At 68.6% G+C, this 56,813-nt stretch carries 49 protein-coding genes (1 of these 49 running past the window's edge); 27 read left to right on the top strand and 22 right to left on the bottom strand.

Annotated elements, in window-relative coordinates; genetic code table 11:
- On the bottom strand, positions 1-1,431 hold the 5' portion of the coding sequence (locus tag F787_RS0106815; RefSeq protein ID WP_028491723.1) for an ATP-binding protein. The gene continues 348 nt to the left of window position 1, outside the view; 1,431 of the gene's 1,779 nt are visible here — the first part of the coding sequence; it begins with the start codon at positions 1,429-1,431; the stop codon falls past the left edge of the window.
- Between the two features lie 131 nt (positions 1,432-1,562).
- Here F787_RS0106815 and hisI point away from each other — a divergent pair, with 131 nt between their 5' ends.
- The 5 genes from hisI to F787_RS0106790 all read left to right on the top strand — a co-directional run bounded on the left by hisI (position 1,563) and on the right by F787_RS0106790 (position 7,201).
- Positions 1,563-1,994 (top strand): phosphoribosyl-AMP cyclohydrolase, encoded by a 432-nt coding sequence (gene hisI / locus F787_RS0106810; RefSeq protein WP_028491722.1) that lies wholly within the window; start codon positions 1,563-1,565, stop codon positions 1,992-1,994.
- A 23-nt stretch (positions 1,995-2,017) separates the two neighbouring features.
- The gene (cysS, locus tag F787_RS0106805) at positions 2,018-3,433 is read left to right on the top strand and encodes a cysteine--tRNA ligase (protein ID WP_028491721.1); all 1,416 of its coding nucleotides are present in this window, start codon (positions 2,018-2,020) and stop codon (positions 3,431-3,433) included.
- Positions 3,408-4,103, top strand: coding sequence for a DUF1007 family protein (locus tag F787_RS0106800; RefSeq protein WP_018870554.1), 696 nt, complete (start codon positions 3,408-3,410; stop codon positions 4,101-4,103). Before cysS ends, F787_RS0106800 begins: the two co-directional genes overlap by 26 nt.
- Positions 4,104-4,145: 42 nt before the next feature.
- Positions 4,146-5,303 (top strand): nickel/cobalt transporter, encoded by a 1,158-nt coding sequence (locus F787_RS0106795; RefSeq protein WP_028491719.1) that lies wholly within the window; start codon positions 4,146-4,148, stop codon positions 5,301-5,303.
- 77 nt (positions 5,304-5,380) lie between these two features.
- Entirely contained in the window at positions 5,381-7,201 is a 1,821-nt protein-coding gene (locus F787_RS0106790; protein WP_028491718.1) for a long-chain fatty acid--CoA ligase, read from the top strand.
- 12 nt (positions 7,202-7,213) lie between these two features.
- Here the strand turns inward: F787_RS0106790 and scpB are convergent, their stop codons facing one another.
- The 3 genes from scpB to F787_RS0106775 all read right to left on the bottom strand — a co-directional run bounded on the left by scpB (position 7,214) and on the right by F787_RS0106775 (position 9,044).
- Complete coding sequence (gene scpB, locus F787_RS0106785; RefSeq protein ID WP_051246076.1) at positions 7,214-7,906, bottom strand: SMC-Scp complex subunit ScpB; 693 nt, start codon at positions 7,904-7,906, stop codon at positions 7,214-7,216.
- Positions 7,907-8,335: 429 nt separating this feature from the next.
- Positions 8,336-8,722, bottom strand: a complete 387-nt coding sequence (locus F787_RS0106780; RefSeq protein ID WP_028491716.1) for a thiol-disulfide oxidoreductase DCC family protein — start codon at positions 8,720-8,722, stop codon at positions 8,336-8,338.
- Positions 8,715-9,044 (bottom strand): hypothetical protein, encoded by a 330-nt coding sequence (locus tag F787_RS0106775; protein WP_018870549.1) that lies wholly within the window; start codon positions 9,042-9,044, stop codon positions 8,715-8,717. Before F787_RS0106775 ends, F787_RS0106780 begins: the two co-directional genes overlap by 8 nt.
- A 215-nt stretch (positions 9,045-9,259) precedes the next feature.
- Between F787_RS0106775 and mtgA the strand changes: the two genes are divergently transcribed.
- From mtgA to F787_RS0106755, 4 genes are all read left to right on the top strand, one after another.
- Positions 9,260-10,000: a monofunctional biosynthetic peptidoglycan transglycosylase gene (gene mtgA / locus F787_RS0106770; protein ID WP_028491715.1), complete on the top strand. Its 741-nt coding sequence runs from the start codon at positions 9,260-9,262 to the stop codon at positions 9,998-10,000.
- Positions 10,001-10,069: 69 nt separating this feature from the next.
- Positions 10,070-12,379, top strand: a complete 2,310-nt coding sequence (locus tag F787_RS0106765; RefSeq protein ID WP_028491714.1) for a mechanosensitive ion channel domain-containing protein — start codon at positions 10,070-10,072, stop codon at positions 12,377-12,379.
- An 86-nt stretch (positions 12,380-12,465) separates the two neighbouring features.
- Positions 12,466-13,152 carry a zinc metallopeptidase gene (locus F787_RS0106760; protein ID WP_028491713.1) on the top strand — a complete coding sequence of 229 codons (687 nt, stop codon included), beginning with the start codon at positions 12,466-12,468 and terminating at the stop codon, positions 13,150-13,152.
- A gap of 176 nt (positions 13,153-13,328) precedes the next feature.
- Positions 13,329-13,928, top strand: coding sequence for a hypothetical protein (locus F787_RS0106755; RefSeq protein WP_019022340.1), 600 nt, complete (start codon positions 13,329-13,331; stop codon positions 13,926-13,928).
- A gap of 100 nt (positions 13,929-14,028) precedes the next feature.
- On the opposite strand, the gene malQ is transcribed toward F787_RS0106755, so the two are convergent.
- The 3 genes from malQ to glgC are packed head-to-tail and all read right to left on the bottom strand — an operon-like array spanning position 14,029 to position 18,565.
- Positions 14,029-15,519, bottom strand: a complete 1,491-nt coding sequence (gene malQ, locus F787_RS0106750) for a 4-alpha-glucanotransferase (protein WP_019022339.1) — start codon at positions 15,517-15,519, stop codon at positions 14,029-14,031.
- Positions 15,520-15,522: 3 nt separating this feature from the next.
- Positions 15,523-17,310, bottom strand: a complete 1,788-nt coding sequence (locus F787_RS0106745) for a glycoside hydrolase (protein WP_019022338.1) — start codon at positions 17,308-17,310, stop codon at positions 15,523-15,525.
- Complete coding sequence (gene glgC / locus F787_RS0106740; RefSeq protein WP_028491712.1) at positions 17,300-18,565, bottom strand: glucose-1-phosphate adenylyltransferase; 1,266 nt, start codon at positions 18,563-18,565, stop codon at positions 17,300-17,302. Before glgC ends, F787_RS0106745 begins: the two co-directional genes overlap by 11 nt.
- Positions 18,566-18,655: 90 nt before the next feature.
- Here glgC and glgB point away from each other — a divergent pair, with 90 nt between their 5' ends.
- The gene (glgB, locus tag F787_RS0106735; protein WP_028491711.1) at positions 18,656-20,869 is read left to right on the top strand and encodes a 1,4-alpha-glucan branching protein GlgB; all 2,214 of its coding nucleotides are present in this window, start codon (positions 18,656-18,658) and stop codon (positions 20,867-20,869) included.
- A gap of 41 nt (positions 20,870-20,910) precedes the next feature.
- On the opposite strand, the gene F787_RS0106730 is transcribed toward glgB, so the two are convergent.
- The 4 genes from F787_RS0106730 to F787_RS0106715 are packed head-to-tail and all read right to left on the bottom strand — an operon-like array spanning position 20,911 to position 24,469.
- Positions 20,911-22,362: an FAD-dependent oxidoreductase gene (locus F787_RS0106730; protein ID WP_028491710.1), complete on the bottom strand. Its 1,452-nt coding sequence runs from the start codon at positions 22,360-22,362 to the stop codon at positions 20,911-20,913.
- Positions 22,362-22,745, bottom strand: coding sequence for a DUF302 domain-containing protein (locus F787_RS0106725; protein ID WP_019022334.1), 384 nt, complete (start codon positions 22,743-22,745; stop codon positions 22,362-22,364). The genes F787_RS0106730 and F787_RS0106725 overlap by 1 nt, the downstream gene beginning before the upstream one ends.
- A gap of 21 nt (positions 22,746-22,766) precedes the next feature.
- Positions 22,767-23,903: an acyl-CoA dehydrogenase family protein gene (locus F787_RS0106720; RefSeq protein WP_019022333.1), complete on the bottom strand. Its 1,137-nt coding sequence runs from the start codon at positions 23,901-23,903 to the stop codon at positions 22,767-22,769.
- A 17-nt stretch (positions 23,904-23,920) separates the two neighbouring features.
- Positions 23,921-24,469 carry an OsmC family protein gene (locus F787_RS0106715; RefSeq protein ID WP_019589575.1) on the bottom strand — a complete coding sequence of 183 codons (549 nt, stop codon included), beginning with the start codon at positions 24,467-24,469 and terminating at the stop codon, positions 23,921-23,923.
- Positions 24,470-24,921: 452 nt separating this feature from the next.
- On the opposite strand from F787_RS0106715, the gene F787_RS0106710 reads away from it, so the two are divergent.
- The 6 genes from F787_RS0106710 to F787_RS0106685 all read left to right on the top strand — a co-directional run bounded on the left by F787_RS0106710 (position 24,922) and on the right by F787_RS0106685 (position 33,049).
- Positions 24,922-25,773, top strand: coding sequence for an ABC transporter ATP-binding protein (locus F787_RS0106710; protein ID WP_019589576.1), 852 nt, complete (start codon positions 24,922-24,924; stop codon positions 25,771-25,773).
- 36 nt (positions 25,774-25,809) lie between these two features.
- Positions 25,810-27,093, top strand: a complete 1,284-nt coding sequence (locus F787_RS0106705; RefSeq protein WP_019589577.1) for an ABC transporter substrate-binding protein — start codon at positions 25,810-25,812, stop codon at positions 27,091-27,093.
- A gap of 20 nt (positions 27,094-27,113) precedes the next feature.
- Entirely contained in the window at positions 27,114-27,929 is an 816-nt protein-coding gene (locus F787_RS0106700) for an ABC transporter permease (RefSeq protein WP_231372034.1), read from the top strand.
- Between the two features lie 214 nt (positions 27,930-28,143).
- Positions 28,144-29,802, top strand: a complete 1,659-nt coding sequence (locus tag F787_RS0106695) for a sigma-54-dependent Fis family transcriptional regulator (RefSeq protein WP_019591642.1) — start codon at positions 28,144-28,146, stop codon at positions 29,800-29,802.
- A 183-nt stretch (positions 29,803-29,985) separates the two neighbouring features.
- Positions 29,986-30,432 (top strand): cyanase, encoded by a 447-nt coding sequence (gene cynS, locus F787_RS0106690; RefSeq protein ID WP_018870532.1) that lies wholly within the window; start codon positions 29,986-29,988, stop codon positions 30,430-30,432.
- A gap of 187 nt (positions 30,433-30,619) precedes the next feature.
- A complete protein-coding gene (locus F787_RS0106685) occupies positions 30,620-33,049 on the top strand; it encodes an EAL domain-containing protein (RefSeq protein WP_028491709.1) in 2,430 nt (809 codons plus the stop codon).
- A 42-nt stretch (positions 33,050-33,091) separates the two neighbouring features.
- Here F787_RS0106685 and amrS read toward each other — a convergent pair whose 3' ends face one another.
- Positions 33,092-34,204 (bottom strand): AmmeMemoRadiSam system radical SAM enzyme, encoded by a 1,113-nt coding sequence (gene amrS, locus F787_RS0106680; RefSeq protein WP_028491708.1) that lies wholly within the window; start codon positions 34,202-34,204, stop codon positions 33,092-33,094.
- Positions 34,205-34,270: 66 nt separating this feature from the next.
- Between amrS and amrB the strand changes: the two genes are divergently transcribed.
- Both amrB and amrA read left to right on the top strand, forming a co-directional pair.
- The gene (gene amrB / locus F787_RS0106675) at positions 34,271-35,074 is read left to right on the top strand and encodes an AmmeMemoRadiSam system protein B (RefSeq protein WP_028491707.1); all 804 of its coding nucleotides are present in this window, start codon (positions 34,271-34,273) and stop codon (positions 35,072-35,074) included.
- Positions 35,071-35,667: an AmmeMemoRadiSam system protein A gene (amrA, locus tag F787_RS0106670; RefSeq protein ID WP_028491706.1), complete on the top strand. Its 597-nt coding sequence runs from the start codon at positions 35,071-35,073 to the stop codon at positions 35,665-35,667. The genes amrB and amrA overlap by 4 nt, the downstream gene beginning before the upstream one ends.
- Here the strand turns inward: amrA and F787_RS0106665 are convergent.
- On the bottom strand, positions 35,616-38,774 hold the full coding sequence (locus F787_RS0106665; RefSeq protein ID WP_028491705.1) for an efflux RND transporter permease subunit: 3,159 nt from the start codon (positions 38,772-38,774) through the stop codon (positions 35,616-35,618). The two genes, amrA and F787_RS0106665, sit on opposite strands and share 52 nt — an antisense overlap.
- Positions 38,771-39,838, bottom strand: a complete 1,068-nt coding sequence (locus tag F787_RS0106660; RefSeq protein ID WP_028491704.1) for an efflux RND transporter periplasmic adaptor subunit — start codon at positions 39,836-39,838, stop codon at positions 38,771-38,773. Before F787_RS0106660 ends, F787_RS0106665 begins: the two co-directional genes overlap by 4 nt.
- Positions 39,839-39,971: 133 nt before the next feature.
- Between F787_RS0106660 and F787_RS0106655 the strand changes: the two genes are divergently transcribed.
- On the top strand, positions 39,972-41,117 hold the full coding sequence (locus F787_RS0106655; protein ID WP_028491703.1) for a diguanylate cyclase: 1,146 nt from the start codon (positions 39,972-39,974) through the stop codon (positions 41,115-41,117).
- A 117-nt stretch (positions 41,118-41,234) separates the two neighbouring features.
- On the opposite strand, the gene F787_RS0106650 is transcribed toward F787_RS0106655, so the two are convergent.
- Genes F787_RS0106650 through F787_RS0106630 form a run of 5 tightly spaced genes read right to left on the bottom strand, consistent with a single transcriptional unit; the run spans position 41,235 to position 46,423 of the window.
- On the bottom strand, positions 41,235-42,200 hold the full coding sequence (locus F787_RS0106650) for a deoxyhypusine synthase family protein (protein ID WP_028491702.1): 966 nt from the start codon (positions 42,198-42,200) through the stop codon (positions 41,235-41,237).
- 4 nt (positions 42,201-42,204) lie between these two features.
- Positions 42,205-43,182 carry a hypothetical protein gene (locus F787_RS0106645; RefSeq protein ID WP_028491701.1) on the bottom strand — a complete coding sequence of 326 codons (978 nt, stop codon included), beginning with the start codon at positions 43,180-43,182 and terminating at the stop codon, positions 42,205-42,207.
- Positions 43,169-44,371: a glutathionylspermidine synthase family protein gene (locus F787_RS0106640; protein ID WP_028491700.1), complete on the bottom strand. Its 1,203-nt coding sequence runs from the start codon at positions 44,369-44,371 to the stop codon at positions 43,169-43,171. The genes F787_RS0106645 and F787_RS0106640 overlap by 14 nt, the downstream gene beginning before the upstream one ends.
- Complete coding sequence (locus tag F787_RS0106635; RefSeq protein ID WP_028491699.1) at positions 44,368-45,363, bottom strand: hypothetical protein; 996 nt, start codon at positions 45,361-45,363, stop codon at positions 44,368-44,370. The genes F787_RS0106640 and F787_RS0106635 overlap by 4 nt, the downstream gene beginning before the upstream one ends.
- On the bottom strand, positions 45,347-46,423 hold the full coding sequence (locus tag F787_RS0106630) for an agmatine deiminase family protein (protein ID WP_028491698.1): 1,077 nt from the start codon (positions 46,421-46,423) through the stop codon (positions 45,347-45,349). The genes F787_RS0106635 and F787_RS0106630 overlap by 17 nt, the downstream gene beginning before the upstream one ends.
- A 171-nt stretch (positions 46,424-46,594) precedes the next feature.
- On the opposite strand from F787_RS0106630, the gene F787_RS0106625 reads away from it, so the two are divergent.
- A complete protein-coding gene (locus F787_RS0106625) occupies positions 46,595-47,389 on the top strand; it encodes a transglutaminase family protein (protein WP_019569816.1) in 795 nt (264 codons plus the stop codon).
- Between the two features lie 39 nt (positions 47,390-47,428).
- Here the strand turns inward: F787_RS0106625 and F787_RS0106620 are convergent, their stop codons facing one another.
- Complete coding sequence (locus F787_RS0106620; protein ID WP_019569815.1) at positions 47,429-48,958, bottom strand: AAA family ATPase; 1,530 nt, start codon at positions 48,956-48,958, stop codon at positions 47,429-47,431.
- 139 nt (positions 48,959-49,097) lie between these two features.
- Between F787_RS0106620 and F787_RS0106615 the strand changes: the two genes are divergently transcribed.
- From F787_RS0106615 to F787_RS0106600, 4 genes are all read left to right on the top strand, one after another.
- On the top strand, positions 49,098-49,619 hold the full coding sequence (locus F787_RS0106615) for a PAS domain-containing protein (protein ID WP_019589593.1): 522 nt from the start codon (positions 49,098-49,100) through the stop codon (positions 49,617-49,619).
- Positions 49,620-49,698: 79 nt separating this feature from the next.
- Positions 49,699-50,067, top strand: a complete 369-nt coding sequence (locus F787_RS0106610) for a hypothetical protein (protein WP_019022308.1) — start codon at positions 49,699-49,701, stop codon at positions 50,065-50,067.
- A gap of 21 nt (positions 50,068-50,088) precedes the next feature.
- The gene (locus tag F787_RS0106605) at positions 50,089-51,393 is read left to right on the top strand and encodes a peroxiredoxin (protein ID WP_019022307.1); all 1,305 of its coding nucleotides are present in this window, start codon (positions 50,089-50,091) and stop codon (positions 51,391-51,393) included.
- A gap of 81 nt (positions 51,394-51,474) precedes the next feature.
- Positions 51,475-52,437, top strand: a complete 963-nt coding sequence (locus F787_RS0106600) for an SLAC1 anion channel family protein (protein ID WP_028491697.1) — start codon at positions 51,475-51,477, stop codon at positions 52,435-52,437.
- Positions 52,438-52,448: 11 nt separating this feature from the next.
- Here the strand turns inward: F787_RS0106600 and trxC are convergent, their stop codons facing one another.
- Positions 52,449-52,883, bottom strand: coding sequence for a thioredoxin TrxC (gene trxC, locus F787_RS0106595; protein ID WP_019022305.1), 435 nt, complete (start codon positions 52,881-52,883; stop codon positions 52,449-52,451).
- A 214-nt stretch (positions 52,884-53,097) separates the two neighbouring features.
- Here trxC and proV point away from each other — a divergent pair, with 214 nt between their 5' ends.
- The 3 genes from proV to F787_RS0106580 all read left to right on the top strand — a co-directional run bounded on the left by proV (position 53,098) and on the right by F787_RS0106580 (position 56,338).
- Complete coding sequence (gene proV, locus F787_RS0106590; protein ID WP_028491696.1) at positions 53,098-54,267, top strand: glycine betaine/L-proline ABC transporter ATP-binding protein ProV; 1,170 nt, start codon at positions 53,098-53,100, stop codon at positions 54,265-54,267.
- A gap of 10 nt (positions 54,268-54,277) precedes the next feature.
- Positions 54,278-55,393: a proline/glycine betaine ABC transporter permease gene (locus F787_RS0106585; protein ID WP_028491695.1), complete on the top strand. Its 1,116-nt coding sequence runs from the start codon at positions 54,278-54,280 to the stop codon at positions 55,391-55,393.
- Between the two features lie 75 nt (positions 55,394-55,468).
- Positions 55,469-56,338: a glycine betaine ABC transporter substrate-binding protein gene (locus F787_RS0106580; RefSeq protein ID WP_018870509.1), complete on the top strand. Its 870-nt coding sequence runs from the start codon at positions 55,469-55,471 to the stop codon at positions 56,336-56,338.
- 151 nt (positions 56,339-56,489) lie between these two features.
- Here the strand turns inward: F787_RS0106580 and F787_RS0106575 are convergent.
- Positions 56,490-56,813 (bottom strand): IS110 family transposase (locus F787_RS0106575; RefSeq protein WP_028491694.1); only part of this gene is annotated, 324 nt, incomplete at its 5' end.

The raw sequence follows: 56,813 nt of genomic DNA, 5'->3' as shown, positions 1-56,813 counted from the left end.
TTCTTCCGGCACGTCGATCGCGGCCGTCGCCGCCGCCGGGTATTCCGGCTCCAGGGCGCGCAGGGTCTCCGCCACCAGGTCACGCAGCCGGATCCGGCGCTGTTCCAGCGGTCGCCGCTCCATGCGCGAGTACGTCAGCAGGTCGCCGATCAGTTCGTTCATCTGCGCCACACCCTGGCGGATATTGCGCAGGAATTCGCGACCCTCGTCATCCAGGCGCTCGGCATGCTCCGCCTCCAGCAGCTGGCTGTAGCCCTCGATCCCGCGCAGCGGCGCCTTGAGGTCATGGGAAACCGCGTAGGAGAAGGATTCGAGCTCCTGGTTGGCGATCTGAAGTTCCGCGGTGCGCCGCTCGACCCGGCGCTCCAGATCGGCGTTGAGCGCCCGCAGCTCCAGCTCGGCCTGGTGCAGTTCGGTGATGTCCAGTGCCGTACCCTGCACCCGCCACGCGCCACCGGGGCTTTCACCCGTAAACGACGACGCACGCTGAATGCCGAAACGCAGCCAGGTCTCCGGCCCGCGCCCCGGGTGTCGACGTACGTGCAGGTACTGGCTTTGCGGCGGGGTCCCGGCGGCCATGCCCCGCAAGGTGGCAGCCAGGCGTGGTCCGTCGGCGGACTCGGTGTCGAGGTCACGCTCCAGCAGCGTGGCCACGTCCGGTTCGGGGCCGTCGGGCGGGCGCCCCAGCAACCGGAAAAGCTGGTCCGACCACCAGAACCCGTTCACCGGATCGTATTCCCAGCTGCCCAGGCCCGCGTCGCGTTCGGCCCGTTCCAGCCGTTCCATCTGCCGCTGACGCTCCAGCTCCAGCCGCCGGCGTTCCGTGATGTCCAGCAGCACCCCGTGGATGCGCGTCACACGGCCGGCCGTATCCCGGCTGAGCCAGGTCCGGTCTTCCACCCAGACCGTACCCAGCACGGGCAGTACCAGGCGGTAGAGCTGGGTGTAACGATCCGGCCCATGTTCGAGGTGCATTTGCACCTCCTCGACGATGGACGGCAGATCGTCAGGGTGAATCAGGCTGGCGTAATCCGGATCGCCCGCCAGCAGGGCCTCGCGATCCAGCCCCCAGTCCGCGGCATTGGACGAGACATAGGTGACCGGCCAGCCGTCACGCGCCTCCCATTCGATCGCCAGCACCGGCGAGTGTTCGATGATGCGCGCGGCCCGCCCCGCCTCCGCGGCCGCCCGGTCGCGGGCGGCCAGCGCGCGATGGATCAACACGAACAGCAGCCCGGCGGTCACCACCACGTAGGCCCAGCCCTTACCGGTCTGCAGCCGGGACAGCAGTTCCACGTCATCCACCAGCGCCAGCAGCGCCCGGTCGGAAAACCCGATCCACATCAGGCCGAGCACCAGATAGATCAGGGTGATACCCAGAGCCGTGATTGCGGCACCGCGGCGGATCCCGGGACTCGCGTCGCGTGTCATGCCCCCCTCCTCTTTGCGCGGTGCTTCCTTCCCCCAAGAATCCGCCGGACGGGCACACGACGCAAGACCCGGCCGCCCCGTGGCGCGGAATGTTATTCTTTGACGTTTGCGACCAAGTTGAACGACCCGCCATGTTCAAGAACCTGGAAAAAGCCCCGGCCGGCCGCCGCGAACCGCTCGCCGATGTCCTCGACCGCGTCCGCTTCAACGCCGACGGGCTGGTGCCCGCCATCGCCCAGCAGGGTGACAGCGGGGAGGTCCTGATGATGGCCTGGATGAACCGCGAGGCCCTGGAGGAGACCCTGCGTACCGGGCGGGTCTGCTACTGGTCGCGTTCGCGCGGGGCGCTGTGGCGCAAGGGCGAGTCATCCGGCCAGGTCCAGCAGCTGCATTCCCTGCATCTGGACTGCGACGGCGACACCGTGCTGGCGAAGGTCGATCAGACCGGCCCCGCCTGCCACACCGGGCGGCGCAGCTGTTTCTATCTGCAGGTCGACGGCGATCAGGTTGCCGTGACCAGCGACCCGCAGATCGACCCCGAAACCCTCTACGGCGCCTCCTGAAACCGCGACAAGGAACACCGACCATGGCCGACGCCAGCGCACCGCAGCTCGTCATCCACAACACCCTCGGGGGGCAGCGCGAGCCCTTCGTTCCCGCCGACCCGCAGCGGGTGACGATGTATGTCTGCGGGCCGACCGTGTACAACCGCGTGCACGTGGGCAACGGCCGCCCGGTGGTGGTGTTCGACGTGCTGTTCCGCGTGCTGCGCGCACTCTACGGCCCGGAGCACGTGGTCTACGCCCGCAACATCACCGACGTGGACGACAAGATCAACCAGGCCGCGCGCGAGAACGACGAACCCATCGCCGCGCTGACCGAACGCTTCACCCGGGCCTTCCACGAGGACATCGCCCGGCTCGGCACCCTGGAGCCGACCCTCGAGCCCCGGGCCACCGATCACGTCAACGAGATGATCGCCCTGATCGAGGATCTGCTCGCGCGCGGCCACGCCTACGCGGCGGACGGCCATGTACTGTTCGACGTGACCTCTTACCCTGCCTACGGCGCCCTGTCCGGGCGTACCCTCGAGGCGATGCAGGCCGGGGCCCGGGTGGAAGTCGCCGACTACAAGCGCCATCCCGGCGACTTCGTGCTGTGGAAGCCGGCCGGCGAGGACGAACCCGGCTGGGACAGCCCCTGGGGCAACGGGCGCCCGGGCTGGCACCTGGAGTGCACCGCGATGATCCGCACCCATCTGGGCCGCAGCATCGACCTCCACGGCGGCGGCCACGATCTGGTGTTCCCGCACCACGAGAACGAGATCGCCCAGGGCTGCGCGGCCGAAGGCTGCGACGAACACGGTGGCCATTACGCGCGCTACTGGATGCACAACGGACACGTGACCATCGAAGGCGAGAAGATGTCCAAGTCGCTGGGCAACTTCCGCCTGCTGCACGACCTGCTGCAGGTCTGGCCCGGCGAGGTCCTGCGCCTGGCGCTGCTGTCGCGCCATTATCGCGCGCCGCTGAACTTTTCCGAGGACACCCTGGAACAGAGCCGCAACGCGCTGGACGGCTTCTACCGTCTGCTGCGCGAGCACGCCGGGGTCGTGCCCACCCCCGCCGATGCGGCGGACACCCCGGTCTTCACCGCACTGCTGGACGATCTCGACACCGCCGGGGCGCTCGCCGCCCTGCACCGCATGGCGGATGCCCTGCAGTCCGCCGACAGCGAGGACGAACGCGCCCGCCGCAAGGGCGAGCTGCTGGCCGCCGGCGAACTCCTGGGCCTGCTGCAGCAGGACCCGGAGGCCTGGTTCCGCGGCGACGTCGCCGATGATGCCGATCTCGCCGCATGGGTGGAGGAACGCATCGCCGCGCGTGCCGAGGCGCGGCGCGCGCGGGATTTTGCCACCGCCGATGCGATCCGCGACGAGCTGACCGCCAGCGGCATCGAACTGGAGGACACGCCGGATGGCACCCGCTGGCAACGCGCCTGAGCGGGCTGTCCGCAGCGCCACCCGGGCACGCGCCCGGCTGGCGCTGGCGCTCCTGATCGCGGTGGCCGCCGGTCTGCCCGCGATGGCCACCGCCCACCCGCATGCCTGGATCGATCTGCGTGTCACCCTCGACTTCGACGCCGACGGCCGACTGGCCTCGATGCACCAGTTGTGGGTCATCGACCCGACCTACAGCCACATGCTGCTGGAGGAGATGACCCGCGACATGGACGGCGATGCCGGCATCGACTCGGTGCTGGATAAGGTCGGCCCGCGCATGCTCGACAACCTCGCGGAATACGACCACTTCACCGAACTCGAGGCGGACGGCGAAACGCTGGACACCCCGCCCGCCGAATCCCCCGAGCTGCGCCTGGAGGACCGGCGCCTGCACCTGGGCTTCGAGATCCCGCTGGACCGGCACGACATCGGCGCCGCAGAGGATTTCACCTACCGCGTCTATGACCCCACCTACTGGATCGAGATCCGCCATGACCCCGGTGACGTGATCCAGGTGAACCGCGGCGACGGCTGCCGGGTCGAACTCGAGGAACCACGCCCGGATCCACAACTGGTGCGTTATGCCGCCACCCTGGAACGCGAATCCCGCAGCCCGATCGAAGATCTCGGACGCCATTTTGCCGAGATTGCGCGCCTGGAATGTGAATGACGTCGGGTTCCTCGCGCCATTGGAACGTTATACAATAACGCAATGATCCGACACGCCCTCTCTCGCAACCGCCGCCCGGGACGGGCCGCAGCGGTCCTGCTGCTCCTGCTCGGCATCCTGCTGCCCGCGCTCGCGCTGGCCGGCCACCCCCTTGGCGGCGGCCCGGAGTCCGACGCGGATGCCGATGCCACGGAACAGCCACCGCCCGCCGAAACGACGGGACCCGCCGATGCCCCGGACGCTCGCGCCGACGCCGGGCTCCCGGGAGGGGATGACGCCGGACCGCTGGAACGGCTGGTCGGCTGGGTCCTGCATACCCAGCGCCAGCTGCACCGCGAACTGACCCGGGGACTGCACGGACTGCGCGACGCGCCCTCGGCACAGGCGGGCGCCCTGCTGATCCTCGTGAGCTTTCTCTACGGGGTCTTCCACGCCGCAGGACCGGGGCACGGCAAGGCGGTGATCACCACCTACCTGCTGACCCAGCCTCAGAACCTGCGCCGCGGCATCGCCCTGTCGGCGGCGTCATCGCTTGCCCAGGGCGTCACGGCCATCCTGCTGGTCGGGCTGCTGGTCGGGCTGCTCGGCTGGCTGACACGCGAGACCCTGGGACAGGTCCGCCACCTGGAGATCGCCAGCTTCGCTCTGGTGGGACTGCTGGGCGTCTGGCTGATGGGGCGCGCCCTGCGGCAGGCCTGGCGGCGCCGTGCGTCCGCCGCGCACGGGCATGACCACGGGCACGGGCATGACCAGGGGCACGGGCATGACCACGGGCACGGGCACGACCACGGGCACGGGCACGACCACGAACATGACTGCGGCTGCGGCACACCCCACCACGTCGACCCCGATCACAAGGGCACCTGGTGGGGCACCGTGCTGGCCGTGGGCATCCGCCCCTGCTCCGGCGCCGTGCTGATCATGGCGGTATCCGCGGCCGTCGGTCTGGTCTGGGCCGGCGTGGCGGCCGTGCTCGCGATGTCCGCGGGCACCGCCATCACGGTCTCCGTGCTGGCCATGCTCGCGGTCTACGCGCGCGACTGGACCCGGCGGCGTTTCACCGGCACCCGCGCCGCGCGCCTGACCTGGATCGGGCCGGCCTTCGGCCTGACCGGCGGCGCGATCATCGCGGTACTCGGCTTCAGCCTGGTGCTGGGGGCCGTGGCCGCGGGCCCGGCGATGCATCCGCTCGGCATGTAGGGCACCCGTCCCGCGCTTGCCCCCGCCCCGCGCCGTCCTCTACTTTGCAGGGCAAGACCAGTCCAGCGAGACCGCGCATGTCCAACGCCCGGGTCCACCCCGCGACCATCCGTCCGGAAGACGCCCCCACCCTGCCGGCGCTGTTCCGCGCCCGCGTGGCCGCGACCCCCGATGCCCCGGCCTACCGCCAGTTCGACCCCGAGCGCGAGGAATGGACCTCCAGCAGCTGGGGCGAGATGGGCCGCACGGTCGACCGCTGGCAGGCTGCGCTGGCCACCGAGGGCCTGCGGCCGGGCGACCGCGTCGCCATCATGGTCGGCAACTCGCGCGAGTGGATCGCCGCCGACCTCTCCGCCATGGAAATGGGCCTGGTCACGGTACCGCTGTACACCGATGACCGTCCCGAAAATGTCGGTTACATCATCGGGCAGACCCAGGCGCGCGCCCTGCTGATCGGCGACACCGTGCATGGCCGCCGCCTGCTGGAGCATCTGGAGAAGATGCCGTCGCTCAAGCGCGTGGTACGCCTGAGCGACAACGCGGGCACCTCGGGCGATCCGCGGGCCCTGCCACTGGAAGACTGGCTGCGGGGCGGCGACCCGTCCGCGATCCGCTATCCGGAACTCGACCCCGACGCCCTCGCGACCATCGTCTATACCTCCGGCACCACCGGCCGGCCCAAGGGCGTGATGCTTTCGCACCGCAACATCGTGGAAAACGCCTGGGCCTCGTCCCTCACGGGCCCGCTCGGACCGTCCGACCGTTTCCTGTCGTTCCTGCCGCTGTCGCACATGCTGGAACGCACCGCCGGCTGCTACATGCCCATGATGGTCGGGGCCGAGGTCGCCTTCGCCCGCTCGATCCAGCGCCTGGGCGAAGACCTGCAGACCATCCGGCCGACGGTGCTGATCTCGGTGCCACGGATCTACGAACGCGTGCACGGGCGAATCCGCGCCGGGCTGCGGCAGAAGTCGGCGCTCGGCCGCTGGCTGTTCGAGAAGACCGCCGCCGTCGGCTGGCGCCGGTTCGAACACCAGCAGGGCCGGGGTCGCTGGTCCCCCGCCTTCCTGCTGTGGCCACTGCTCGACCGCCTGGTCGCGCGCAAGGTACTCGACCGCCTGGGCGGCCAGGTGCGTTTCGCGGTCTGCGGCGGGGCCCCGCTTCCTCCGCCGGTGGCGCAGCTGTTCATTGGCCTGGGGCTGCCGGTGCTGCATGGCTACGGCATGACCGAGGCCGGCCCGGTGGTCACCGTGAACACCCCGGACGACAACCTGCCCGCCTCCATCGGCAAACCGTTGAAGGACGTCGAAGTACGCATCGGTGAAAACCACGAGCTGCAGACGCGCTCGAACTGCGTGATGCTGGGCTACTGGAAAAATGAAGAGGCCACGCGCGAGACCATCGACGCCGACGGCTGGCTGCGCAGCGGCGACCAGGCGCGCATCGACGACACGGGCCACGTGTTCATCACCGGCCGGATCAAGGACATCCTGGTGCTGACCAACGGCGAGAAGGTACCGCCGGCGGACATGGAGATGGCCATCGGCCTCGACGGCCTGTTCGACCAGATCATGGTGGTGGGCGACGGGCAGCCGTTCCTCACCGCCCTGATGGTTCCCGAACCGGACGCCTGGCAGACCTTCGCCTCCGACCAGGGGATCGACCCGGCGACCGCGGGAGAACCACCGCGCAAGGTGGAACGCGCGATCCTCGACCGCATTCACCACCAGCTGGAGGACTTCCCCGGCTACGCGCGCATCCGCCACGTGTACGTAATCCACGAACCGTGGAGCGTGGAGAACGGCATGATGACCCCGACCATGAAACTCAAACGGCCGGTGATCCGGGAACACTACCGCGAGGCGATCGAGACCATGTACAACGGCCGCGACCGCTGAAGGAAACGCTGATCAGGACGGTTCCCGGGATTCGCCGGCTGCCGCTGCGTCGCCCTCCCCGTCGCCGTCATCGTCGGCCTCACTGGCCTCGTCGGTCGCCAGTGACAGCCCGGCGTCCGTGGCCACGTCGGCCAGATCGCGGATCTCGTCCAGCGGCGGCAGCTGGTCCAGGGCCTGCAGTCCGAGATCGTCGAGGAAGGTGCGGGTGGTGCCGTACAGCGCCGGTCGCCCCGGCAGCTCCTTGTGCCCCACCACGTAGATCCATTCCCGTTCCTGCAGCCCGCGCATGATCCCCGAACTGACCGCCACCCCGCGCACCGATTCGATCTCGGCGCGGGTGACCGGCTGGCGATAGGCGATGATCGCAAGCGTCTCCAGCAACGCGCGCGACAGCCGCTGCGGGCGTTCCGGCCGCGCCGCGCGCACGCTGCCCGAGTACTGCGACCGGACGCGGAAACGGTACCCGCCGGCCGAACGCACCAGTTCGATCGCGCGGTCGGCATAGCGCGTCTCCAGACGCGCCAGCGCCGCTTCCACCGACGCGCGCTCGACCTCGCCCGATTCCGCGCAGGCGGCGCGCAGATCGCGCAGGGGTACGGGTTCGGTGGCGGCAAAAAGAACCGCCTCCAGGGTCAGCTCCAGCGCGTCGGGTGCCGGCGGCTCCGCCGCAGGCCCGGCGTGGTCGGGGACATCGTTGCTGGACATCGGCCCTCCCGGGCATGCCTGGACGAACCGCCGATTATAACGGTCGCGGCGCGCCCCGCATGCGCCGGAAGCGCAAATCGCGAAGCATTCTCCCCGTCATCGCGAGGGCCAAAGCCCTTATCCCGTCATTGCGAGGGGCCGAAGCTCTTACCCCGTCATTGCGAGGAACCGAAGCTCTTACCCCGTCATTGCGAGGAGCCGAAGGCGACGCGGCAATCGGTCGAAATGGCCTGCACGCAGGAACAGGTGGCTGCGGATGGAGATCGCCACGTCGCTGCGCGACTCGCGATGACGTTGGGGGGAGAGCTGCGCGACTCGCGATGACGTAGGGGGGAGAGCTGCGCGACTCGCGATGACGTAGGGGGAGAGCTGCGCGACTCGCGATGACGTGGGGGGGGAGAGCTTCGCGCCGCGCGGCTCACCGGGGCCTCACTGCGGCGGGCAGACCCCGTCGCGACAGCGGGAACGCCAGCGCGAACGGGCGAACACGTTGTACACCCGGTCCATCAGCCAGACCACCGGCGGCAGCCGATGCAGCACCGCCCCCGCCACGCGGTAGTACGGCAGATGCCGCCAGGTGGCGACGAAGGCGTAAGCCCCGCTCACCACCCGGCCGTGTTCGTCCACCGCATGCATGCGCCGCATGGCCTCCTCCCACGCGATGCCGCGGCCTTCCAGCGCCGCGGCGTCCGCATGGATGTCCCGCCAGTCGATCCGGCCGGCCGTGTCCAGGCGCCGGTAGTGGCCGATCTCGCGGCGGCACAGCGGGCAGCCGCCGTCAAAGAACACCACGGGCCGTTCGCGCGGTTCAGGCATGGCCGACGGGCCCGCTCATTTCGTGGCGCGCCTCGGGCAGCGCCCGGAGCGCACGCTCCACCACATCGCGCGCGAGACCGCGGGTCATCTCGCCGTCGGCGGGGATCATTTCCGTGCGCACCGCCAGCGCCATCGCCAGCGCCTGCAGCAGATCACCGTTGCAGGTGTCACCCAGCACCGCCACTTCGTGATCCACCGTGGTCAGCACGCGGTCCAGCAACTGCTGCACGCGCACGGCCGAATCGGTCTCGGGATGCAGCGCGAACTCGAAGGTCAGCTGCTCCCCGCTTCCGCTGGTGTAGCGATACGGCAGGTATTCCATGGCTCGCCTCCTTGTTGTTGTCTCTGATGGGCCGGAACGCGTCCGGCCGGCCTGTCGCGTGATCCGCGGCGAATGGCGATCTCCGTGATCCTTGGGCCGTGCGAAGGTCCCGGAGTTCGCCACAGCCGGACCTTTCCTGCGCTATTCTTGCTTCCGATGAAACGGTACTCCGGGTACAACCACCACGAAACCCCGACGGCGGAGCGGCGCCCGCGATGATGCTCCTGGGTCGACGTCGCCGCGCCCGGCCACCGGGGCCGCTGCGCTACCTCTTGTGGCTGCTCGTCGCCCTGCTGGGGCTGATGCTGGCCGCGGTGGTCGCGGTGCTGCTGTATTTCGCCCGGGTCGATCCACCTTACGGCATGGCGATGGTCACGGCCACCGACCGCGCGGCCGCCTCCCGGCACCGGCCCGTGTGGCGCTCGCTGGACGAACTGCCGGACGCCGTGCTGCTGGCGGTGATCGCGTCCGAGGACCAGCGCTTCCCGCGGCACCGCGGATTCGACTGGTCGTCGGTGCGCCAGGCCCTGACCGACCACGCGCGCGGCGGACGCCTGCGCGGGGCCTCGACCATCACCCAGCAGACCGCCAAGAACCTGTTTCTCTGGCATGAGCGTTCCTGGCTGCGCAAGGCCCTGGAGGCGGGTCTGACCGTGGGCATGGAACTGCTGTGGTCGAAGGAGCGCATCCTCGAGGTCTATCTCAACCTGGCCCAGTGGGGCCCCGGGATCTATGGCATCGAAAATGCGGCACAGCATTATTTCGACGTCCCCGCGAGCGAACTGACCCCGCAGCAGGCCGCGCGTCTGGCGGCCATCCTGCCCTCCCCCGGACGCCTCGATCCGGTGACCCCGGGCGAAACCCTCGAGCGCCGCATTGCGTGGATCGAGGAGCAGATGGGGGTACTGGGACCCGGCTGGCTGCGGCCGGTGCGGGAATCCCCGGAGAAACACTGAACGGGGCTTTGGTCCGGCCTCCCGGACCTTTACACTGCGAAGTTCCATCCCGCCCGTCCGAGGTTCCGCGTGGCCGCACCACTTCGCTCGCCGCAGCACCGGCTTTTCGCCCTCCTGGCCCTGCTCCTGACCACGCTGGCCCTGACCACCGGCCCGGCCATGGCGGACGACGCCCCCTCCTCCGCCGAGACCCACGCGGCCCTGATCGAGCTGCTGGAAGACCCGGAGGCGCGGGAACGGCTGCTGGAGACCCTGCGCGCGGAGGGAGGCGCCGCGGATCCGGCGGAGAGCACGGCAGAAGACGAGACCGCCGAACAGGCGGTGACCCTGCCCCGCCGCATCGCCCGGCTGACCCAGGGGCTGGCCGAGGGCGCGGTGGCCGAGGTCCGCGCGCTGGGCACGGTGGCCGAAGACACCGTTGCGCAGCTGCGCGCCATCGACCCGATCCCCTTCGGCATGGCGGTCGGAGACCTGGCGATCATCATCCTGATCACCCTGGTGATCTACTGGGTCCTGCGCCGCGTGGCGTCGCCGATGTTCGGCGGCATCGATCGCTGGGTCCTCAACGCGGCCGAACAGTACCGCCTGCTGCGGACCCTGCCCGGGGTCGGCCTGGCCGCGATCATCGACTTCGTGGCGGTGGTCCTGGCCTGGGTTGCCGGCTACGGCCTGGCGCTGTTCGTACTGGGCGAACCCGGCGCCATGGAGACCCGGCATTCACTGTTCCTCAATGCCTTCCTGCTGATCGAGCTGGCGCGCGCCGCGCTGCGGCTGATCTTCGCCACCCGCTACCAGGGCCTGCGCCTGCTGCCCATGGCCGGGGAAGAAGCCGCCTACTGGAACGCCTGGCTCGCGCGCATCGTGTCCTACATCGGTTACGGCCTGCTGCTGCTGGTGCCACTGACCGGCATGCATGTCTCCCCGGAGGCCGGCCGTTCCCTTGGCCTGCTGGTGATGCTGACGGCCTTCCTGTACGCCGCCACCATCATCCTGCAGAACCGCCAGCGGGTGCATGACCGGCTGATGGCGCTGGCGAACCGCTCGTATTTCTCGTTCACCCGCATCGTCACCAGCCTGCTGGCACGGTCCTGGCACCTGCTGGCGCTGCTTTATTTCCTCGCCCTGACCGTCGTCAGCATCGTCCGTCCGGACGACGCGCTGCCGTTCATGGCCACGGCCACGCTGCAGACCCTGATCGCGGCCTTCGTCGGCTTTTTCATCGCGACCCTGCTGACCCAGATCATCGGGCGCGAGATCGCCATCCCCGACGAGACCCGCGAGAAGTTCCCGCTGCTGCAGGCCCGTCTCAATGCCTACGTACCGCGGGCCCTCAAAACCATGCGTCTGGTGATCCTGCTGATCGTGCTCGCGGTCATCGCCGATGGCTGGGGCGCGTTCAACCTGATCGACTGGGTGCGTTCGGATGCCGGTGCGCTGATCCTCGGCACGGCGATCTCCGTCGCCCTTATCCTGCTGGCGGCGGCGCTGGTGTGGCTGGTGTTCGCCAGCTGGATCGAGCACCGGCTCAACCCCGCGACCGGCGACGGCGAGCCCACCGCGCGCGAGCAGACCCTGCTCACCATCTTCCGCAATGCGGTGGCGATCGCCCTGCTGGTATTCACCGTGATGATCGTGCTCGCCGAGCTCGGCATCAACATCGGCCCGCTGCTGGCCGGCGCCGGGGTACTGGGCCTGGCCATCGGCTTCGGCGCGCAGAAGCTGGTGCAGGACATCATCACCGGGGTGTTCATCCAGCTGGAAAACGCCATCAACGTCGGCGATGTCATCACCGTAACCGGCACCACCGGCACGGTGGAGAAACTCACCATCCGCTCGCTCGGGCTGCGCGACCTCGCCGGCACCTACCACCTGATCCCGTTCTCCGCGGTGGATGCGGTCTCCAACTACATGCGCGAGTACGCCTACCACGTGGGCGAATACGGGGTGGCCTATCGCGAGGACATCGACGAGGTCATCGTCCGCCTGCGCGAGGCCTTCGAGGAGCTCAAGCAGGACCCGGAACAGGGCCCCAACGTGCTCGACGAGATGGAGGTGCACGGGGTCACCGCGCTGGACGACTCCTCGGTCAACATCCGCATCCGCATCATGACCGCGCCCGGCACCCAGTTCGGCCTGGGCCGCGCGTTCAACCGCCTGGTCAAGCGCCACTTCGACGCTGCCGGCATCGAGATCCCGTTCCCGCACACCACGCTGTACTTCGGCGAGGACAAGGACGGGTCGGCGCCGGCGGCCAACCTCCGGGTGCTGGAATCGCGGCGCATGCCCGAAGCGGAAACCGACGATACCGATTACTCGCGGGACCGCCGGGCACGCCCCAATCCGAAACACAAGGGCGACTACGACGACGTCGACGAATGACGGACCAGTGACCGGCCGGCCGGTATCCGCCCCGCGGGCTGCCGGGGGTTCTTGGACCGGCGGGCCGCTCCGGTGAAGATCATGGCATGCGTCTGCTGATCCTGGTCATACCGCTGCTCCTGCTGATCGCCTGGCTGCCGGGCTGGTGGGTTCGGCGCACCATGGAGAAATATCACCGCCCCGAAGACCGCTACCGCTACAGCGGCGCGGCCATGGCGCGCGAGCTGCTGCACCGCCATGGTCTGACCCATGTGGACGTGGAGACCACCAAAGACGGCGACCACTACGACCCCGCCGACCGCACGGTGCGGCTGTCGCAGCAGAATTATCACGGCCATTCGCTGACCGCGGTCACCGTGGCGGCCCACGAGGTCGGCCACGCGGTGCAGCACGCACGGGGCTACCGCCCGCTGCAACTGCGCGGCACCCTGGTGGCCGCCACCCGTCACGCCCAGCGGCTGGGCGCGATCCTGATGATCGGCATCCCGATCATCACCCTGATCACCCGCCACCCGGCGCCGGGCATCCTGTTCTTCCTGGCCGGCGTGCTGTCGATGGGCATGGCGGCGCTGGTCCATTTCGTGACCCTGCCCACGGAACTGGACGCGAGTTTCCGCCGCGCGATGCCCATGCTGCGCGAGGGCGGCTACCTCCACGAGCCGGATTACCGCCACGCAGAGCGCATCCTGCGTGCCGCCGCCTATACCTATCTCGCCCAGTCACTGGCCAGCCTGCTCAACATCGCCTCGTGGTTCCGCTATCTGCGGCGCTGATCGGGCGAATCTCCCGTCAACGGAACGTACGGGCCATCTGCGCGGTCTCTCCATCACCGCCACAGCCGGCATCACGGCCCGTTGGCGGGCCGACACCCGGCCCTCGAGGCTGTTAAGCTGTGGTTCATCACTCGCCTTCAGAGTGGCAAGAGACATCCTTTCAGGAGAGCAGTACGATGCAGAAACACTCCCGGTCGATCATCGGCCTCACCGCCGCCGCAGTCCTTGCACTGGCCAGCGGCATGGCCCACGCCCAGGGCATGGGCCAGGGCATGGGCGGCCAGCAGCAGCCGCAGCAGGGCGGCCCGCAGATGGAGATGCAGGAACTCCAGCAGACCCTCGCGCAGACCCAGCAGCAGGCCATCGAAAACAACCCCGAGCTGGAGCGCAAGGGCGAGGAACTGGAACAACTGGTCCTCGACAAGATGGAAGCCGCCGGTTTTGAACCGCGTTCCGATCTGGACACCCTGGAATCCGCCGAGGAAGGCCTGCGTGATCCCGACCTGAGCGCGGAAGAACGCCAGCAGCTGATCCAGTCCGAAGACGTTCAGCAGGCGCAGCGCAACCTGCAGGAAGCCCAGCAGGCCGTGGCCGAGGATCCGGAGATCCTGGACGCCCAGGAATCCCTGCGGGAAGACCTGATGAGCGCCATGCGCGCGGAAAACGCCGACATTGACGATGTCATCGAGCGCATGGAAGCCCTGCAGCAGGAAATGATGCAGCAACAGCAGCCCGGGGGTGGCGGTGGCGCGCCCGGCATGGCGCCCCAGCGGTAAATCCGATCACGCGCATTTCCCGCGTCGGATCCGAAGGCCCGGTCACCTGACCGGGCCTTTTTCGTTTCCGCCGAGGCCTCCCCTCGGACCGGCCGGAACGTCAGCCCTGCCCGCCCTCGGGCAGCCGGCCGTGCGCCTCGGCCAGTGCCCGCATCTCGCCGGCACGTTCCCCGGGCACCCACTCCCAGTCAAAACGCCAGTCCCAGTTACCCTCCACCGTCCCGGGACGGTTCATCCGGTGTTCGCTGTCCAGCTCGAGCACGTCCTGCATCGGCAGGATCGCGATACGCGCCGGCGAGGCGTACGCCGTGCGGATCAGCGGCCAGGGCATGGTGTCGGCCGCATCTTCCGGTTCCCCCAGGACATTCAGCACGTGCTGCTGCATGGGTTCATCCAGTGACGCGAACCAGCCCACGGTGGTGTCGTTGTCATGGGTGCCGGTATACACGGCGCTCATCTCGTCATGATTCGCCGGCAGGTACGGGTTGGCCTCGCCGCCCTCGAACGCGAACTGCAGGATCCGCATGCCGGGAAAATCGAAGCGCTCGCGCAGCGCAGTGACCTCCGGCGTAATCACCCCCAGATCTTCGGCCAGCACCGGCAGGTACCCGAGTTCGTCGGCCAACGCGTCGAAGAATTCGGCACCGGGCCCCTCGAACCAGTAACCCCGGGTCGCGTCCGGCTCCTCGGCCGGGATTGCCCAGCTCGACTCGAACCCCCGGAAGTGGTCGATCCGCAGGGCATCCACCGTCTCCAGCGCCCGCCGCACGCGAAGGATCCACCAGGCGTAGCCGGTCTCGGCGAGGCGGTCCCAGCGGTACTGCGGATTGCCCCAGCGCTGTCCGGTCTCGGAGAAATAATCCGGCGGCACCCCGGCCACGGTGCGCGGCTGTCCCTGCGCATCCAGGTCGAACAGCTCGCGATTCGCCCACACGTCCGCCGAATCATGGGCAACGAAGATTGGCATGTCCCCCAGCAGCATCAGACCGCAATCGTTGGCATGGCGGCGCAGCGTACGCCACTGATCGGCGAACACGAACTGCACGAAGCGCACCTGCTCCAGCGCCTGCGCTTCTTCGCGGGCCACCCGCTCCAGGGCCTCCGGCTCGCGATCGCGGAACTCCGGGTCCCATTCCCACCACGGGCGATCGTCGTGGCGCGCCCGGATCACGCAGAACAGCGCGAAGTCATCCAGCCAGATCGGCCCCTGTTCCTCGAGGAACGCACGGCAGGCCGAATGCAGCGCATGTTCGTCCCGTGCCACCGCCTCACCGGCCCGTTGCAGCAGTTCTTCCACCGGCCGGCCGTCATCGACGATCCCGGTCGACTCCGCCAGCCGCGCGGGATCGATCATCCGCGGATCACCGGCAAACGCCGAGATGCTGGCATACGGCGACCCGTCGCTCTGCACCGGGTGCAGCGGCAGGATCTGCCACAGGGTGAAACCCGCCGAGGCCGCCCAGTTGACGAAACGAAACGCCTCGTTGCCCAGGGTACCCACCGGATGCGGCCCCGGCAGCGACGTCGGGTGCAGCAGCACGCCGGCACGCCGGCGCTGCAGCAGCGGATTGGAATGCTGCGTTTCTTCCATGAATCAGTCCTGCCCTTTCCGCATGGTCCCTCCGGCAGCCGGATCGCCACCGCCCACCGACAGCACCTCCTCCAGGGCCTCGGGCACCGCCAGGCCGGCGAGCTGGTACAACCGGGCCAGGTGGCGCCGATAGAGCTGTTCGAAGTCGCTGACCGAACCCGCCGGGTTGTAGGCCCCGAACCACCAGCACCAGTCGGAACCCTCGCAGATCGCGAGCTGTTCGCGCAGTTCCGGTGTATCCAGCGAGGGGTCCTCCGCGATCGCCGCATCCACGGCCTCGCGGGCCTCGATCAGCCGATCCCAGCCACGGTTCTTGTCGGGGTCGCCAATCCAGGTGGAAAAGGTCCCGTAGACCCAGGAACCCGCCACCAGGCCGGGGAGCTCTACCGGCGCCGCACCCCCGGAAGTCGTCGCATGGGCGCACACGTCGTCGAAGGTGCACAGGTTGAGCCGCTCGTGCTGCGCCAGGGCCTCGTACAGCCCGCTGAGGAAATGGAAGCCGTTCTCGGGGTAGTACTCCCAGGCGTTCTCGCCGTCGAGGATCACCGACACCACGCTGCCGGCCGGGGCCACCTCGGCGATGTTTCCGATGTGGTGCACGAAGTCGGCCACCGCGTCATCGGCGTGCCAGTCGGCGTAGCGGAAGCCGATCGCGTCGGACAGTCCGTCATCGCGGAAATACAGCGCAATCTCGGTGTCCCGCAGTCGATAGCCACGGTGCAGCCAGCCCTGCAGGTCGCGGGGCCCGTCTTCCTCGCCCTCGCCGTTGCCGTTGCCATTGTCCTCCGCATCCGGCATGCCGCCGGCGGCTTCCAGGCTGTTGCCCAGCACGCCCTGGCCGCTGGCCGTCCATCGCAGGCCGTATTCGTCCAGCAGGCGAATGGTGGCCTCGCTCAGGCTGCCCTCGGACGGCCAGCAACCGGTCGGACGCATGCCGAAGTGCTTCTCGAACACCTCCAGCCCGCGTTCGATGTGCCAGCGCACCCGGGCTTCACCATCGGGATACGCCGGGGCCTCCGGCAGTTCGGCCTCGGGCATGGCCTCGCGGGCCGAAGCCAGGTCCTGCAGCAGCGGCATGATGGGGTGGGCGTAGGGGGTGAACGACAGCTCCACCCGCCCCTGTTCCGCCAGTTTGCGGTAGCGCGGGATCACGTTGTGCAGCTCGTCGCGCAGGATCTCCAGCAGACGCCGACGCACCCCGGACTCGAAGCCGGCTTCGGCCTTCAACCAGCACTGCAGTTCGGGCCGCGCGCGGCGCACGGTCTCGCCGGTCCAGGCCAGTTGATAGCAGGTGGCCAGTTCCTGGAAGAAGCGCCCGTCCAGATGCGCCAGCAGAATGTCGTCCTCCAGCGCCTGGCGTCCGATGGCCGCAAGCCGGGCAAACAGCGGAAACGGGTCGATCATGCGCGGCGCGTGGGCGCGCAGACAGGCGCGGATGATCTCGCGGCGCTGGTCCGGCTCCACCGGCACGATGTCCATGTGGAGCATGTCCAGCACCGGATCCCCGACCGGCACACAGTTCTTCAGGGCCCGGTCCACGCGCCGTGCATAGTCGGCGATCTGTTCCAGCAGGATGGGGGCGAAGTTCACCACCGCCCGCGCCCGCGGGCAGGCCTCCAGATGGGCCGCCATGTCGGTGTAGTCCTTCAGCGCATGGAGGTAGGTCCACGGCAGGGCATACTCCCGGCGGCCGCCGTCGAAGTACTGCGGCTGGTGCATGTGCCAGCACAGCACCACGTCCAGCTTGTCCGGGACGCGGGCGAGGGCCTTCGAGGAGCGCTCAGCGGACATGGTGACGCGCCTGGCCGAGCATCTCCGGGGTGACCACGCGCACGCCCCCGGGGGAGACGTAGTAATCGCGGGCATCGGCCTCGTCGTCCAGCCCGATCTCGGTCCCCGGCGGGATGCGGCAGGCCTTGTCGATCACCGCGTTGCGGATCACGGCGTTTTCGCCCACCTGCACGTCGGGCAGGATCACCGAGTTCTCCACCTCGCCGCAGGCGCTGACCTCCACGCTGGAGAACAGCAGCGAATGCCGCACCCGGCTGCCGGAGATGATGCAGCCCCCGGAGACCATCGAGTCGATCGCCATGCCACGGCGGTCGTCGTCATCGAACACGAATTTGGCCGGCGGGAGCTGCTCCTGATACGTCCAGATCGGCCATTCGCTGTCGTACAGGTTGAGTTCGGGGGTCACGCCGATCAGCTCCAGGTTGGCCTTCCAGTAGGAATCGATGGTGCCGACGTCGCGCCAGTAACCCTGACGCTGGCCGGCCTCGTCGCGGAACGGATAGGCCATCACGCGGTTTTTCTCGATGATGCGGGGGATGATGTCCTTGCCGAAATCGTGGCTGGAGAAGGTGTCGTCGGCATCCTGAATGAGCTGCTCGAAGAGGAAATCGCGGTTGAAGACGTAGATCCCCATGGAGGCCAGCGAATGGGTCTCGCTGCCCGGGATGGTCGCCGGATCGTCGGGTTTCTCCTCGAACGAGGTCACGCGCCCCTCGGCATCCACGCCCATCACGCCGAACCCGGTGGCCTCCTCCTTCAGTACCTCCAGGCAGCCCACGGTCATGTCCGCCCCGCTTTCAACGTGCTGCGCGATCATCTGCCCGTAGTCCATCTTGTAGATGTGATCGCCGGCGAGGATCAGCACATAACTGGGGGCGTGCTGCCGGATAATGTCGACGTTCTGGTAGACCGCGTCGGCAGTCCCGGAATACCAGGAGGTCTCGATGCGCTGCTGCGCCGGCAGCAGTTCGATGAATTCGCCGAATTCCCCGCGCAGGAAGCTCCAGCCGCGCTGGATGTGCTGGATCAGCGAATGCGCCTTGTACTGGGTCAGGATCGCCACGCGGCGGATCCCGGAATTGATGCAGTTGGACAGCGGGAAATCGATGATGCGGAACTTGCCGCCGAAGGGTACGGCGGGCTTGGCCCGCCACAGCGTCAGTTGCTTGAGTCGCGACCCGCGACCTCCGGCAAGCACCAGTGCCAGGGTTTCCCGGGTCAGTCGGCTGACGAACCGTTGCGGCTGAGGGTTCATAGGCCCATCCTTGCAGAAAGCTGCTGGTTGCGGGTTCCCCCGCGGATTACGTTGACCGGCCCCACTCTACGTGAAGCGGATGCATCGAGTATGACAACTGACCGGAACAATTGCATTACGGAAGTCGCGGATGAAATCCGGCGTCTGGCACAGGCCCGTCTGCACGACGCGCATGCGGTCCTGGGGGCCCACGCCCTCAATCGCCAGACCACCTGCTATCGCGCCTGGTTCCCGCAGGCCGACGAGGTCTGGCTGGTTCCGGAACCCGACGCACCCCCGGAGCCCATGGACACCACCGACACCCCGGGGCTGTTCGTATGGAAGGGCGCCTCGCGCAAGCTGGCGGAGCATCCGGAGCTGCGCTGGCGCCCGTCCGGACACAAGGAGATCGTCAGCGTCATCGACCCGTGGAGCTTTGCCCCGAACATCCCGGATTTCGACCGCCACCTGTTCGGCGAAGGCCGCCACTGGCATGCCCACCGCATGCTCGGCGCGCACTGCGAAAACCGTGACGGGATCGACGGCGTGCGTTTTGCCGTCTGGGCGCCGGCGGCCGAGCGGGTCAGCGTGGTCGGCGACTTCAACCACTGGGACGGACGCTGCCATCCGATGACCGTGCACGGCTCCAGCGGCATCTGGGAGCTGTTCATCCCCGGGCTGGGTCCGGAAACCCTGTACAAGTACGAGATCCGCAACCGTGACACCGGCGAGCTGCGTCTGAAGTCCGACCCCTACGCGGCCGCCTACCAGGTACGCCCGGAGACCGCCTCGCGGGTGATCCCGGAGAGCGGTTACGCGTGGAACGACCGCGAATGGATGGACAACCGCGACCCCGAAGCCTGGAAGCACCGGCCGATGAGCATCTACGAGGTGCACCTGGGCTCCTGGCAGCGCAGCCCCGACGGCGACTGGCCGAACTACGCCGAACTGGCCGAACGCCTGGTGCCCTATGCCCGCGACATGGGCTTCACCCATCTCGAGCTGCTGCCGGTCACCGAGCACCCGTTCGACGGCTCCTGGGGCTATCAGTCCACCGGCTTCTTCGCGCCCACCTCGCGCTTCGGCGACCCGGACGACTTCCGCCGCTTCGTCGACACCGCCCACCAGGCCGGTCTGGGGGTGATCCTCGACTGGGTGCCGGGGCATTTCCCGCGCGACGACTTCGCCCTCGCCCGCTTTGACGGCACCGCGCTGTACGAGCACGAGGACCCGCGTCTGGGCGAGCACCGCGAATGGGGCACGCTGATCTTCAACTACGGCCGCCCCGAGGTGCGCAACTTCCTGCTGTCATCGGCGCTGTGCTGGATCGAGGACTTCCACCTCGACGGCCTGCGGGTGGACGCGGTCGCTTCCATGCTCTATCTCGACTACAACCGCGAGGATCACGAGTGGATCCCCAACATCCACGGCGGCAACGAGAACCTGGAGGCGATCGAGTTCCTGCGCGACGTCAACGAGACCGTGCAGACCGGCCACCCCGGCGTGGTGATGATCGCCGAGGAATCCACCGCCTGGCCCGGCGTGAGCCGACCGCCGTCGATGGGCGGGCTGGGCTTCACCATGAAGTGGAACATGGGCTGGATGCACGACACCCTGACGTATTTCGGCATGGACCCGGTCTACCGGCGTTACCACCACAGTCAGCTCACGTTCGCGCAGATCTACGCCTATTCGGAGAATTTCGTGCTGCCCTTCTCGCACGACGAGGTCGTGCACGGCAAGCGCAGCCTGCGCGGGCGCATGCCCGGCAACGAGTGGGAACAGCACGCCAACATGCGCCTGCTGTACGCCTGGCAGTGGCTGTATCCGGGCAAGAAGCTGCTGTTCATGGGTCAGGAATTCGGCCAGGGAACCGAGTGGTCGGAGGCCGGGGAGCTGGACTGGTACGTGCTGCAGTATCCGCTGCATCAGGGTCTGCAGCAGCTGGTGAAGGACCTCAACCGGGTGTATCGCGAACAGCCCGCGCTGCACGGTCGCGAGTTCGAGCCCGACGGCTTCGCCTGGCTGAATGCCGACGACGCCGACAATTCGGTGCTCAGCTTCGTGCGCCGTGACGTGGAGGGCCACGAACGCATCGTGATCCTCAACCTGACGCCGGTGGAACGCAGCGGCTACCCGATCCCGAGCCCGCGGGCCGGGACCTGGCGGGTCATGCTGAACACCGACTCGGAGTTCTACGGCGGCGCCTCGCGCGGCCCGCTGCAATGCGAGGCCACGACCGAGGCGTTTCACGGCCAGCCGGCCACCCTCCACGTGGACCTGCCGCCGCTGACCGCACTGCTGCTGGAGCCAACCGGAGGCTGAAGCCCCGGGCGGCGCCGCCGGGGCCCGGGCAGAGGCGTCCGTCAGGACGCCATCCGCGCGCGAACCTCCGGCTGCGTCACCGGTTCGCCCAGCCGGGCCTCCATCGGCCCGGCCTCGCGGGTCAGGGCCCCGGACAGGGCGAAGCCCGCCAGGCGGCCGCTGGCATGGAACTCCATCCGGCGGCCACCGGCATCGCCCTCCACGGACACCCACTCACCCGCGGCCGCATCCGCGGCCGATGGCGGGCAGACCTGCATCGGCAGGCTGGTGGTCTTGACCTGCACGGTGCCGGCGTCCGGTGCATAGCGCGCCGTTCCCCCGGCCAGGCGATCGGCGATCACTTCCGCCTGGGCCCGCAGCGTACCCACGTAGGGGCGCAGGACGCCGTCGTATTCGGCACAGTCCCCGAGGGCGCGGATCGCCGGATCGGAGGTCGCCAGCGTGGCGTCCACCCGGATGCCGCGCCCGCAGTCCAGGCCGGCCCCGACAGCCACGTCGATGTTCGGCCGCAAACCGAGGGCGGTAATCACGACGTCCGCCTCCAGGGTCTCGCCACCGGCCAGTGTCAGCCGGGACGCCACGGGACCTTCGCCCGCCGCCGGCAAGGCCTCCAGACAAGCCACCGAGGTCCCGGTGTACAGCGCGACCCCGCGCTGCGCCAGTGCAGCCGCCAGGTCATCCCCCAGCTCGGGCGGCGCGAGCCGCGCCAGCGGGCGCTCGGCCATCTCGATCAGATCCACCGAATAGCCGCCGGCCGCCAGATCATCGGCCAGCTCGCTGCCGACCAGCCCCGCGCCCACGATCGCCACGCGGGCCCCGGGTTGCAGTTCCGCACGCAGCGCGCGGTAGTCATCCAGGGTGTTCACCACCCGCGGCGGGGGTCCGTCGCCCGGAATGTCGGGCCGTATCGGGCTCGCGCCGGTCGCCAGCACCAGATCGCCGTAGGGAATGCCGCCGCGCGGGGTAATCAGGCGCCGGCGTTGACGGTCGATGTCCAGCAGGCGCACGTGCGGCAGCAGCTCGACGCCCAGGCGCGCGGCCCGCGCCACGCCGGATTCCTCCATCAGGTCGTCCGGGTCCACACCGCGCGCACAGGCCGTGGAGATCCGCGGTTTGGTGTAATAATCGCCGCGATCCCCGGTCACCAGCCGAATACTGCGCTCCGGGTCGCGGGCGCGCAGTTCCTCGGCCATTGCCCAGCCGGCCATGCCGCCGCCGACGACCACCACCGCATCCGGGTCGTCCGCCAGCGGGGTGCGCCAGGCCTGCGCCGCTTGTGCCTCGACCGGATCCTCGGCACGCGGCTGCAGGCGGTCGAAGTCGGCCTTGGTGACGTTGCAGTCCGGGCAGTACCAGTCGTCCGGGATGTCCTCGAACCGGGTCCCCGGTGGCAGGCCCGAGTCCGGGTCGCCCTTCGCCTCGTCGTAGATGTAGCCGCACACGCGGCAGATGTAGCGTCGATATTCGGTTTCGGTTTCGGCTTCAGCAGACATCACGCAACCTCCGGCAGACCGGCGACAATCGCCTCGAACAGCGGGTCCAGCTCCGCGCCCAGCGCATCCAGCTCGGCGCTGCCCCAGGGGGCGAACACCTCCGACGGACGCCGCGCCGTTACATGCAGCTGCTCGCCGTCGCTCCAGACATGGATGCGCAGGGGGATGTCGATACCCGCGGGCTTGCAGGCCTCCCACACGCGCAGGGCATAGCGTGGATGAAAGACCTCGAGGATACGGTCGACCGGGACCTCGGCCCCGATCATCGCGGCATTGGCCTGGCCGTTGATTTCTCCGGCCACGCGCAGTCCCTGCGCCTCCACGGCCTCCTTCAGGGCGGCCACGGCCGCTTCGGCATCGAGTTTGGTGGTGGTTTCCAGCATGATGTCTCCTCCGGGCGCCGGTCAGTGGGCGTGGATACGCGCCAGCTCCTTGCGCAGGTGCTTGATGGCGGGCGTAACGATGGCCACGAAATAGGATTCGCGCAGCTTGCGCTGGGCGGCCGCGCTGGACAGGTAACCGCGCGCCCCGCTGTGCAGCAGCGCCGACTGCGAGGCCCGCAGCGCCAGTTCCGAACCGGTCAGACGCATCTGCAGCACGTCGGCAAAGAACGCGTCGCTGGTGTCGAAGGGATCGCGGGCCAGGGCATAGGTCGCCTGGCGTGCGTCTTCCAGGACCTCCTCCAGCTCGCCCGCCTGGTCATCGAGATAGCCGTTCACGTGCGACAGGGTCTCGTTGGCCTCGTGCATGGTGTTGATGCAGCCCTCGATCAGGCCCAGGCCCATGCCCATCTGCAGCAGCACGAAACCGGGACGGATGCGCTGGATGTACTCCGGCAGGGGATCGGCCAGCACGTGCTCGTCGGGCACGAACACCCGGTCGAAATGGCAGCCGAAGGTGCGCGAACCCTCCAGAGCGATGAACTCGGGGCACGGGGTAAGGCTGAAACCGGGATCGGCGCAGTTGATGACCGCCATCAGCGGACGCGGGTTGTCATCCGTGGTACGGAAGATCGCACCGAAGTAGTGATCGTCGCCCAGATTGGACACCCATGGCAGCGCCCCGGACACCACGTAGCCGCCCTCCACGCGCTCGGCCGAGAGCTTGAGCTCCTCGATGCTGGCGAACCATTTCATCGGATTGGACAGGGCGGTGGCGCCGAACGCCTCGCCATTGGCCAGCTTCGGCAGGACCTCGCGCTTGAGCGTGGAGGAATCACTGTTCTCCACGTACCAGGCACAGGCGTTCTGGCACCAGGCAACGAAGCCGGTGGTCATGCATTCGGCGGAGATCACCTCCTCGGCGCGAATCGCGGACACCAGGTCCGTGGCCCCAGCGGGGTTCTGACTGGCCAGATGGGCATTGAAGGCACCCAGCTGACCCGCCTGATGCAGGAATTCCTCGGGGTAATGGCCGTCACGGTCGATGCGGACGGTGAGCGGGGCAAGCTGCCCCGCCACCAGGTCCCGCAGCCCGTCCTCGGCGTACACCGGTGCACAGACCGGCGCCACCCCCGTTGCTTGTTCACGGGTCTCGAGCATTACGGGTCTCCTCGGCCTCAGGCCTTTTCCACGGCCAGGTTGACCGGGTTGCGCATGGTGTTGGCGACCGGCGACCAGAAGTCGGCGTGCGCCACCAGTTCCTGCAGCTCTTCCTCGCTGGCGTCGCCTTCGAGGTCGACCTTCACGCGGATGTCGGTGAAGCCCAGGCGCTTGGACTTGTCGGTGTCGCCCACGCCCCAGACCGCGGTCACGTTGATGTCACCCTCCAGCGAAAGCTCCAGCTTGGTGAGGGTGATGCCGCGATCGATGGCGTTGGCATGCATCCCCACCGACAGGCAGGCCCCCAGGCTGGCCAGCGCGGCCTCCGAGGGGTTGGGCGCAGTGTCGTCGCCCAGCAGATGCGGGGGCTCGTCGATCACGTGGGCATCGAGGTCGCGCACGTAGGTCAGGTTGCGGAACTTGCCCTCGCACACGGTGCGCGCCTTGAGGGTCACGACACTGTCGGGGTTGGACTTGCCCTTGTCGGCGAGCTTGTTCAGCCCGTCCTGGTCAATGGGATCCAGGGCATTCATGGAAATCGTGGTGGTGGCTTCTGCGGTCGACATGATCAGGTCTCCTGACGGTTGTTTGGTCAATGCCCGAACCTTTGTGGCCGGGTCGCCAGTCCCGTTGCAGAAGCCGTGCCATGTTGCCCCCGATGGCGCCATGCCGCGATTCCCGGCCGATCGGCAGTCCATCCGGGGAGATCACCCCGACCCGCAGGCGGACAAAGCGGACAGTTTGTCCGCGCTTTGCACCAACATTGTCGACACAATGCCCCGTTGCACCACGACGAAACGTCGGCCACCGCCACCCGGCGTCACCGCCCGTGCCGGCTCGTGCCCCCGCCCGGTCCCCGCTGATCCGCGTCCTGCAGCCGTTTCACCCCCTCCGGAGCCACCCCCGTTTCGCGCCCGGTCCGCCGCCGTTCTGCATCTGGCACGCCTCTTGTAAGGGTTCCTGTGAGCGCGCCGTGAGAACCACGGCCCACCAACGTTCCCGGAAGAGGAGCACCGCCATGGGCGCAGCCATCTCCATCGACTACATTACGCATCACTATCCGAAACAGACGGACCCGACGCTCCAGGACATCGAGCTGACCGTCAGCCCCGGCGAGACCATCGCCCTGATCGGGCAGAGCGGCTGCGGGAAATCCACCCTGCTGCACATGCTCGCGGGCCTGCTGATCCCCAGCGAGGGCGCGGTACGCATCAACGGCCACCAGGTCATCAAGCCCAGCCCGCGCTGGAACATGATGTTCCAGAAACCCTCGCTCTACCCGTGGATGACCGTGCGCCGCAACGCCTCCCTCGGCCTGATCTTCCAGGGCCGTCAGGAAGGCATGAACAAGCGCGTCGACGCCCTGCTGGAGACGGTGGGCCTGGCCGAAAAGGCCGAGGTCAACGTGCAGTCGCTGTCCGGTGGCCAGCAGCAGCGCGTGGCCCTGGCGCGCAGTCTGGCCACCGACCCGGAACTCCTGCTGCTGGACGAGCCGTTTTCCGCCCTGGATGCGTTCACCAAGACCGAGCTGCAGGACGAGGTCGTGCGGCTGTCGCGGGATCGCGGCATCACCGTGGTGTTCGTGACCCATGACATCGAAGAGGCCGTCGCCATGGCCGATCGCGTCATCGTGATGGGTTCCAATCCGGGCACGCTGCAGCACCAGCTCAAGGTGGACCTGCCGCATCCGCGCGACCGCACCAGCCCCGGATTCACCGAACTGAAGGCCGAGCTGATGGAGTTCTTTGGCGCGACGCGTCACCCGGCCTCGCGCCCCGACCCGACCGATGACACGTCGTCATCCGCCGAAGCCGACGATTCCGCCGGGTCCGGATCCGCCCCCGCCCGTCGCGCGATTCGCGCGGCCTGAACCGTCCCTAGCCCGTTACCCGAGAGGAACCTCACCATGTGCAACTGTGACAACCACCACCACATCGACGCGGAACTCGACCGCATCCTTGGCGGCAGCCTGTCCCGCCGCACCTTCCTGCGCTCGGCGGCGGCCGGCTCGCTGGTCGCCGGCGCCGGCCTGACCGCCCCGGGTTCGCTGCTCGCCCAGCAGCCCGAGCTGGGTGGCGTCGACCCCGAAGTGGACGACTTCGACGGCGTCGTGCGCATCGGTTACATCCCCATCACCGATGCCGCGGCCCTGCTGGTCGCGCATTCCGAGGGCTATTTCGAGGACGAAGGCCTGGAGGTGGCCGAACCGCAGCTGATCCGCGGCTGGTCGCCGCTGATCGAATCCTTCGCGGCCAACCGCTTCAACCTGGTCCACCTGCTCAAGCCGATCCCGCTGTGGATGCGCTACCAGAACGACTTCCCGGCCAAGATCATGTCCTGGGCCCACACCAACGGGTCGGCGGTGGTCACCGGCCGCCACGTGGAGGTCAACGACTTCGCCGACATGGGTGGCATGAGCGTGGCCGTGCCCTACTGGTACTCCATGCACAACGTGGTCATGCAGATGGCCCTGCGTGACGCCGGCCTGAAGCCGGTGATCAAGGATCAGGGGGACGATCTGGCCCCGGACGAGGTCAACCTGATGCTGATGCCGCCGCCGGACATGCCGCCGGCCCTGGCCGCGCGCTCGATCGACGCCTTCATCGTCGCCGAGCCCTTCAACGCCGCCGGCGAGATGCTGGCCCACGGCAACCTGCTGCGCTTCACCGGCGACATCTGGAAGAACCACCCCTGCTGCGTGGTGTGCATGAACGAGACGCTCACCGATCGCCAGCCCGAATGGACGCAGAAGACCATGAACGCGGTGGTTCGCGCCCAGGGCCACATCCAGGACAACAAGAAGGAGATCGCCCACCTGCTGTCGCGCGACGGCAAGGGCTACCTGCCGATGCCGTCCGGGGTGGTCGAACGTGCGATGACCAACTACGCCGACGACAGTACCTACATCGACTCCGGCGCGATCCGCCATGCCGACTGGGCTAACGGCCGCATCGACTTCTCCCCGTGGCCCTACCCCTCGGCGACGAAGATGCTGGTGGGCGCGATGAACGAGACCCTGGTCGGCGGCGACACCACCTTCCTGCAGGGCCTGGATCCGCAGGAAGTGGCCGATGATCTGGTCAATTACGAGTTCGTCGAGAAGGCCATGGAGAAATACACCGCCTGGCACAACGCACCCGGCGTGGACATGGATTCGCCGTTTGCCCGCGAGGAGATCGTACAGCTATGAACCGCGACGTCACATTCGACATGCCGGCCACCCCCGGGGAGTGGGGGTGGGCCTCCCTGCGTTCCCTGAACCACCTGCGCCGGCGGCTGCAGTACCCGCTGCTCGGCATCGCCGGGTTGCTGGCCCTGTGGTGGTGGGGCGGCTGGGCCATCGCCAACAACCCCGACACCATGGCCTTCGCCAGCTTCGCCCCCGGGCCCACGCTGACCGCCTTCTGGGACATCGTGAGTTCCGGACAGGTGTGGTCGCCGATCGAGTCCAGCCTGCACCGGGTCGGATTCGGCCTGCTCTACGCGATCCTGATCGGGGTCCCGCTGGGGGTGATGATCGGGTACTTCAACGTGCTGCGCGAAACCACCCACGTGCCATTCCAGTTCCTGCGCATGATCTCGCCGCTGGCGTGGATGCCGATCGCGGTGCTGGCCTTCGCCACCTGGGATGCGGCGATCATCTTCCTGATCGCCATCGCCGCGGTCTGGCCCATCACCTACGCCACCGCGCACGGCGTGCAGCGCATCGATCCGATGTGGCTGAAGGTGGGCAACAACCTGGGCGCCAACCCCTACCACACCCTGCGCTACATCGTGATGCCCGCGATCGCCCAGGACGTGTTCGCCGGCATCCGCCTGGCGGTGGGCGTGGCCTGGATCGTACTGGTGCCGGCGGAATACCTGGGCGTGACCTCGGGGCTCGGCTACGCCATCAACGATGCCCGCGACACGCTCGAGTACGACAAGCTGGCCGCCTTCGTACTGGTGATCGGCCTGATCGGTTACATGCTGGACGCCATCTGCGTGCGCCTGATCCGGCGCAGCAGCTACCACGCCGAAAGCTGAGCTGCCCCCTCACTCCCTCCGTCTGCCCGGCCGTGCGCGGTCGGGCCTTTTTTTGTCCACGGCCCGCGGCATGCACTGCACCCTTCGGGCGCGTACCGGAACCGACCGCACCATCGCGGTGCAAAGTCCGCCGCCAGGTGCCGCCCGCATCCGCTCCGTGCCCCGCCACGGCCCGGTCCGCGGCGCTGGCAGGGTTTCTGCATGCCCACCGGGCATGAACGACACCGCCACCGAAGACCGCACCGACCAGGCGACCCGCGAGCAGGAGATCACCCTGCTGCTGGAGGTCGCCCGGCTGATGGGCCGCTCGCGCGACCCCGACGCCGCCATCTACCGCATCCTCGGCATGATGTCCCAGCTGCTGGGCCTCAACCGCGGCCGGGTCCTGCTGCCCGACCCGGACAGCGGACAGCTGAAGATCCGGCATGCCTACGGCCTGACCGACGCCGAACGCGAGCGCGGCAGCTACTCGCTGGGCGAGGGCGTGACCGGCCGGGTGATGAAGACCGGACAGATCGCGCTGATCCAGGACATCGACAACGAGCCGGAATATCTCGCCCGGGCGGTCGACCGCTCGACCCTGCCGCAGGAGACCGTGGCATATATCGGGGTCCCCATCGTGCAGGACGAACAGCCGATCGGCGTACTCGGGGTCCACCGGCTGCGCCGCCGCTCGCGCCAGTTCCAGGACGATCTCAACGTACTGCGCGTTGTCGCCTCCATGATTGGCCAGGTCCTGCGCATCAACCAGCTGATCGCCGAACGCACGGCCGAACTGGTCTCGGAAAACCGCTACCTCAAGAGCGCCCTCGACACCCAGGGGGCGAAATACGGAATCCTCGGCGAGAGCCCCGCCCTGCGCAGCGTCCTCAAGCAGGTCCACCGCATCGCCGACACCCAGGCCACGGTGCTGATCACCGGCGACTCCGGCACCGGCAAGGAGAAGATCGCACGCATGATCCACCGGATCAGCCAGCGCAACGCGCGACCGTTCATCTCCCTGAACTGTGCCGCGATCCCGGCCGACCTGCTGGAATCGGAACTGTTCGGCCACGAGAAAGGCGCCTTCACGGGGGCCTCCAGCGCCAAGACCGGCAAGATCGCCCTGGCCGACGGCGGCACCCTGTTCCTCGACGAGATCGGCGACATGCCGGAGGCGCTGCAGTCCAAGATCCTGCGCGTGTTGCAGGAACGGGTCGTGCAGCCGATCGGGGGATCGCGCGACATCCCGGTGGACGTGCGCGTGGTCGCCGCCACCCACAAGGACCTGCAGAAAGCGGTCAATGCCGGGGAATTCCGGCTCGATCTGTTCTACCGCCTGAACGTAATCCCGCTGCACATGCCCGCGCTGCGCGATCGCGCCAGCGACATTCGCCTGCTCGCACGGCACTTTCTCGACCGTTACACCCACGTCCATGGCTGGAACGTGGTCCTGGACGACGGGGTGATGGAGCGTCTGGAAACCTTCGACTGGCCGGGCAACATCCGCCAGCTGGAGAACGTGCTGGAACGCGCGGTGCTGCTCTCCAGCGAGGGCCGCATCGGCACCGCCCTGATCGACGAGATCCTGCACGAGGAATCGCGCATCAGCCCGGGGCTGCACGCCACCGGTCCCGCCGCTTCCCCGCAACCGGACGCCGCACCATCGCCGGACACCCCGACCTTTCCCGGCACGCACGGCAACGAGGCGCACCCCGACGGGGCGACCGGTCCCGGCATCGTCCGCCCCTACCGCCGGGTGCACGCCTCCGAGGCCGACCAGCTGCGGGACGCGATCGAACGCAGCGGCGGCAACAAGACCCGCGCCGCCATGGACCTGGGCCTCACCCCGCGCCAGCTGCGCTACCGCCTGAAGAAACTGGGACTGGCCTGAGACCCCGTTGCGGACATTGTCGACACTTTGTCCGCAACGGGAGCGGACAAAGTGTCCGCCTCACCCGACCCGTGCTGCCGTACGGCCGTCCCGGAGCGGATCCGGTGAACGGCGTCCAGCTGGCACGGGATCTGCAGAGCATTGGGTGGCAACACTGATCCGACACCAACCGGGAGGCCATCCATGACCCTCAGCAAGACCGAAATGACCGCCACCATCCTCGAAGCCAAGGAGGGCCGGTCCGCGACCTGGGCCGGCATCGCCGAGGCCACCGGCCTGCACGAGGTCTACGTGACCTCGGCCTGCTACGGCATGAATCATCTCGACGCCGAGGCGGCCGACCGGCTCACCGCGTTTCTCGATCTCGGGCCCGACGTGTCGAAGGCCCTGCAGGCGTTCCCGCACAAGCACTGGGACAAGACCATCCCCACCGACCCGGTGATCTACCGCTTCTACGAGGCGATCAACGTGTACGGTGACACCATGAAGGCGCTGATCCACGAGAAGTTCGGCGACGGCATCATGAGCGCCATCGACTTCACCATGGACATCGACAAGGTCGAGGACCCGAAGGGTGACCGGGTGAAGATCACCTGGAACGGCAAGTTCCTGCCCTACAAGAGCTGGTGAACGCCGGCCACTCGCCCTCTCGCCCGCCCGTGGCCGTGGCCCGGGCGCGGCCCTGGCGGCCTTTCCTGCCTGCCCTCTCTGCCCTCCCTGCATTTCCCTGCCCCTCGCGGGAACGAAAGGTTCCCGAATCAAACCGTTGTCTGCACGGACAAGCATCCACCGCCCGGTTCGTAGTAGGCTGACCGGCATGCAATGGCTGCCCCGCACCCTTGTCCTGGCCGTGATGCTGCTCCCGTCCCTCCCGGGCGCGGTCGCCGGCGCTCCGGATGGGGCCACGACAGTGGACATCGGTGTGCTCGCAGTGCGCGAGGCAAGCGCAGCCGAGGCCCGCTGGCAACCGACCGCGGACTACCTGACCGAACGCCTTGGCGAGGATTTCGACGCCCGCTTCCGCATGCGGGCGATGAACTACCCCGAGCTGGAAGACGCGGTTGCGGGGGAAGAGATCGATTTCGTTCTCACCAATACCGGGCACTACGTCCAGCTGGAATACGCCCACGGCATCAGCCGCCTGACCACACTGATCGCGTCACACGAAGGCGAACCGGTCCGGCTGTTCGGCGGCGTCATCTTCACGCGCGCCGACCGCGACGACATCACCGCGCTGGAGGACATCGCCGGCCAGCACCTGTTTGCGGTACAGGAGGGCTCGCTGGGTGGCTGGCATGCCGGGCACGAGGCCCTGCTGGATGCCGGCGTGGATCCGCGCGAGGATCTCGCCGAACTGACTTTCACCGACATGCCGCATGACCGCGTGGTCGAGGCCGTGCTCGACGGCCGCGCGGACGCCGGCACGGTCCGCACCGGCGTGCTCGACCGCATGGCCGGGGCCGGGGCGTTCGAACCCGGCGAGCTGCGGGTGCTGGAACCGCGCGACACCCCCGGCTTTCCGTTCGAGCACACCACCCGCCTGTTCCCGGAATGGCCGTTCTCGCGCATGGAACATGCCGACGAAGCCCTGGCCAACGCGGTGACCGTGGCCCTGCTGGAGATGCCGGAGGGTCACCCGGCAAGCCGGACCGGCGAATATTTCGGCTGGGCCGCACCGCTGTCCTACGCCCCGGCACATGACCTGCTGGAACGCCTGGGCGCCCCGCCCTACGAACGCAACCCGGCCCTGGACCCGCTGCTCTACTGGCGCGAGAACCCGGCGGTCACCATCGCCTTGCTGCTGGGGCTGCTGGCGCTGATGGCCGCAGCGACCCTGCGCTACCACCGGATCAACCGCGACCTCGGGCGCGAGGTGCAGCAGCGCCGCGAGGCCGAGACCCGCCTGCGCCGGCACGAGGCGGAGCTGGCGCATCGCGCCAGCCACGACCCGCTGACCGACCTGCCCAACCGGGTGCTGCTGACCCAGCGCATGCGTTCGGCGATCAACACCAGTGCCGAAGATGGCGGGCGGGTCGCGATCCTGTTCCTGGACCTCGACCGTTTCAAGACCATCAACGACAGCCTCGGCCACCAGGTCGGCGACGAACTCCTGAAGATCCTCGCCGACCGGCTCAAGGATCGGGTACGAGCCAACACCATCGCCCGCCTGGGCGGCGACGAGTTCATCGTCCTGCTGGACGATGTCGAATCACTGGAAGCCCTCGAGGAGCGGGCCCGGGAGATCCTGGCGGTGATCGCCGAGCCCTTCGCGGTGGGCGGGTGGCGCTCGCTGCAGGTCGGAGGCTCGCTGGGGATCACCCTGTTCCCCGATAACGGCGGGTCGCCCGAGGCCCTGATCACCCAGGCGGACGCGGCCATGTACCGCGCCAAGGCCCAGGGCCGCAACACCTACAGCTTCTACAGCGAGGACCTCACCGCCGCCGCCAGCGAGCGCCTGGAGACCGAAAATCATCTGCGCGAGGCCCTGAAGAACGGCCATCTCGAGGTCTTCTACCAGCCGCAGATCGACCTGCGCGAACGCCGCGTGTCCGGGGTCGAGGCGCTGGTACGCTGGCGCGACCCGGACAAGGGGCTGATCTCGCCCGGACGCTTCATCCCGGTGGCCGAAGAAACCGGCCTGATCAGCCCGCTGGGCGAGTTCGTCCTGCGCGAGGCCTGCCGCCAGGTGGTGGAATGGGACCGGCAGGGCCTGCCGGAGCTGTCGCTGGCGGTGAACCTCTCGGCCCACCAGATGAACGACCCCGCACTGGTCGCGCGCGTGCGCGAGGTGCTGGATTCCACCGGGATGGACCCCGGGCGTCTGGTGCTGGAGATGACCGAGACCACCCTGATCCAGGCCGAGGGCTCGCGCGAGGTCCTGCTGCAGCTGAAGGGCCTGGGCGTGGCGCTGGCCATCGACGACTTCGGCACCGGGTATTCCTCGCTGGCCTACCTCAAGCGCTTCAACATCGACTGGCTCAAGATCGACCGGGCCTTCGTGCAGGATCTGCCGCACGACCCCAACGATGCCGAACTGACCGTGACCATCATCAACATGGCCCACAACCTGGGGCTGGAAGTGCTGGCGGAAGGGGTCGAGACCGAAGACCAGCGCAGCTTCCTCCAGACCCGCTACTGCGATGCCTGGCAGGGCTTTCTGTGCAGCCCGCCGGTTCCGGCGAACGAGCTGCCGCAGCTGCTGGAAGACTGCGAGGGCGGGGTGGCCGCCGCCGGCGTCCCGCGCTGAGGGAATCGCCGAGGGACTCGCCGGGGCGCAGGCCGGTGCCGGTCAGCGGGCAAAATCCGCCAGATGCACCGGCTGGCGACGCGGCCCCCAGTCCCCCGGCCGCGCCTCGAACACCCCGGCAACGGCCGCCCCGCAGGCATTGCAGCAGCCATCGGCGGTGAGGTTCCAGTCCGACAGCCGGTACCAGTCGCGACCGATCAACCGCCGACCGCAGGACGGGCACCAGGTGCTCTGCCCATCACGGTCGTGCACGTTCCCCGTATACACGTGATGCAGTCCCCGCTCGCGGGCGATGTTGCGCGCCCGTTGCAGGGTCTCCGGCGGCGTGCGCGGATAGTCGGTCATGCGGAAGTCGGGATGAAACGCGGTGAAGTGCATGGGCACGTCCGGACCCAGGTGCTGATACACCCAGTCGGCCATCGCCACGATCTCGGGATCGCTGTCGTTCTCTCCGGGGATCAGCAGGGTGGTGATCTCGGTCCACACATCGGTCTCGTGCACCAGCCATTCCAGGGTATCCAGCACCGGCTGCAGATGCGCCCCGGTCAGGCGGTGGTAGAAGCGCTCGGTAAACGCCTTGAGATCCACGTTGGCCGCATCCATCGCGGAGAAGAACTCGCCGCGCGCGGCCTCGGTGATGTAGCCCGCGGTGACCGCCACCGTGCGGATCCCGCGCGCACGGCAGGCCGCCGCCACGTCGATCGCGTATTCGTGGAAGATGACCGGGTCGTTGTAGGTGAACGCCACCGAGCGGCATTCCAGCTCCTCGGCCGCCCGCGCGATGGTCTCCGGATCCGCCCGGTCGGCGAGGGTATCGACCTCACGCGACTTGCTGATGTCCCAGTTCTGGCAGAACTTGCAGGCCAGGTTGCAGCCGGCGGTCCCGAACGACAGCACCGGTGTCCCCGGCAGGAAATGGTTCAGCGGCTTCTTCTCGATCGGATCCACGCAATAACCGGAAGAGCGGCCGTAGCTGGTCAGCACGACCTCGTCGTCCAGCCGGGCACGCACGAAACAGGCGCCGCGCTGCCCTTCCTTCAGCTTGCAGAAACGCGGACACAGGTCGCACTGCACACGGCCGTCGTCGAGGGCGTGCCAGTAGCGCGTGGACACCGTGAAGGCGTCGTGCTGCGGAGTGTCGGTCGTACGGCTCATACTCTTGAATGTGGCCCCCGAGGTCCCACAATTCAAGCCATGAGTCCCGATATTGTGGAGCCCGACATGTCCGCCACCGCCGCCATCCGCGAACCCGCCGTCGCCGGGCGCTTCTACCCCGCCGATGCCGCCACCCTGCGGCAGATGGTGGAGGGCTTTCTCGCCGAGGTGGCGTCGCCGGAGGCAGATGCCCCGGCGCCCCGGGCGATCGTCGCCCCGCATGCCGGTTTCCCGTTCTCCGGGCCGGTCGCGGCGGCAGCCTACGCCCGGGTGCGTCCGCTCGCCGGCCGGATCCGGCGGGTGGTCCTGCTCGGGCCCTCGCATCGCGTGCCGTTTCGCGGAATCGCCACCACCGACAGCGCGTACTACCGCAGCCCGCTGGGCGACATCCCCGTGGACCGCGAGGCCGTGGATGCCCTCGCCGGGCTGCCCGGCGTGCAGTCCCTGAACGCCGCCCACGGCCCGGAACACAGCCTGGAGGCGCAGCTGCCGTTCCTGCAGGTGGCCCTCGAGGACTTCCGCCTGGTCCCGCTGGTCGTCGGTGATGCGTCCCCGGACCAGGTCGAGGCGGTGCTCGACCGGCTGTGGGACTACCCGGAGACCCTGGTGGTGGTGAGCTCGGACCTGTCGCATTTCCACGACGAGGCCACCGCGCAGCGCCTGGACGCGGCGACCCAGCAGGTCATCGAGCGCATGGATGACACCGCGCTGGGGCCGGAAGACGCCTGCGGCTGCCGCCCGCTGGCCGGACTGCTGCGGGCCGCGCGACGCCGCGGACTGGGCATTACCACCCTCGACCGGCGCACCTCGGCGGATACCGCCGGCCCGCGCGACCAGGTGGTGGGTTACGGCGCCTGGGCCCTGCAATGACGGTCCCGTTCGAACCCGATACTCCGGCGCGTGAACGGCTGACCGGACTGGCCCGCGACGCCATCCGCCACGCCGCCGGTGACGGCCCCGCGCCCGAGCTCCTCGCGAAGGCGGAACCCGCGCCCCTGAATGCCCCCGGGGCCAGCTTCGTGACCCTCAAGTGCGGGGGCGAACTGCGTGGCTGCATCGGCTCGCTGGAGGCGCGCCGTCCGCTGGCGGAAGACGTGCTGCACAACGCAGTCGCCGCGGCCACCCGCGACCCGCGCTTCCCGCCACTAACCGCGCCCGAACTGGCAGGACTGGAGTACTCGGTGACCCTGCTGGGGCCGTCCGAGCCACTGGAGGCCACCAGTCGCCACACCCTGCTGGACCGGCTGCGCCCGCGCGAGGACGGGCTGATCCTGCAGGCGGGGCCGCGGCGCGCCACCTTCCTCCCGGCGGTCTGGGAATCCCTGCCCGATCCGGAGGCCTTCGTCGACGCCCTGCTGCGCAAGGCCGGCTTGCCGCGCCATCCGTGGCCCGAGGGCCTGCAGGCCTGGCGCTACGGCTCGCTGGAGTTCCCCGGACGCATGGATACGCGCAATGACTCATAGCGCCCGCGCATGCGATCCAGCAGCACCAGCATCGCCGGGGTGAACAGCAGGGTCAGCGGGGTCGCGAACAGCAGCCCGCCGGCGATCGCCGTTGCCAGCTGGATCCAGAAGCCCGTCACCGGTGCACCGATGTAGAAATCCCGGCCGGCGAAATCCACGGTCCAGGCCAGCACCATCGGCAGCAGGCCGAGGATGGTGGTGATCGCGGTCAAAAGTACCGGCCGCATGCGCTGCGCCGCCGCCCGCAGGGCCGCCTCCTGCGCCGTCAGGCCGCGACCGCGCTGGTCGTTGTAGTTATCGATCAGCACGATGTTGTTGTTGACCACGATCCCCGCCAGCGCCAGCACGCCGATCCCGCTCATCACGATGCCGAACGGCTCGCCGCGCGCCAGCAGCGCCAGCAGCACTCCGGCGGTGGAGAACACGATGGCGGACATCACCAGCAGCGCCTGGGAGAACCGATTGAACTGGGTGACCATCATTGCCAGCATCAGGAACAGCGACATCGCGAAGGCCCCCAGCAGGAAGCGCGCGGCCTCCTCCTGCTCCTCGGCCTCGCCGCGGAACCGGATCTCCACCGCGTCATCCAGCTCGAGGGTGTCCAGCCGTGCCTGCAGCGCGCGCACCCGTTCGTCCACCAGGTAACCGGGCGCGGCATCCGCCTCGATGGTGTAGGCGCGCTGGCCGTCGAGGCGCTTGATCAGACCGGTGGCCGGAACCGGTACCAGCTCGGCGAAATTCGCCAGCGGCACCAGCCCGCCCGGCGCCGGCAGGTTGAGATTGGCCAGCTGCTGCAGGTGGCGCTGCTCGGCCGGCAGCCGCAGACGGATGTCCACCTCCTCGTCGGTGAAATCGGGGCGCCAGCTCCCCAGCAGGATGCCGTCGGTCAGCAGCTGCACGCCGTCTCCCAGCAGCGGCACGTCGACGCCGAAACGCGCCGCCTGCTCGCGGTCGAAGCGCACCTCCAGCTCCACCCCGGGCAGCGGCAAGTCGTCGCCGATGTCCTCGAAGCCCCCCAGTTCGTCCATCTGCGCGCGGATCTCGCGGATCACCGGCGGGATGCGCCCGGGCTGCTCGCCGGAGGCGACGATGCGGATCGGCCGGCCCTCGCCCGGGCCGTGTTCCTGCGCCCGGAACTGCAGCCGCAGTCCGGGCAGATCCGCGGTGCGCTCGCGCAATTCGGCGATGACCGCCTCCGCCGGCGGGCGGGTGCGCCAGTGGGTCAGCTCCAGCTGGATCACCCCGACCACGTCCTCCGGATAATCGCCCTGCAGGCGCGCGAGCTGGGTCCCGAGGGTGCGGGCATAGGCGTGTTTCACCTCGGGCGACGCCATCAGGCGGCCCTCCACCTGGCGCACCAGCGCGTCAGCCTCGCGCACCGAGAGATCGCCGCGGGCCTGCACCTGGACCTGCACGTTCTCGGGCTCGATCGACGGGAAGAACTCCACCCCGCGACCGAAACTCGCATAGGCGGCGTACGCGAGGACCAGCAACCCGACCGTGGCCCCCAGGGTCAGCCCCGGCCGGTCCACCAGCGGCCGCAGCATACGGATGTAGCGGGCGGTGAAGCCATGCAGCTGGTCGAAGCGCCCTTCCTCGGCCGCGCGCACGAAACGCGTCTGTTCCGCGTTGATCGGATGCGACGGGCCGATCACCGAACCCAGCACCGGGATGAACACCAGCGCCATTGCCAGAGAGGCGATCAGGGTCACGATCACCGTCGCCGGCAGATAAACGATGAACTCGCCCACCATCCCCGGCCAGAACAGCATCGGCGCGAACACCGCCAGAGTGGTCGCGATGGCGGCCGTGATCGGCCAGGCCATGCGCTGGGCCGCGGCGCGGAAGGCCTCGACCCGCCCGCGCCCCTCGGCGATATAGCGGTCCGCCAGTTCCACGACCACCACCGCGCCGTCCACCAGCATCCCCACCACCAGGATCAGCGCGAACAGCACGACGATGTTGAGCGTGAAGCCCAGCAGGTGAATGGCCAGAATCCCGCCGAGGAACGCGCCGGGGATCGCCAGCCCCACCAGCAGCGCGGCGCGCCCGCCCATCATCACCAGGATCACCAGGGCCACGATCAGCACCGCGGTGATCACGTTGTTCTCCAGGTCACCCAGCAGATCGGCGACATCCTTCGCCTGATCCTGGGTATACGTCACTTCCAGCGAGTCGGGCCATTCGGCGCGCGAGGCCTCGATGGTCGCGCGCGCGGCCGCCACCACTTCGAGGATATTGGCGTCCGTCTGCTTGCGGATCTCCAGCGACACCGACGGCTGCCCGTCGATGCGGGTGAAGCCCTCCGGATCCCGATAACTGCGGCGCACCTCGGCCACGTCGCGCACGCGCACCACGGTGTCGTTCTCCACCCGCACCGCGGTGTCCAGCACGTCATCGATGTCGTCAATGGTGCCCGGCACCCGCAACGGGATGCGTCCGACCCCGGTGTCCACCGCGCCGGCGGCCACCAGCCGGTTATTGCGTTCGATCGCGCGACTCAGATCGCCGAAGGACAGCTCGTAGGTCTCCAGCACCAGCGGATCGACCAACACCTCCATCTGCTCCTCGCGATCGCCGCCGATGTCCGCCTCCAGCACGCCCGGCAGCGCCTCCACGCGGTCGCGCAGCTCACGCGCCAGACGCACCAGCGTGCGCTCCTCCAGCGGCCCCGAGAGATTCACCGTCACCACCGGGAACAGCGACAGGTCCACCTCCGATACCGACGGCTCCCGGGCCCCGTCGGGAAGCTCCGGACGAACCAGATCGACCTCCTCGCGCAGATCCGACAGGGCCTCGCGGTTGTCCCAGCCGGGTTCGAAATCGATTCGCAGCAGAGCGAAACCCTCGCCGGCCCAGGACTGCATCTCGTCCACCCCCGGCAGCCCCTGCAGCTCGCGCTCCAGCGGCTGCACCATCAGGCGTTCGGCATCCTCCGGCGAAATTCCCGGGTAGGGCACGGACACGAAGAAGATCGGGATGTCGATCTCGGGAGCGGCCTCCTTCGGCGCCACCACCCAGGCCATGGACCCGGTGACCAGGATCAGGAGCAGGAACAGCAGGACCGTCCGGGCATGCGTCACCGCCCAGGCGATCAGCGCATTCACCGCTCGGTCTCCCCGGCCGCCTGCGCACGCACCCGCTCGCCCTCGGTCACGAAGCCCTGCCCCACGGTGATGACCCGGGCCTCGTCCGGAAGACCCGTCACCCACACGCCATCCGCCGCGGTCCGCACGACTTCCACCGGGTGGAAGGCCACCCGATCGGCGTCGTCCACGGTCTTCACCCCGACGCGACCGTCATCGCCCAGGGACATGACCGCCGGCGACACGCGATGGGCCCGGACGATGTCGGTGGGAATCTCCACACCGGCGCTGAGGCCCGACGGCAACGCGCCATCGGGATTGGGGACCTCGACCTCGAGGCGGAAGGTGCGGGTGCCCGGCTCGGCCACGCGCGCGACGAAGCGCACCTCGCCCTCCGCGGTGCGCCCGTCGAGGAAGCGGATGCGCGCCGTCTGCCCGCGTTCGACCCGCCCGATCTGGTGCTGCGGCACCTGCACCACCGCCAGCAAAGGATCGTTGTCGATGATCTCGGCCACCGGGTCACCGCGGCCGACGAAATCCCCCGGTTCCGCCAGCCGCTGATGCACGATACCTGCCAGCGGCGCGCGGATGCGCGTGTTGCGCAGATCCAGCTCGGCCGCCTCGCGCGCGGCACGCGCCGCCTCCAGTTCGGCCTCGCGCGCATCCAGCTCGGTGCGCGAGGCGTGCCCCTGCTGATGCAGACGACGGGTCGCCTCGAAGTCGCTCTCGGCGCCGCGTTCGCGCGCAATGGCCTGGCGACGCTGTGCCTCGCGGTCGTCGATGCGCAGACGGGCCAGCAGGTCCTCCGCTGCCACCTCGGCCCCCCGTGTCACCGCCCATTCGGCCACCTGCCCGGCGGTCTCGGCGCGCACCCGCACCCGCTGGTCGGGTTCCACCTGTCCCTGCAGGACCAGGATCCGCTCCACCGGTTCGGCCGCCCGGGTTTCCACCGCCACCGCCATCGACTGCGCCGCCCGGGGCTCCGGTTCCGCCGGCGGCTCGCGGGTCAGCACACCCGAGGCGATCCAGGCCACCGCCAGGAGCACGATGCCCCCGGCCGCGATCCACCGTCCGTATCCCGCCATCAAGGGTCACCTCTCGCCATGGCCCGCCCGCGTTCGAAATGTCACTATGACCCATCACTATAAACGGGGCGGCCGCCACCTGTCGGCCGGGACCCCGGCAACGGGCCCCGCGCCCGCACGCGACCGAACCCCGATGACCGAACAACCGGACGAATCCAGCACCGAGATCCGCGAACTCCGGGCCCGCAAGCGCCTGGTGTATGCCCTGGTGCTCACCGGCGGAATCGCGATCACCCTGCTCAGCTGGTGGTTCCGCGGTCCCGAAGATCCCTTCCTGACCCGGGTCTATCCGCCGTTCGCGGCTGCCCTCGCCGGGCTGCTGGTGGTGCTGTGGCGGCAATGGCTGACGCTGGAACACATCGAAGGGCTGATGGTACTGGTCGCCTCCGCGCTGATCCTCGGGCGGCTGGCCTGGCACATGCACTTCGCCGCCGGGATCGAGCAGCAACTGATGGTGCTGGTCGGCGGCCACTTCTGGGCCGTGGGACTGCTGGTCGCCGGCGCCTTCGTGATGCTCGACCGGCGCCGCGGCGTGATCGCCGGGATCGTCATCCTCGGGATCTCGATCCTGCTGACGGTTACCGGAGTCCTGCGGGAATACATGGCAGCCGCCCCGCCCGCGGCCGAGACCCTGATGTACCTGGTGCGCGTACATGTGTTCCTCGGGCTGCTGCTGGCCCTGCTGGCCGCGGTCGCCGGGATGCGCGACCAGCTGCAGCGCGCCCTGCTGCGCGCCGAGATCCTGCACGACTGGGCGACCACCGATCCGCTCACCGGCCTGGCCAACCGCCGCGCCGCCGAGGCCGGTCTGGAACGCGAGATTGCTTATGCGCGCCGCTACGGGCAGCCAATGAGCGTGATCATCGCCGATCTCGACCATTTCAAGGACGTGAACGACACCCACGGCCATGCCCATGGCGATCGGGTGCTGCGCGAGGTCACCGCCCGGCTGCAGGCACGCGTGCGCGACAGCGACCTGACCGCCCGCTGGGGCGGCGAGGAACTCCTGGTGGTCGCCCCCGGCATCGACCTGCGGGAAGCCACGGCGCTGGCCGAGCGCTGCCGGCGGGCCCTGGCCGAGGAGCCCGTGGCGGGCCTCGGCATCACGGCCACCCTGGGCGTAGCCGAATTCGCCCCGGAAGACGACCGCGAATCTCTCCTCGCCCGCGCCGACCGTCAGCTCTACGCCGGCAAGGCCGCGGGCCGCAATCGCGTCGTTCCCCCGCCCGACCCGCTACCGAGCCCGGACTCCGGCACGACCCCGCGCACGACCACCTGAACGCATTCCCGCGAGCGGCGCATGCTGGACGCCGTCCCGTTCGCTATTCGGCGCCGGCCGCGTCGCCTTCGGGCTCTTCGCCGAACCACACCAGGGCATATTCCTCCGACAGTAAGGTCAGTCCTCCAGCATGTAGGCCAGGATCAGTGGCGCGACGATGGTCGCGTCGGAGTGGATATCGAAGCGCGGGGTCCCGGGGCGCAGCTTGCCCCAGGTGATCTTCTCGTCCGGGGGCGCACCGGAATAGCCGCCATAGGTGGTCTCGGCATCGGTGACCTGACAGAAATAGCCCCAGGTCGGGGTATCTTCCAGTCCCAGCTCGCGGGTGATCAGCGGCACCACGCAGATCGCGAAGTCGCCGGGGATGCCGCCGCCGATCTGGAAATAGCCGATCCCGGGGGCGGGGTCGCAGTTCTCCAGATACCAGCGCACCAGCCGGTTCATCTGCGCGGTGCCCGGCTCCACGCAGTCGTGACGGGCCACGTCGCCGCGCATGACCGCGGCGGAGAAGGCATTGCCGGTGGAGGAATCTTCCCAGCCGGGGGTCCAGATCGGGACCGCGTGTTCCGCGGCCGCCAGCAGCCAGCTGGCCTCGGGCTCGATGAAGCGTTCGCGCAGCCAGGCATCGCGCAGCACGTCCTGCAGGAAATCGGCGGGCGAGGCCTGGCGCCCGGATCGCGCCGCGGCCTCCCAGCGCCGGATCAGCAGCGACTCCACCGTCTGCATCACCGATTCCGGGATGCCGATGTCGGTCACCCGGCTGACCCCGCGGGCATACAGTTCGGCCTCGCGCTGCGGCCCGAGGGTGCGCCAGTCCGGCAGGCTCTCGTAGGTGTCGGCGCCGATCAGGCGAAAGGCGTCCTCCTCGAGATTCGCGCCCGTGCAGGCGATCCCGTGGATCAGGCCGGCGCGGATCGCGCGCGCGAGGATGCGACCGAACCCGGCGGTGGACATCGCTCCCGACATCGACAGGAACATGCGCCCGCCGGCGTCGGCGTGGTCGCGCCAGGCGCGCGCGGCGGCGCGCAGCTCGCGGGCGTTGAAATGCCCGTAATGGCGTTCGATGAACTCCGCGACCTGCATCCGCTCAGCCCCCGGCCCCGGCGCCCGAGTAGACGCCGCCCGAGCTGCCCCGCTCGGAGATGGTCTGGCCGAAGCCCCCGCGATCGGAGCGGTTGTTCACCCGGCCGGCGATGGACCCGCCCGGCGCCGGGATGATCGGCATCGGGATCACCCAGGTCTCGGGGTCGCCCAGGGTCATGCGGGCGGTGTCGAAGCCGGCGGTGTAGAGCTCGTGCAGCCAGTTGGCCAGATCGTCCTCGGGTGTGGCGTCGGCGTCCGCGGCCACGTGCACGACCCGCGCGATACCGGCGGAACGCAGGCGCTCCGGCCCGGGGAGGATGGAGTCATCGATGAAATAGCGGTTGTCGTAATCGCCCGCCTCCGGCTCCGCGTGCGTCAGTCGTCGCGCATCGCAGACCCACACCGGCGGCGCGTCGGCGGGCACGCCGCGCGCCCAGCGCGCCGCCACCCGCGGCGCCATGGTCACCATCGCGTTCACGACTTCACGCGAGTCGACCATGATGCGGGGATCCCCCGCGTGCGGCGGCGCGGCCGTGGGTTCCGCGTCCAGCCGGCGTATCATGCCCGCGGGCTCGGAGTTGGCCCGCGGCCAGTGATCAAAGGTCGCGATGAGCTGACAGGTCCCTTCGGCAAACAGCGTCGCCGCCATCTGCACGCTCAGACCGCCCGGCAGGTCCACCACCGTCAGGGTATCCGGCTGCAGCCAGTCCCAGGTGCCCGGGGGACGCTCGGCGGCAATCCGCTCGTGCAGCTGCTGCTCGTGTGGCTGCAGCTTGAGGCGATCGATCCCGGCGAACAGCGTCGGGCAGTGATACGGTCGCCACGGCCCCTCCGGATGCGGCCCGTACAGGCGGTACAGCCGTTCATGGTGCATGTAGTCACGCCAGTCTTCGGAGACCGTCTGCCCCTCCACCGGCGGTGCGGCATCGGGGTCTTCGGTGCCGGCCCCCAGCGGGGACCCGAGGCGCTCAAGCAGTTTCAACCATCGTTGGGACATAATTCGCATCGTGCCGGATGACGGGGTGGCGGCTGACCCGGGTGTGATACCCGGCGAATTCGCCGTCCACGAGAAAGACCCCCACCACCGGGTAGCCCATGCCATGGGAAAACCACAGCGGTGCGGGTTCGAAGAATTCCTGCAGGACGAAGCCCTGCGGGTCCTGCAGCGCGGTATCCAGGGCCTCTTCCCAGGCCTGCGCCGACAGCGCGGCGCCGATCCGGATGCCCTCGCCCATGCGTCCGTAGCTGCGTTTCAGCACCCATTCCTCGCGCTCGGCCAGCCAGGCGTCACGCCCCTCCGCCCGGGGATAGCACGAACGGGTGAAGTCACGCGCCAGCGTGGCCTGCGTGGCCTCGGACAGGCCCAGCGCATGTTCGGCCGGGGCCGCGTGAAAGCGCTTGCTCTCCGCCACCACGGCGGTCAGCGGGTTCATGCAGGGCACCTCCTGCGCAACCCGCAGCCACGCCTGCGGGTCGGGCAGCCCGGGAATCCATTCGGCGGGGTAATGCCGGAACAGCGCATCCACCGGCCGATCGAACAGGTGCGGACGGCCATCACGCCACTGCAGATTGGCCGGCGAGCCGATGACCGTCGCATGCCCTGCCGCCTCCAGCCACCGCGCCACCGCGGCGACCTGCTGCAGATCCACCGACCATGCGGTCGCGTGGACCAGGCCGATACACGGCCACGGCGCCAGCGCGGCAGTGATCGCGGCGGCCAGATCCCCGGCCGGCTGCATCCCGCGCACGCCCGTGGCCGCGGCAACGGTGGCGTCCAGCTCCGCGGTCTCGGCCAGCCCGCCGGGCACGTCCTGGTTGAACTCGCTGATCCGCCAGCATTCGTCGGTGCTCCAGTGGAAGTCGCAGCGCGTCAGCCGCGGTCCGGGCGCGGGCGCCGTGGCCACGACCTCGCACAGTTCGGCCGGCACGCCCACCGCCTCGAGACAGGCAGGCCGTGCGCGCACCGCCTCCTCCATCTCGCACTGTGCCGCCCAGGCGGTCCGCGCACGCCGCACCAGCGCCCGGTGCTCTTCGGCGCCCAGGACCAGAAAATCCGGCAGCACCGTGGGATCGCCGGCCTGGTGCATGTCCCACTTGCCCAGCTGCAGCGACAGCCGATCCAGCAGGCGGGTCGCCTGCGGCGGCTCCAGCGGCCAGGGCTCGGTCCTCACCCGCGCAGTCCCAGCAGGGTCGAGACCAGCGGTGCCAGCACGACCCCGCCCAGCGCCAGCAGGATGTAGACCACGCCCTCACGATCGCGCGACCGGACCGCCGGCACGCCCTCGTCTCCGGTTTGATCACCGGCCTGATTACCGGTATGGAGCGGCGCGGGCGGGCGCATGACCTCGTGGCCCAGCACCGGCAGCGCGATCACGCTGAAGCCGATCAGCGCATCACCGAATCCGCGATAGTCGCCGTGCACCGCGTAGGTCAGGGTGATGGCACAGGCGATCATGAAATACGCGGCTGCCTTGGCGTCCTCCATGTTGCGGTCACGCACCACGCGGCGGTAGAAATCGGTCTTCTCCCGCCGGATCCACAGCCCCAGCGTGACGACCAGGATCAGCCAGCCCATGCCGAAGAACCACGGGGTGATCCACCAGCCATCCTCGTAGCCCGGCAGGACCTCGAAAATCCAGCCGTACTCCAGCCCGCCGGCCTCCAGATCGCCCCAGCTCGCGCCGCCGAAGATCATCCCGGTCGCCAGCACGAACGCACCGAGGAAGACTCCGGCGGCGAGATTGCCACGCTCGAACACGTCCACCTGCAGGCGCGGGCCGAACAGCTGCCCGGCCACCTGGCCGAAGACTTTGATCGCGGCGAACGCCATCAGGGCGTAGAGCACGAACCAGAACCCCTGGATGGTCGGGTCGGCGTGATGCACCAGCACCCACAGGCACCAGGCAAAACCGAGGATGATCCCGAGACGCACCGCGCCGATCGCCGCATTGCCCCGCCGATACAACGGGTGCAGGCGCGAGGCACGGTTCCAGAGCAGGCCAAAGAAGGAAATGACCAGCGCCATCCCGAACACCACACCGGTGTCCGGCCAGAAGATGTCGGCCTCATAAAAAAAGACCGCGGACAGGGCGCCGACCCACACCCCGATCATCAGGGGCCCGACCATCTTCTGCAACAGATAGACTTTATGATCCGTGTACATCTCGCGCCCCATCCGGAAACACGCCCAGCGGCTGGGCCAGACAATGAAAGGCACCGCCCAGATGCACCAGCGCGCGGGCATCCAGCCCCACCGGCCGGTGGCCCGGCAGGCAGTCGGCCAGCACTCCCAGCGCGACCGCATCCTCGGGCACGCCGAACTGCGGCACGATCACGCGCCCGGGGGCGATGTAGAAATTGGCGTAACTCGCCGGCAGGCATTCATCATCGGGACCCTGCACCACGGGGGCCGGCAGACTCACGACCTCGGGCGGGCCGGCCACCAGGTCCAGCGCGCTCAGACGCCGATGCATGTCCTCCAGCATCGCCGCGTCCGGATGCGCCCCGTCCGCCGAACGCATCGACACGATGCGATCCGGGGCCACGAAACGGGCCAGGTTGTCGATATGACCGTCGGTATCATCCCCGCTCAGGCCACGCGGCAGCCAGTGCACCCGCCGCACGCCCAGGGTTGTGCGCAGGGCCCGTTCCATCTCCGGCATGTCGGGATTGTCACGCGCGGGCGCGCACAGCACCGATTCGGTGGTCAGCAGATCTCCGGCCCCGTTCGACTCCAGGGCCCCGCCCTCCAGCGTCAGCGGCAGACGCTCGCGCCGCTGCCCCCAGCGACGCGCCAGCAGCAGCGGGACCAGCGCATCCAGTTCGCAGGGGTGCTTGTTGCCCCAGCCGTTGAAGCCACCGTCGACCAGCAACATCCGTGAACCCTCGCGGACCCACAGGGGACCGGCATCGCGCATCCAGATGTCGTTGACCGGCAGCGGCTCCAGCCGCAGCGAGATCCCGTCCTCGCCCCCCAGCAACGCAGCCGCATCTTCGCGTTCCTCGGGCGATACCAGCACGCAGACGGGTTCCACCTGGCGTAACTCGGCGACCAGCGCGCGAAAGGCCGCCAGCACGCCGGCGTACTGCCCGCGCCAGGCCTGCTCGGCCGACGGCCAGGCCAGCAGCGTTCCGGCCCGCGGTTCCCACTCCGCCGGGAGCCGCCGCGCGACGCACCCGCAACGCCCGGCGTCATCCGCTTCCGTGGGCAGCACTGCCCGCATCGCCTCTCCCCCCGTTCCCCCTGTCGACAGCCCGAAAGGGCATGCCGTCGACGCGGGATCATGCCACAGCGTCGTGTGTCCCTCTACCGGGCCCCTCCACCGGGAGGTCGCCACCCGGGTTACACTGCGGCGAACTGTCACCACAACCGCGGGCGAGGGGCCGGAATCATCATGTGGCTGAGGGTCACCACCGAACTCGAGATGAACCTGCAGGTGGCCAGCCCGATGCTGCTGCTTCTGCGGCCGCACAGCGACGCCCACCAATGGGTGGCCAGCGACCGCTACCGGGTCACCCCCGACATCCACGTCGCCGAATACACCGACCGTCACGGCAACCTGTGCCAGCGGCTGATGGCGCCCGCCGGCCCCTTCGCGGTGCACGTCAGCGCGGATGTCCGGATTCGCCCGGAGGATATCGACGTCACCGACGCCCCGTTCGTGCCGGTGGAACAACTGCCCGACGAGGTCCTGGTCTATCTCCTGCCCAGCCGCTTCTGCGAAGCGGACCGGCTGGGCGCCCGGGCATGGGAGATCGTGGACGGGCGACGGCCCGGCCACGAGCAGGTGACCGCGATCTCGCGCTGGATCCATGAGCACATCCGCTACTGCCCGGAAACCGACCCGGCACCGATCTCCGCCAGCGAGGTGCTGAACCGGGGCAGTGGCGTCTGCCGCGATCTGGCCCATCTCGGCATGGCGCTCTGCCGCAGCCTCAGCATCCCCGCGCGGCTGACCGTGGGCTACGTGCACGGGCTGGAACCGATGGACCTGCACGCCTGGTTCGAGGCCTGGGTCGGCGGACGCTGGCACACCTTCGACCCGACCCAGGCGCAGCCGGGCAACGGCCGGGTGCGCGTGGCCTACGGCCGCGATGCCGCCGACGTCCCGCTTTATCACCTGTTCGGACCGCCGGCGATCCCGACGCGCATGGAGGTATCGGTGGAGCCCCTGACACCGACCGACTGACCCGGGCGCCGGTGGCCGGAGCCAGCCTCGGGAACCAGCTCAGGAACCGGCGGGTTTCTTCTTGCTCTCGGACTTCGAGGCATTCACCGCGCGCTTGAAGCTCCAGTTCCGCAGCTCGCGGATCTGCTCGACCATGGTCTTCGACAGCGGCACCGTGTTGATGGCCGCGCGGATGATGTCCTTCTGGTTGAAGGCGCGGTCTTCGCGATAGGCCTCGATGCGCGCCGAACGCACCACCTGCTCGATCTCGGCACCGCTCCACTCCTTGGTAGTGGCGGTCAGATACCCCAGGTCGAACTGGCCCGGATCGCCGCCATGACGGCGGATGTGCAGCTCCAGGATCTCGCGGCGCTCGTCGGCATTGGGCAGGTCGAGGAAGAACAGCTGGTCGAAGCGCCCCTTGCGCATCAGCTCCGCCGGCATCAGCTCGATGCGGTTGGCGGTGGCCGCCACGAACACCTTGGGCGACTTCTCCTGCAGCCAGGTCAGGAAGCTGGAAAAGATGTTCACGTTGCCGCCGCTGCCGGTGGAATCGAAGCCGAAGGCGTTCTCCAGCTCGTCGATCCACAGCACCACCGGCGCGATCTCGTCGGCGATGCGGGTCGCCCGGGCGAACGCGTATTCCGGCGTACCGAAGCTGCCCGACAGCACCAGGCTCATGTCCAGGCGCGCCAGCGGCAGGTCCCAGGCCGCCGCGATGGCCTTGGCCGCCATGCTCTTGCCGCAGCCCGAGACCCCCATGAACAGCACTCCGGCGGGCAGCGGCACGCCGTCCTCGTAGGCCTTCTCCGAGAACAGATCGGCGCGCGTGGTGACCCATTCCTTGAGCACATCCAGACCGCCGATATCCTCCAGCGAGCGCTGCGGCGGGTAGAACTGCAGCACGCTCTCCTTGCGCAGGATCTGGCCCTTCTCCTCCTGCACCTCGTGCAGCAGGGTATCCTCGTCGACGTCCTGCATGCGCAGCAGGCGCGAGGCGAGGTGGCCGGCCTCGTTGAGCGACAGCCCGCGCATGCCCGCCGCCAGACGGAACAGCAGCTCGCGCGAATGGGCCTCGGCGCCGCGACGCCCCTCGAGGAACTCCAGCAGTTCCTCTTCGGTGGGCAGATCCACGTCGACCAGGAAGATCTCCTTCTTGATGATGTCCGGCAGATGCAGCTGCGGGCAGCTGACGAACACCACATTGCTGGTGCCTTTCAGCTCGTAGTAAAGATCGCGCAGCCCGCGCACCAGCCCGGGGCGCTGGTCGAACCACACCGGCAGATCCTTGAACAGGCTCATGCGCGGCGGATCACGATGCCCCGCGATCCGCGCAAGCGCGTCCTCCGGATCGCGGACGGCCGGCTCGGCCTCCACCGCCGCGCCGGAAGCCGCCTCCTCCGGGGCGGCAAAGCCGCGCGCGGCGGACCACACCTGCAGCCGTCCCTCCTCGCCGTAGTACTTGCGGGCCACCTGCTGCAGCAGCCGCTCGATGCGGTCCTCGTCCCAGCCCTGCAGGTAGATAATGGGATAGCGCGAACGCAGCCCGCGCAGGATCCGTTCCACCGTCGGATTCCGCTTCCCCGCCATGAGCGCTCCTGGTTGTGGAAAACAGGCCCCAGTATAGACCGGCTCCCCGAGCGCCCGGATACCCGCCCGCGCCGGCTTCCGGTTTGACCGATACCTGATGGTTGTGATTCTTTTCACTCAACAGAACGAGGGGGCCAGCATGGTCGACCGCAGCCTGACCGGGCACGAAATCATTCTCGAACCGCACGACACCATCCAGTCCCGCACCGACACCCGCGGCGTCATCGACCTGGCCAACCACACCATGGTGCGCATCTCGCAGTACAGCCGCGAGGAACTGATCGGCGCCCCCCACAGCATCCTGCGCCACCCGCACATGCCGCGCGCCGCCTTCTACGCGATGTGGCAGATCATCCAGGGCGGCGACGAGTTCTTCGGCTTCGTCAACAACCGCGCGAAGAATGGCGACAATTACTGGGTGTTCACGCGCGTCGCGCCGCGACTGGCGGCCAGCGGCGAGATCACCGGCTACAGCTCGGTACGCATCCGCCCCAAACGCGAGGCCGTCGAGGAATGGTCGAAGATCTATGCCGACATCCTCGCCGTGGAACAGAAATATCCCAGGGAAGAACAGGTCCAGGCCGGCTATCAGGCGATCCAGAAGGCCATGCGCAAGCGCGGTTTCCGGCACCTGACCGACTGGGTCATGAAATCCGTATAGCGCGGGGGTATGTTGCAGCACGGACGCCGCCGGCGTAACGTTTGAGTCCGTGAGAACAACGTTTTCGAGGCCTCGATCCATGCACGCCATCCAGGAAGATCCCCGGCAACAGGAACGCGAGCTGCGCGCCCGGCGCCGTTCGCTCAACCTGCTGGTGGCAGCCACCGCCGCGGTGCTGGCGTTCTGGGCCCCGCCGGGCTACGACTCCCCTGTGGCCACGGTGACCCAGGCGGAGTGGTCTCAACTGGACTGGCCGGGCAGCGAAGCGCCGGGTTCGGCCGAGGTCACGGAATTCCGCCCGCAGCTCCCGCCGCCGGGCGTGGATGCCGATCAGGTCACCATGGAAGAGAGCGACGACACCATGGTGCTGACCCTGGATCGCGAGCTGGAGCGCACCTCCGGCGACCTGCGCTCGCGTGACCGCGTCGAGCGCACACCCGCCGACTGATCTTCCTCTCCGCAAGCCCGGATGAGGCCCCGAGGCGTTCGCCTGCCCGTCCTTCGGCTGCTGCCGGCGCTGTGCCTGCTGTTGCTGACGGCCGGCATGACCGGGTCGGGAACGGCCCTTGCCGATTCCCCGGCCGCCACCACCGTCACCGCCGGGGGTGAGCCCGTCCCGGTGCAGCGCTACCCTGCCGAACACGGTCCCGTCCTGCTGTGGTTTCCCTCCGAGCATGGCCTGCAGGACGAGCACCGCCAACAGGCCCTGGCCCTGCAGGCACGCGGCGTCGAAGTCTGGCTGGCGGATCCGTTCACCGGGCATTTCCTGCCGGAGGCCGCCTCGTCGTTCGACGACATGCCGCTGGCCACCGTCCCGGATCTGCTGGACGCCGCACGCGAGGAGACCGAACGCCCGGTGTTCGTCTTCGCCAGCGACCGCGCCTGGCCCTGGCTCCTCACCGGGCTGCACCAGTGGCAGCAGGCGAACCCCGGCTCGGAAGATCTCGCCGGCGTGCTGATGCTCAGCCCGTTCCTGCATACCGGGGCGGACGCCGCCGAGCCCGAGCTCCAGCCGATCGTCCACTACAGCAACCTGCCGGTCTTCATCCTGCAACCCGTACAGTCTCCGCAGTTCCAGCACCTGGGCCGCGTGCGCGCGGCGCTGGCCGATGCCGGCAGTTCGGTGGGCGTGAGGCTGCTCCCCGAGCTGCGCGACCGCTATTTCTTCCGGCCGGACGCCACCGCCGGCGAACGCCTCGCACGCGAGGCACTGCCGGGCGAACTGCTGCGCGGCATGGACCTGCTGGCCCGCACACCCTCGGCACGCGAGCCGCGCGTGCCCGCGGCGGATGTCGATCTCGCGGTGCGCACCCCGTCGGGCACCGACGCCCGCCTGAATCCGGTGGAAGAGCAACCGGACGCGCCGGAACTGATCCGTCCCGATCTGGCCGGTGAGGAACACGACCTGCGCGACTACCGCGGCGAGGTCATTCTCATCAACTTCTGGGCCAGCTGGTGCCCGCCCTGCGTGCACGAGATGCCGTCGATGCAGCGCCTGGAAGACGAACTGCGCGACGAGGGCTTTCGCATCCTCGCGGTGAACCTGGGCGAACCGGAAGACACCATCCGCGCATTCATCGAGGACGAGGTGCAGACCGACTTCACCATCCTGCTCGACCCGCAGCAGGAATCGCTGGAAGACTGGCGCGCCCTGGCCTTCCCCACGAGCTACGTGATCGACCGCGAGGGGCGTGTGCGCTACGCCCTGTACGGGGCCATCGAATGGATGGAGCCCGGAGTCATCGAACAGATCCGCGGCCTGCTGGAGGAGTAGCCGGCAAACGCCGGGCGCGAACGTGCACATTGATCGGCGTTTCCCTAGGATACGGGCACCACAATGGAAGCGAGGACGATCATGACGGAAAACACCGAGGGACGACTCCCCAACCTGCCCGTACCCCTGTTCGCCACCGTGATGGGCATGGCCGGCCTAACACTGGCCTGGCGCACCGGCGAAATCCTCTGGGACGGCCCGTCCACGATCAGTGCGGCACTGACCGGACTGACCACGGTGCTGTTCATCTTCCTCGCGATCGCCTACCTGTCGAAACTCAAGGGCTGGCCGGACAAGGTGAAAGAAGAATTCAACCATCCGGTCAAGCTGAACTTCTTCGCCGCCACCTCCATCTCGTTGATCCTGCTGTCGATGCTCTGGCTGCCGGTGGCCGAAGGCTGGGCGCTGGCGCTGTGGATCGTCGGCGTGATCGCCCATCTATTGCTGACACTGACTGCGATGGCGCGCTGGACCGGCGCCCAGCCCATGCCGATCGAGTCGATCAACCCGGCCTGGTTCATCCCGGTGGTGGGGAACATCCTGATCCCGCTGCCCGGCGTGGCCTTCGGCCTGATCGAGCTGTCGTGGTTCTTCTTCAGCATCGGCCTGGTGTTCTGGATCGTGCTGATGACGCTGGTGTTCTATCGCTTCATCTTCCACGATCCGCTGCCCGAGCGCATGATGCCGACCCTGGCCATCCTGCTGGCACCCCCGGCGGTGGGCTTCCTCGCCTGGCTCGAACTGACCGGCGAGGTGGACGCCTTCGCGCGCATCCTCTACTACATCGGCGCGTTCCTGTTCCTGCTCCTGCTGGTGCGGCTGCCGGCGTTCTTCCGCCTGCCCTTCTTCCTCTCCTGGTGGGCCTATTCGTTCCCGGTCGCGGCATTCAGCATCGCCACCATGGAATTCGGCAGGCATGCGGCCCTGCCGCTGATGGAAACCCTGGGCGTGATCCTGCTGGCCCTGACCACCATCCTGATCGTCGGCCTGGCGCTGCGCACACTGAAGGCGGCCCGCGCCGGAGAGATCTGCCGCCCCGAGTAGGCCGGGACGCGTCAGAGTTCGTCGCGGACCCAGCGGATGATGTCGGGGGCGCGCATCGCCCCCGGCTGCCGGGCCACCTCCCGGCCCTGTTCGAACAGGGCGAGGGTCGGGATACTCCGGATCCCGAACCGTTTGCCGAGGGTTTCCTGGGCGTCCGTGTTGATCCGCACCAGCCGCACCCGCGGCTCCAGCTCGGCGGCCGCGAGCTCGAATTCGGGGCCCATCATCTTGCACGGCCCGCACCACGGCGCCCAGAAATCGATCACTACCGGGATGTCGCTGCGCTCCAGGTGACGGTCGACATTGTGTCCGTTGAGCTCCGCAGGGCGCGCGATGAACAGCGCCCCGTGGCATCGGCCACAGCCCGGCGCCTCGGCAATGCGGCCGGACGGAATCCGGTTCACCGAATCACAATGCGGGCAGACGACATGCAGCAATTCATTCATACTTGCCTCGAGATACCGAGCGTTCTTCTCTGTATAGCAGTCCGGCGCCGAAAAGACCGGGACGGGCACCACAGATCCATGCACTTCCCTGCAAATACGGGGAACACGTTGCAGGAAAGCGACAACTTCTGTATTGGTATATGCGGAACCGCCGGAAGCACCCGGTCCGCGAGCCGCACCACAACGCCCCACCCGAACCCCGAACGGTACGCGCATGAGTGACAAGCTCGTCGTAGAAGATCTCTACAAGATTTTCGGGCCGCGCCCGCACCGCGCCCTGGAACTGATGGAGCAGGGTCTGGACAAGGATGCGATCTTCGCCCGCACCGGCAATACCGTGGGCGTGCGCGAGGCCAGTTTCAGCATCCGCGAGGGCGAGGTCTTCGTGATCATGGGTCTGTCCGGTTCGGGCAAGTCGACCATGGTCCGGATGTTCAACCGCCTGATCGAGCCCACCGCCGGACACCTGTACGTAAACGGCGAGGACATCACCCGCATGAGCCGCAGGCAGTTGATCGATCTGCGCCGGCGCGACATGTCGATGGTGTTCCAGTCGTTCGCCCTGCTCCCGCACAAGACCGTCATCGAGAACGCCTCGCTGGGCCTGGACGTCTCCGGTTTCGATCGTGCCCGCCAGCACGAACGGGCCCTGCAGGCCCTGGAGGCCGTGGGGCTCGGCGCGCACGCCAACAGCTACCCCGACGAACTCTCCGGCGGCATGCAGCAGCGTGTCGGCCTGGCCCGCGCCCTGGCCACCGACCCCACCATCCTGCTGATGGACGAGGCTTTCTCCGCGCTGGACCCGCTGATCCGCACCGAGATGCAGGACGAGCTCATGCGTCTGCAGGAACAGCGGAGCCGGACGGTGGTATTCATCTCGCACGACCTCGACGAGGCCATGCGCATCGGCGACCGCATCGCAATCATGCAGGGCGGGCAGGTGGTCCAGATCGGCACGCCGCAGGAGATCGTGTCGAACCCGGCCAACGACTACGTCCGCTCGTTCTTCTACGGGGTGGACGTGAGCCAGGTGTACTCCGCCGGCGATATCGCCCGCCACGATGCCATGCCACTGCTGCAGACCGGGCAGGCGGACGCCGCCGGGGCCCGGCAACAGCTGGGTGCCGATGGCTGTGCCGTGCTGCTGGACGAAGGGGCACGCTTCCGCGGCCTGGTCTCCGCACGCAGCCTGACGGACGCCGCCGATCTCGACGCCGCACGCATCGACGGCATCGACACGGTGGAGGCCTCCACCGCCATGTCCGATGTCCTCGGCCGCGCCGCCGCCAGTGACTGGCCGCTGGTCGTGGTGGAAGACGGCCGTTTCATCGGGACCCTCTCGCAGCGCGACCTCCTGCAAACCCTCGACCGGACCCATCAGTAGGCCCACCCCCATGACGCAAGACGAACCGGACATCCAGGACCACGAAACCATCGGGCCGCTCGAATCACTGGCCGAGTGGTTCAACGAGACCGTACTGGAGCCGATCACCATCGGTGACTGGATCGAGGACGGGGTCGACTGGATCAGCGACAACCTCCAGGGACTGCTGGACGGGATCGAGGCGGTCATCCGCGCCCTGGTGGACGCGACCGAATTCCTGCTTCTGTATCCGCTGTGGCTGACCGCCTTCCTGATCGCCGCGGGCGTGTGGATGCGCTTCGGCATCAAGGCCGGGGCCATCACCACCGGCGTACTGGCCGCGGCCTTCGGGCTCGGGGTGTTCTCCGAAACCGTGCAGGCGCTGCTGTGGTTCCCGCCACCCTGGGTGCTGGCCGTGCTGATCGTGCTGGGCGGGATATGGCGCGTGGGCTGGCGCTTCGGGCTGTTCGCGGCGGTGGCGCTGCTGCTGATCTTCTCGATGGAGCTTTGGCCGGAGACCATCCGGACGCTGTCGCTGGTGGTGGCCTCGTCCATCGCCGCCCTGATCATCGGCCTGCCGATCGGCATTGCGATGTCGCGCAACGACACCGTGGAGATGCTGGTGCGCCCGGTGCTGGATCTGATGCAGACCATGCCACCGTTCGTGTACCTGATCCCGGCGGCGATCTTCTTCGGCCTGGGGACCGTGCCCGGCGCGATCGCCACGCTGATCTTCGCCATGCCGCCGGCGGTGCGTCTGACCAATCTCGGCATCCGCCAGGTCAGCCGCGAGCACGTGGAGGCGGGCCAGGCTTTCGGCTGCACCCCGCGTCAGCTATTGTTCAAGATCCAGCTGCCGCTGGCGATGCCGTCGATCATGGCCGGCATCAACCAGACCATCATGCTGGCGCTGTCGATGGTGGTGATCGCGTCGATGATCGGCGCCGGCGGCCTCGGCGGCACCGTGCTCACCGGCATCCAGCGTCTGCAGGTCGGCGTCGGCTTCGAGGGCGGTCTGGCCGTGGTATTCCTCGCGATTCTGCTCGACCGTATCAGTCAGAGTTTTGGCCAGCGCCGGCGCGAGGGCAATGCCTACGGCAATCTGCTGCGCTGGTTCTTCAGCGGCCGGCAGAAGGCCGATGCCTGATCATCCGTTCATCCACGCGGCCGCCCCGAATCCCGGCGGCCGGATGCTCAAGAAGCAACAAGGAGAACCGTAACCATGATGAAGAAGAAACTGCTGACGACCGCCACGGCCGCTGCCCTGTCCCTGGGCATGGCGACCTCCGCCGCGCAGGCGGACGACGTGCGCATCGGCTGGACCGCCTGGGCCGATGCCGAGTTCATCACCCAGGTCGCCGACCGCGTGATCCAGGAACGCCTGGACACCGGCGTGGAGCTGGTGCAGACCGACATCGCCCCGCAGTACGCCGGTCTGGCCGGGGGCGACCTCGACCTGATGCTGATGTCCTGGCAGCCGATCACCCACGAGGACTACATCGACCAGTTCGGCGATGACATCGTCGATCTGGGCGTGCTGTACGACAATGCCAAGCTGGGCTGGCTGGTGCCCGCCTCGCTGCATGCCGAAGGTCTGACCTCCATCGAAGACCTGCGCGATGACGAATGGCGCGATCGCCTGAACGGCGAGATCCAGGGCATCGACCCGGGCGCCGGCCTGACCCGTCTGTCGCACGACACCATCGAGGAATACGAGCTGGATTACACCCTGATCGAGGCCTCCGACGCCGCCATGACCGCCGCGCTCGACCGCGCCATCCGTCGTGACGACGCCATCGTGGTCACCGGCTGGAGCCCGCACTGGAAGCTGGGTGCCTACGAGCTTGAATACCTCGAGGATCCGAAGGGTGCTCTGGGCGGTGCCGAATCCATCCACGCCATGTCGCGCACCGGCTTTGCCGACGACCATCCCGAGGTCGCCGCCTTTGCCGGCTGCATGAACATCGACATCGACCTGCTCAACGAGTACATGTACCTGGCCGACGAGGAGTCCACCGGCCACGCGGTGGACAAGTTCTTCAATGACGAGGCCGGGCTGGTCGACGAATGGGTGGCCTGCGCCCGTAACTGATCCCGTCCAGGGAACGCACCGGCAGCCTCGCGCTGCCCCCGGGCCCGGCCTTCTGGTCGGGCCTTTTTTATATCCGGCGCCCTGCCCGATCGGGCCTTTAATCGGCCAGAGGCTGGCCTCCTACGGGCAAATCCTGCCCCGGTAGGAGATTCTATGTCTGCGTGCAAGGGTTCGGGGGTCGGTAGTCGGTCTGGTTTTTCATGAGGGCGAAGGCGACGCGGGCGAGTTTGCGAGCCAGGGCATTGAGGGCCTGCGTCGTGGCCAATCCCCGATCGAGACAGCGCTGGTAGTAGTCGCTCCAGGCGGGTTTGGATTTGGCCTGCATGGCCGCCATGTAGAGCAGGCGTCGCAGCTCCGGGTCTCCCTGCTTGGTGAGCCGGCGTCGGCCTCGCTTCTGGCCGGAGTCCCGGACCCGGACATCCATGCCCAGGAAGGCCACGAACGCATCGCTGCTGCGGAAGGTTCCACGGTGGAA

The organism is Thioalkalivibrio sp. ALE19 (assembly GCF_000428605.1).
In the GTDB taxonomy this organism is placed as follows: Bacteria; Pseudomonadota; Gammaproteobacteria; order Ectothiorhodospirales; family Ectothiorhodospiraceae; genus Thioalkalivibrio.
This window is presented reverse-complemented; position numbering and strand designations above follow the sequence as displayed.

Bases quoted from the DNA above. Each gene is read 5' to 3' on its own strand.
- hisI (WP_028491722.1), top strand. From the start codon at position 1,563: ATGTTCAAGAACCTGGAAAAAGCCCCGGCCGGCCGCCGCGAACCGCTC.
- cysS (WP_028491721.1), top strand. From the start codon at position 2,018: ATGGCCGACGCCAGCGCACCGCAGCTCGTCATCCACAACACCCTCGGG.
- F787_RS0106800 (WP_018870554.1), top strand. From the start codon at position 3,408: ATGGCACCCGCTGGCAACGCGCCTGAGCGGGCTGTCCGCAGCGCCACC.
- F787_RS0106795 (WP_028491719.1), top strand. From the start codon at position 4,146: ATGATCCGACACGCCCTCTCTCGCAACCGCCGCCCGGGACGGGCCGCA.
- F787_RS0106790 (WP_028491718.1), top strand. From the start codon at position 5,381: ATGTCCAACGCCCGGGTCCACCCCGCGACCATCCGTCCGGAAGACGCC.
- scpB (WP_051246076.1), bottom strand. From the start codon at position 7,906: ATGTCCAGCAACGATGTCCCCGACCACGCCGGGCCTGCGGCGGAGCCG.
- F787_RS0106780 (WP_028491716.1), bottom strand. From the start codon at position 8,722: ATGCCTGAACCGCGCGAACGGCCCGTGGTGTTCTTTGACGGCGGCTGC.
- F787_RS0106775 (WP_018870549.1), bottom strand. From the start codon at position 9,044: ATGGAATACCTGCCGTATCGCTACACCAGCGGAAGCGGGGAGCAGCTG.
- mtgA (WP_028491715.1), top strand. From the start codon at position 9,260: ATGATGCTCCTGGGTCGACGTCGCCGCGCCCGGCCACCGGGGCCGCTG.
- F787_RS0106760 (WP_028491713.1), top strand. From the start codon at position 12,466: ATGCGTCTGCTGATCCTGGTCATACCGCTGCTCCTGCTGATCGCCTGG.
- F787_RS0106755 (WP_019022340.1), top strand. From the start codon at position 13,329: ATGCAGAAACACTCCCGGTCGATCATCGGCCTCACCGCCGCCGCAGTC.
- malQ (WP_019022339.1), bottom strand. From the start codon at position 15,519: ATGGAAGAAACGCAGCATTCCAATCCGCTGCTGCAGCGCCGGCGTGCC.
- F787_RS0106745 (WP_019022338.1), bottom strand. From the start codon at position 17,310: ATGTCCGCTGAGCGCTCCTCGAAGGCCCTCGCCCGCGTCCCGGACAAG.
- glgC (WP_028491712.1), bottom strand. From the start codon at position 18,565: ATGAACCCTCAGCCGCAACGGTTCGTCAGCCGACTGACCCGGGAAACC.
- glgB (WP_028491711.1), top strand. From the start codon at position 18,656: ATGACAACTGACCGGAACAATTGCATTACGGAAGTCGCGGATGAAATC.
- F787_RS0106730 (WP_028491710.1), bottom strand. From the start codon at position 22,362: ATGTCTGCTGAAGCCGAAACCGAAACCGAATATCGACGCTACATCTGC.
- F787_RS0106725 (WP_019022334.1), bottom strand. From the start codon at position 22,745: ATGCTGGAAACCACCACCAAACTCGATGCCGAAGCGGCCGTGGCCGCC.
- F787_RS0106720 (WP_019022333.1), bottom strand. From the start codon at position 23,903: ATGCTCGAGACCCGTGAACAAGCAACGGGGGTGGCGCCGGTCTGTGCA.
- F787_RS0106715 (WP_019589575.1), bottom strand. From the start codon at position 24,469: ATGTCGACCGCAGAAGCCACCACCACGATTTCCATGAATGCCCTGGAT.
- F787_RS0106710 (WP_019589576.1), top strand. From the start codon at position 24,922: ATGGGCGCAGCCATCTCCATCGACTACATTACGCATCACTATCCGAAA.
- F787_RS0106705 (WP_019589577.1), top strand. From the start codon at position 25,810: ATGTGCAACTGTGACAACCACCACCACATCGACGCGGAACTCGACCGC.
- F787_RS0106700 (WP_231372034.1), top strand. From the start codon at position 27,114: ATGCCGGCCACCCCCGGGGAGTGGGGGTGGGCCTCCCTGCGTTCCCTG.
- F787_RS0106695 (WP_019591642.1), top strand. From the start codon at position 28,144: ATGAACGACACCGCCACCGAAGACCGCACCGACCAGGCGACCCGCGAG.
- cynS (WP_018870532.1), top strand. From the start codon at position 29,986: ATGACCCTCAGCAAGACCGAAATGACCGCCACCATCCTCGAAGCCAAG.
- F787_RS0106685 (WP_028491709.1), top strand. From the start codon at position 30,620: ATGCAATGGCTGCCCCGCACCCTTGTCCTGGCCGTGATGCTGCTCCCG.
- amrS (WP_028491708.1), bottom strand. From the start codon at position 34,204: ATGAGCCGTACGACCGACACTCCGCAGCACGACGCCTTCACGGTGTCC.
- amrB (WP_028491707.1), top strand. From the start codon at position 34,271: ATGTCCGCCACCGCCGCCATCCGCGAACCCGCCGTCGCCGGGCGCTTC.
- amrA (WP_028491706.1), top strand. From the start codon at position 35,071: ATGACGGTCCCGTTCGAACCCGATACTCCGGCGCGTGAACGGCTGACC.
- F787_RS0106660 (WP_028491704.1), bottom strand. From the start codon at position 39,838: ATGGCGGGATACGGACGGTGGATCGCGGCCGGGGGCATCGTGCTCCTG.
- F787_RS0106655 (WP_028491703.1), top strand. From the start codon at position 39,972: ATGACCGAACAACCGGACGAATCCAGCACCGAGATCCGCGAACTCCGG.
- F787_RS0106650 (WP_028491702.1), bottom strand. From the start codon at position 42,200: ATGCAGGTCGCGGAGTTCATCGAACGCCATTACGGGCATTTCAACGCC.
- F787_RS0106635 (WP_028491699.1), bottom strand. From the start codon at position 45,363: ATGTACACGGATCATAAAGTCTATCTGTTGCAGAAGATGGTCGGGCCC.
- F787_RS0106630 (WP_028491698.1), bottom strand. From the start codon at position 46,423: ATGCGGGCAGTGCTGCCCACGGAAGCGGATGACGCCGGGCGTTGCGGG.
- F787_RS0106625 (WP_019569816.1), top strand. From the start codon at position 46,595: ATGTGGCTGAGGGTCACCACCGAACTCGAGATGAACCTGCAGGTGGCC.
- F787_RS0106620 (WP_019569815.1), bottom strand. From the start codon at position 48,958: ATGGCGGGGAAGCGGAATCCGACGGTGGAACGGATCCTGCGCGGGCTG.
- F787_RS0106615 (WP_019589593.1), top strand. From the start codon at position 49,098: ATGGTCGACCGCAGCCTGACCGGGCACGAAATCATTCTCGAACCGCAC.
- F787_RS0106610 (WP_019022308.1), top strand. From the start codon at position 49,699: ATGCACGCCATCCAGGAAGATCCCCGGCAACAGGAACGCGAGCTGCGC.
- F787_RS0106605 (WP_019022307.1), top strand. From the start codon at position 50,089: ATGAGGCCCCGAGGCGTTCGCCTGCCCGTCCTTCGGCTGCTGCCGGCG.
- F787_RS0106600 (WP_028491697.1), top strand. From the start codon at position 51,475: ATGACGGAAAACACCGAGGGACGACTCCCCAACCTGCCCGTACCCCTG.
- trxC (WP_019022305.1), bottom strand. From the start codon at position 52,883: ATGAATGAATTGCTGCATGTCGTCTGCCCGCATTGTGATTCGGTGAAC.
- proV (WP_028491696.1), top strand. From the start codon at position 53,098: ATGAGTGACAAGCTCGTCGTAGAAGATCTCTACAAGATTTTCGGGCCG.
- F787_RS0106585 (WP_028491695.1), top strand. From the start codon at position 54,278: ATGACGCAAGACGAACCGGACATCCAGGACCACGAAACCATCGGGCCG.
- F787_RS0106580 (WP_018870509.1), top strand. From the start codon at position 55,469: ATGATGAAGAAGAAACTGCTGACGACCGCCACGGCCGCTGCCCTGTCC.